This window comes from Bradyrhizobium elkanii WSM2783, from assembly GCF_000472865.1.
GTDB classification, from domain to species: Bacteria; Pseudomonadota; Alphaproteobacteria; order Rhizobiales; family Xanthobacteraceae; genus Bradyrhizobium; species Bradyrhizobium elkanii_A.
In genome coordinates this window covers 55765-111388 of the sequence record NZ_AXAP01000022.1, presented here as the reverse complement: position 1 = coordinate 111388, position 55624 = coordinate 55765, and the positions used below count along the sequence as shown (strand labels likewise).

General features: G+C 63.6%; 55 protein-coding genes and 1 tRNA gene (2 of these 56 running past the window's edge). 24 read left to right on the top strand and 32 right to left on the bottom strand.

Annotated features, from left to right (window positions below):
* The 6 genes from hpf to YY7_RS0120420 all read right to left on the bottom strand — a co-directional run.
* On the bottom strand, positions 1–443 hold the 5' portion of the coding sequence (gene hpf / locus YY7_RS0120445) for a ribosome hibernation-promoting factor, HPF/YfiA family (protein WP_028164845.1). The gene continues 160 nt to the left of window position 1, outside the view; the window shows 443 of its 603 coding nt (coding positions 1–443); it begins with the start codon at positions 441–443; the stop codon falls past the left edge of the window.
* Between the two features lie 77 nt (positions 444–520).
* Entirely contained in the window at positions 521–2158 is a 1638-nt protein-coding gene (gene rpoN, locus YY7_RS0120440; protein ID WP_028164844.1) for an RNA polymerase factor sigma-54, read from the bottom strand.
* A gap of 94 nt (positions 2159–2252) precedes the next feature.
* Positions 2253–3260 carry an LPS export ABC transporter ATP-binding protein gene (gene lptB / locus YY7_RS0120435; RefSeq protein ID WP_028164843.1) on the bottom strand — a complete coding sequence of 336 codons (1008 nt, stop codon included), beginning with the start codon at positions 3258–3260 and terminating at the stop codon, positions 2253–2255.
* 252 nt (positions 3261–3512) lie between these two features.
* On the bottom strand, positions 3513–4211 hold the full coding sequence (locus YY7_RS0120430; RefSeq protein ID WP_028164842.1) for an LptA/OstA family protein: 699 nt from the start codon (positions 4209–4211) through the stop codon (positions 3513–3515).
* Positions 4208–4951, bottom strand: coding sequence for an LPS export ABC transporter periplasmic protein LptC (lptC, locus tag YY7_RS0120425; RefSeq protein ID WP_028164841.1), 744 nt, complete (start codon positions 4949–4951; stop codon positions 4208–4210). The genes YY7_RS0120430 and lptC overlap by 4 nt, the downstream gene beginning before the upstream one ends.
* Positions 4952–5114: 163 nt before the next feature.
* Positions 5115–5729, bottom strand: a complete 615-nt coding sequence (locus tag YY7_RS0120420) for a ribonuclease D (protein WP_028164840.1) — start codon at positions 5727–5729, stop codon at positions 5115–5117.
* A gap of 321 nt (positions 5730–6050) precedes the next feature.
* Between YY7_RS0120420 and YY7_RS0120415 the strand changes: the two genes are divergently transcribed.
* The 3 genes from YY7_RS0120415 to YY7_RS0120405 all read left to right on the top strand — a co-directional run bounded on the left by YY7_RS0120415 (position 6051) and on the right by YY7_RS0120405 (position 8403).
* The gene (locus YY7_RS0120415; RefSeq protein ID WP_028164839.1) at positions 6051–6680 is read left to right on the top strand and encodes a class I SAM-dependent methyltransferase; all 630 of its coding nucleotides are present in this window, start codon (positions 6051–6053) and stop codon (positions 6678–6680) included.
* A 118-nt stretch (positions 6681–6798) separates the two neighbouring features.
* Positions 6799–7638 (top strand): FkbM family methyltransferase, encoded by an 840-nt coding sequence (locus YY7_RS56670; protein ID WP_051396815.1) that lies wholly within the window; start codon positions 6799–6801, stop codon positions 7636–7638.
* A 3-nt stretch (positions 7639–7641) separates the two neighbouring features.
* Positions 7642–8403, top strand: coding sequence for a glycosyltransferase family 2 protein (locus YY7_RS0120405; RefSeq protein ID WP_028164838.1), 762 nt, complete (start codon positions 7642–7644; stop codon positions 8401–8403).
* Positions 8404–8480: 77 nt separating this feature from the next.
* Here the strand turns inward: YY7_RS0120405 and YY7_RS52290 are convergent, their stop codons facing one another.
* The 3 genes from YY7_RS52290 to YY7_RS0120390 form a co-directional block, all read right to left on the bottom strand.
* Positions 8481–10208 carry an arylsulfatase gene (locus YY7_RS52290; RefSeq protein ID WP_051396814.1) on the bottom strand — a complete coding sequence of 576 codons (1728 nt, stop codon included), beginning with the start codon at positions 10206–10208 and terminating at the stop codon, positions 8481–8483.
* Positions 10205–11185, bottom strand: a complete 981-nt coding sequence (locus tag YY7_RS0120395; protein ID WP_028164837.1) for a formylglycine-generating enzyme family protein — start codon at positions 11183–11185, stop codon at positions 10205–10207. The genes YY7_RS52290 and YY7_RS0120395 overlap by 4 nt, the downstream gene beginning before the upstream one ends.
* A gap of 213 nt (positions 11186–11398) precedes the next feature.
* A tRNA-Leu gene (locus tag YY7_RS0120390) sits at positions 11399–11485 on the bottom strand.
* A 154-nt stretch (positions 11486–11639) separates the two neighbouring features.
* On the opposite strand from YY7_RS0120390, the gene YY7_RS0120385 reads away from it, so the two are divergent.
* Positions 11640–12629: a complex I NDUFA9 subunit family protein gene (locus YY7_RS0120385; protein ID WP_028164836.1), complete on the top strand. Its 990-nt coding sequence runs from the start codon at positions 11640–11642 to the stop codon at positions 12627–12629.
* 260 nt (positions 12630–12889) lie between these two features.
* Here the strand turns inward: YY7_RS0120385 and YY7_RS0120380 are convergent, their stop codons facing one another.
* Entirely contained in the window at positions 12890–13696 is an 807-nt protein-coding gene (locus YY7_RS0120380) for an undecaprenyl-diphosphate phosphatase (RefSeq protein WP_028164835.1), read from the bottom strand.
* A gap of 267 nt (positions 13697–13963) precedes the next feature.
* Between YY7_RS0120380 and YY7_RS0120375 the strand changes: the two genes are divergently transcribed.
* Both YY7_RS0120375 and queG read left to right on the top strand, forming a co-directional pair.
* On the top strand, positions 13964–14656 hold the full coding sequence (locus YY7_RS0120375; RefSeq protein WP_028164834.1) for a glutathione S-transferase family protein: 693 nt from the start codon (positions 13964–13966) through the stop codon (positions 14654–14656).
* On the top strand, positions 14605–15801 hold the full coding sequence (gene queG / locus YY7_RS0120370; protein WP_028164833.1) for a tRNA epoxyqueuosine(34) reductase QueG: 1197 nt from the start codon (positions 14605–14607) through the stop codon (positions 15799–15801). The genes YY7_RS0120375 and queG overlap by 52 nt, the downstream gene beginning before the upstream one ends.
* Here queG and YY7_RS0120365 read toward each other — a convergent pair.
* Positions 15791–16261 carry a nuclear transport factor 2 family protein gene (locus tag YY7_RS0120365; protein WP_028164832.1) on the bottom strand — a complete coding sequence of 157 codons (471 nt, stop codon included), beginning with the start codon at positions 16259–16261 and terminating at the stop codon, positions 15791–15793. The two genes, queG and YY7_RS0120365, sit on opposite strands and share 11 nt — an antisense overlap.
* A 204-nt stretch (positions 16262–16465) precedes the next feature.
* Positions 16466–17257 (bottom strand): alpha/beta hydrolase, encoded by a 792-nt coding sequence (locus tag YY7_RS0120360; RefSeq protein ID WP_028164831.1) that lies wholly within the window; start codon positions 17255–17257, stop codon positions 16466–16468.
* A gap of 223 nt (positions 17258–17480) precedes the next feature.
* Between YY7_RS0120360 and infC the strand changes: the two genes are divergently transcribed.
* From infC to YY7_RS0120320, 8 genes are all read left to right on the top strand, one after another.
* On the top strand, positions 17481–18020 hold the full coding sequence (gene infC, locus YY7_RS0120355) for a translation initiation factor IF-3 (protein WP_130229242.1): 540 nt from the start codon (positions 17481–17483) through the stop codon (positions 18018–18020).
* A gap of 473 nt (positions 18021–18493) precedes the next feature.
* Positions 18494–18694, top strand: a complete 201-nt coding sequence (gene rpmI / locus YY7_RS0120350) for a 50S ribosomal protein L35 (protein WP_028164829.1) — start codon at positions 18494–18496, stop codon at positions 18692–18694.
* A 68-nt stretch (positions 18695–18762) separates the two neighbouring features.
* Entirely contained in the window at positions 18763–19122 is a 360-nt protein-coding gene (gene rplT, locus YY7_RS0120345; protein WP_027581334.1) for a 50S ribosomal protein L20, read from the top strand.
* A gap of 126 nt (positions 19123–19248) precedes the next feature.
* Positions 19249–20331, top strand: coding sequence for a phenylalanine--tRNA ligase subunit alpha (gene pheS / locus YY7_RS0120340; protein WP_028164828.1), 1083 nt, complete (start codon positions 19249–19251; stop codon positions 20329–20331).
* A gap of 2 nt (positions 20332–20333) precedes the next feature.
* Entirely contained in the window at positions 20334–20744 is a 411-nt protein-coding gene (locus YY7_RS0120335; protein WP_028164827.1) for an ASCH domain-containing protein, read from the top strand.
* The gene (gene pheT, locus YY7_RS0120330; RefSeq protein ID WP_028164826.1) at positions 20741–23149 is read left to right on the top strand and encodes a phenylalanine--tRNA ligase subunit beta; all 2409 of its coding nucleotides are present in this window, start codon (positions 20741–20743) and stop codon (positions 23147–23149) included. The genes YY7_RS0120335 and pheT overlap by 4 nt, the downstream gene beginning before the upstream one ends.
* Positions 23146–23922, top strand: coding sequence for a sulfite exporter TauE/SafE family protein (locus YY7_RS0120325; protein ID WP_028164825.1), 777 nt, complete (start codon positions 23146–23148; stop codon positions 23920–23922). The genes pheT and YY7_RS0120325 overlap by 4 nt, the downstream gene beginning before the upstream one ends.
* 45 nt (positions 23923–23967) lie before the next feature.
* Positions 23968–24909 (top strand): MBL fold metallo-hydrolase, encoded by a 942-nt coding sequence (locus YY7_RS0120320; RefSeq protein ID WP_028164824.1) that lies wholly within the window; start codon positions 23968–23970, stop codon positions 24907–24909.
* Positions 24910–25006: 97 nt separating this feature from the next.
* Here YY7_RS0120320 and YY7_RS0120315 read toward each other — a convergent pair whose 3' ends face one another.
* The 3 genes from YY7_RS0120315 to YY7_RS0120305 all read right to left on the bottom strand — a co-directional run bounded on the left by YY7_RS0120315 (position 25007) and on the right by YY7_RS0120305 (position 28220).
* Positions 25007–25390, bottom strand: coding sequence for an SHOCT domain-containing protein (locus YY7_RS0120315; protein WP_028164823.1), 384 nt, complete (start codon positions 25388–25390; stop codon positions 25007–25009).
* A 737-nt stretch (positions 25391–26127) separates the two neighbouring features.
* Positions 26128–26796, bottom strand: a complete 669-nt coding sequence (locus tag YY7_RS0120310) for an ATP-binding domain-containing protein (RefSeq protein WP_028164822.1) — start codon at positions 26794–26796, stop codon at positions 26128–26130.
* Positions 26796–28220 carry a flavin monoamine oxidase family protein gene (locus YY7_RS0120305; protein ID WP_028164821.1) on the bottom strand — a complete coding sequence of 475 codons (1425 nt, stop codon included), beginning with the start codon at positions 28218–28220 and terminating at the stop codon, positions 26796–26798. Before YY7_RS0120305 ends, YY7_RS0120310 begins: the two co-directional genes overlap by 1 nt.
* A gap of 189 nt (positions 28221–28409) precedes the next feature.
* Between YY7_RS0120305 and YY7_RS52285 the strand changes: the two genes are divergently transcribed.
* On the top strand, positions 28410–29297 hold the full coding sequence (locus YY7_RS52285; protein ID WP_035690494.1) for a YiiX/YebB-like N1pC/P60 family cysteine hydrolase: 888 nt from the start codon (positions 28410–28412) through the stop codon (positions 29295–29297).
* A 115-nt stretch (positions 29298–29412) separates the two neighbouring features.
* Here YY7_RS52285 and YY7_RS52280 read toward each other — a convergent pair whose 3' ends face one another.
* Positions 29413–31317 (bottom strand): TonB-dependent receptor, encoded by a 1905-nt coding sequence (locus tag YY7_RS52280; RefSeq protein WP_155255253.1) that lies wholly within the window; start codon positions 31315–31317, stop codon positions 29413–29415.
* A gap of 445 nt (positions 31318–31762) precedes the next feature.
* Here YY7_RS52280 and nikR point away from each other — a divergent pair, with 445 nt between their 5' ends.
* Positions 31763–32203: a nickel-responsive transcriptional regulator NikR gene (gene nikR / locus YY7_RS0120290; RefSeq protein ID WP_028164820.1), complete on the top strand. Its 441-nt coding sequence runs from the start codon at positions 31763–31765 to the stop codon at positions 32201–32203.
* A 76-nt stretch (positions 32204–32279) separates the two neighbouring features.
* Positions 32280–33029, top strand: a complete 750-nt coding sequence (locus YY7_RS0120285; protein WP_028164819.1) for a sulfate transporter family protein — start codon at positions 32280–32282, stop codon at positions 33027–33029.
* Positions 33030–33039: 10 nt separating this feature from the next.
* Here the strand turns inward: YY7_RS0120285 and YY7_RS0120280 are convergent, their stop codons facing one another.
* From YY7_RS0120280 to nth, 3 genes are all read right to left on the bottom strand, one after another.
* The gene (locus YY7_RS0120280; protein WP_028164818.1) at positions 33040–34668 is read right to left on the bottom strand and encodes an MFS transporter; all 1629 of its coding nucleotides are present in this window, start codon (positions 34666–34668) and stop codon (positions 33040–33042) included.
* A complete protein-coding gene (locus tag YY7_RS0120275; protein WP_028164817.1) occupies positions 34655–35818 on the bottom strand; it encodes an HlyD family secretion protein in 1164 nt (387 codons plus the stop codon). Before YY7_RS0120275 ends, YY7_RS0120280 begins: the two co-directional genes overlap by 14 nt.
* A gap of 71 nt (positions 35819–35889) precedes the next feature.
* On the bottom strand, positions 35890–36654 hold the full coding sequence (gene nth / locus YY7_RS0120270) for an endonuclease III (protein ID WP_028164816.1): 765 nt from the start codon (positions 36652–36654) through the stop codon (positions 35890–35892).
* A 23-nt stretch (positions 36655–36677) separates the two neighbouring features.
* Here nth and YY7_RS0120265 point away from each other — a divergent pair, with 23 nt between their 5' ends.
* Both YY7_RS0120265 and YY7_RS0120260 read left to right on the top strand, forming a co-directional pair.
* The gene (locus tag YY7_RS0120265) at positions 36678–37196 is read left to right on the top strand and encodes a DUF2244 domain-containing protein (RefSeq protein WP_028164815.1); all 519 of its coding nucleotides are present in this window, start codon (positions 36678–36680) and stop codon (positions 37194–37196) included.
* A gap of 54 nt (positions 37197–37250) precedes the next feature.
* Positions 37251–38147: a methylated-DNA--[protein]-cysteine S-methyltransferase gene (locus YY7_RS0120260; protein ID WP_028164814.1), complete on the top strand. Its 897-nt coding sequence runs from the start codon at positions 37251–37253 to the stop codon at positions 38145–38147.
* 218 nt (positions 38148–38365) lie between these two features.
* Here YY7_RS0120260 and YY7_RS0120255 read toward each other — a convergent pair whose 3' ends face one another.
* From YY7_RS0120255 to dnaK, 10 genes are all read right to left on the bottom strand, one after another.
* On the bottom strand, positions 38366–38896 hold the full coding sequence (locus YY7_RS0120255; protein WP_245287338.1) for a GNAT family N-acetyltransferase: 531 nt from the start codon (positions 38894–38896) through the stop codon (positions 38366–38368).
* Entirely contained in the window at positions 38893–39516 is a 624-nt protein-coding gene (locus YY7_RS0120250) for a 2,3-bisphosphoglycerate-dependent phosphoglycerate mutase (RefSeq protein WP_028164812.1), read from the bottom strand. Before YY7_RS0120250 ends, YY7_RS0120255 begins: the two co-directional genes overlap by 4 nt.
* Positions 39517–39583: 67 nt before the next feature.
* Positions 39584–40399 (bottom strand): 4-hydroxy-tetrahydrodipicolinate reductase, encoded by an 816-nt coding sequence (dapB, locus tag YY7_RS0120245; protein ID WP_028164811.1) that lies wholly within the window; start codon positions 40397–40399, stop codon positions 39584–39586.
* A gap of 163 nt (positions 40400–40562) precedes the next feature.
* A complete protein-coding gene (locus tag YY7_RS0120240; RefSeq protein WP_051396812.1) occupies positions 40563–41576 on the bottom strand; it encodes a M23 family metallopeptidase in 1014 nt (337 codons plus the stop codon).
* A gap of 98 nt (positions 41577–41674) precedes the next feature.
* Positions 41675–41977, bottom strand: a complete 303-nt coding sequence (locus YY7_RS0120235) for a DUF1330 domain-containing protein (protein ID WP_028164809.1) — start codon at positions 41975–41977, stop codon at positions 41675–41677.
* A gap of 19 nt (positions 41978–41996) precedes the next feature.
* Positions 41997–42707, bottom strand: a complete 711-nt coding sequence (pyrF, locus tag YY7_RS0120230) for an orotidine-5'-phosphate decarboxylase (RefSeq protein WP_028164808.1) — start codon at positions 42705–42707, stop codon at positions 41997–41999.
* A gap of 6 nt (positions 42708–42713) precedes the next feature.
* A complete protein-coding gene (locus tag YY7_RS0120225; protein ID WP_028164807.1) occupies positions 42714–43292 on the bottom strand; it encodes an NADPH-dependent FMN reductase in 579 nt (192 codons plus the stop codon).
* Positions 43293–43338: 46 nt separating this feature from the next.
* Positions 43339–43941: a class I SAM-dependent methyltransferase gene (locus tag YY7_RS0120220; RefSeq protein ID WP_028164806.1), complete on the bottom strand. Its 603-nt coding sequence runs from the start codon at positions 43939–43941 to the stop codon at positions 43339–43341.
* A 187-nt stretch (positions 43942–44128) separates the two neighbouring features.
* The gene (gene dnaJ / locus YY7_RS0120215; RefSeq protein WP_028164805.1) at positions 44129–45259 is read right to left on the bottom strand and encodes a molecular chaperone DnaJ; all 1131 of its coding nucleotides are present in this window, start codon (positions 45257–45259) and stop codon (positions 44129–44131) included.
* 141 nt (positions 45260–45400) lie between these two features.
* Positions 45401–47299: a molecular chaperone DnaK gene (gene dnaK, locus YY7_RS0120210; protein ID WP_028164804.1), complete on the bottom strand. Its 1899-nt coding sequence runs from the start codon at positions 47297–47299 to the stop codon at positions 45401–45403.
* Between the two features lie 430 nt (positions 47300–47729).
* Between dnaK and YY7_RS0120205 the strand changes: the two genes are divergently transcribed.
* Entirely contained in the window at positions 47730–48665 is a 936-nt protein-coding gene (locus YY7_RS0120205) for a hypothetical protein (RefSeq protein WP_028164803.1), read from the top strand.
* Between the two features lie 70 nt (positions 48666–48735).
* On the opposite strand, the gene grpE is transcribed toward YY7_RS0120205, so the two are convergent.
* On the bottom strand, positions 48736–49344 hold the full coding sequence (grpE, locus tag YY7_RS0120200; protein WP_028164802.1) for a nucleotide exchange factor GrpE: 609 nt from the start codon (positions 49342–49344) through the stop codon (positions 48736–48738).
* A gap of 236 nt (positions 49345–49580) precedes the next feature.
* A complete protein-coding gene (gene hrcA, locus YY7_RS0120195) occupies positions 49581–50669 on the bottom strand; it encodes a heat-inducible transcriptional repressor HrcA (RefSeq protein WP_028164801.1) in 1089 nt (362 codons plus the stop codon).
* 160 nt (positions 50670–50829) lie between these two features.
* Here hrcA and rph point away from each other — a divergent pair, with 160 nt between their 5' ends.
* The 3 genes from rph to hemW are packed head-to-tail and all read left to right on the top strand — an operon-like array spanning position 50830 to position 53333.
* A complete protein-coding gene (gene rph, locus YY7_RS0120190) occupies positions 50830–51543 on the top strand; it encodes a ribonuclease PH (protein WP_028164800.1) in 714 nt (237 codons plus the stop codon).
* A gap of 10 nt (positions 51544–51553) precedes the next feature.
* Positions 51554–52183, top strand: a complete 630-nt coding sequence (gene rdgB, locus YY7_RS0120185; RefSeq protein WP_028164799.1) for an RdgB/HAM1 family non-canonical purine NTP pyrophosphatase — start codon at positions 51554–51556, stop codon at positions 52181–52183.
* The gene (hemW, locus tag YY7_RS0120180; RefSeq protein WP_028164798.1) at positions 52176–53333 is read left to right on the top strand and encodes a radical SAM family heme chaperone HemW; all 1158 of its coding nucleotides are present in this window, start codon (positions 52176–52178) and stop codon (positions 53331–53333) included. The genes rdgB and hemW overlap by 8 nt, the downstream gene beginning before the upstream one ends.
* Positions 53334–53444: 111 nt before the next feature.
* Here the strand turns inward: hemW and YY7_RS0120175 are convergent, their stop codons facing one another.
* A complete protein-coding gene (locus tag YY7_RS0120175) occupies positions 53445–54674 on the bottom strand; it encodes a penicillin-binding protein activator (protein ID WP_028164797.1) in 1230 nt (409 codons plus the stop codon).
* 292 nt (positions 54675–54966) lie between these two features.
* On the opposite strand from YY7_RS0120175, the gene rsmI reads away from it, so the two are divergent.
* Positions 54967–55624, top strand: the 5' portion of a protein-coding gene (gene rsmI / locus YY7_RS0120170) for a 16S rRNA (cytidine(1402)-2'-O)-methyltransferase (protein WP_028164796.1). 296 nt of this gene lie beyond the right edge of the window; only the first 658 of its 954 coding nucleotides appear in the window; the start codon lies at positions 54967–54969; the stop codon falls past the right edge of the window.

Below are 55624 nucleotides of genomic sequence, written 5' to 3'. Positions count from 1 at the left end.
GAAGTGGTCGCCTCGGCGATGATCACGGGACTGTATTCGGTGACTTCCCCTTCGCCTTCCGCCGGCGCCTCGATCACATAGCTTGGCGCATCCAGGGGGACGCCGTTGAGCTCGGCAAGGGCGGCGGAGGCCGCGTAGGCCTTGCGGGCCGAGCGGTCCTTGAGCCGGCTCTTATAGCGGCGCAGGCGCTTCTCGATCATCAGGAGCGCGGCGTCGGCGCTGGCATAGGCGTCGGGGGCGTTCGAATCCGCTTCCAGCGTGATCCCGGAATCCAGGTGCAACGCACAGTCGGTGCGGAAGCCGAAGCCGTCCTTGCTCAGCGTGATATGGCCGGAATAGTTGCCGTCGAAATATTTCTTCAGAACCTCATCGGTGCGCTCGTTCACGCGTGCGCGAAGCGCCTCGCCGATTGAGATGCTCTTTCCCGAGATTCGAAGGGTCATTGCGTGCCTCTATGCCTATGAAACCCCCGATCGCTTCGGAGGGGTACCAAGACTAGCGCGATTTAACGCGAACGCAATTACACCGGTGCGGTATCGCGCGACCGGTCCGGAGAGGAAGCAGGTGCTGAAAGGGCGTTTCCAAGCATGCTCTGTTTGTCGCGGCGGCGCTGCACCGAGGAAGGAATTCGCATCGCTTCGCGATACTTCGCGACGGTGCGGCGGGCGATATCAATGCCCGACGCGCGCAATCGTTCCACGATGGTATCGTCAGAGAGGATCGCGGACGGCGATTCGGCGTCGATCAACTGCTTGATGTGATGACGCACGGCTTCGGCAGAATGCGCCTCACCGCCGTCGGCGGAGGCGATCGACGCCGTGAAGAAGTACTTGAGTTCGAAAGTGCCGCGATTGGTCGCCATATATTTGTTGGCGGTCACACGCGACACCGTCGATTCGTGCATCTGGATCGCATCCGCCACGGCTTTCAGATTGAGCGGCCGCAGGTGCGCCACGCCATAGGTGAAGAAGCCGTCCTGCTGGCGCACGATCTCGGTTGCAACCTTGAGGATCGTGCGGGCGCGCTGATCGAGGGCGCGCACCAGCCAGGTCGCGTTCTGCAGGCAATCCGTAAAATAGGACTTGTCGCCGTCCTTTCGGATCGTCTTGGACAGTTCGGCATAATAGGTCTGGTTCACCAGGACGCGTGGCAAGGTGTCGCTGTTGAGCTCGACATGCCAGCCGCCATCGGGTCCCGGCCGCACATAGACGTCCGGCACCATGGTTTGCGTCCGCGACGTGCCGAACTTCAGGCCCGGCTTCGGATCGAGCCTGCGGATCTCGCCGATCATGTCGGTGATGTCTTCGTCGTCGACGCCGCACAGCTTCCGCAGCGATGCGATATCACGCTTGGCGAGGAGATCGAGATTTTCGACCAGGGCTTGCATCGCAGGGTCGTAGCGATCGAGTTCGCGGAGCTGGATCGCCAGGCACTCGCTCAAGTTTCGCGCGCAGACACCGGGAGGATCGAATTTCTGCAGCACCGAGAGCACTGCATCGACCTCCTGCTGCGGCGCACCGAGCCGCTCAGCGGCCTGTCCGAGGTCAGGCGGCAGGTAGCCGGCCTCATCGACGAGGTCGATCAGATACTGCCCGATCATACGCTGCGAAGGCGAGGCGAACGCGACCGCAAGCTGCTCGGCGAGATGGTCGGCAAGCGTCAGCTCGGCGGCGACAAAGGCTTCAAGGTTGTAGTCCTCGTCGCTCGAGGCACCGCCGCCCCATTCGGTATAGGCGGTCGGAGCCGCGTCTTTCGCGGCACGTTCGGCAGCCTCCGCCGGCTCCTCGGAGAAGACATTTTCGAGCCCGGTATCAAGCGTCTGCTCGATCTCGGCGCGGCTGCCGAGATCACGATTCAGCCATTCTTCCTGGCCCGGCTCGAAGCCGTCGGCGGAACTCGCCGCCTCGCCACCGGCTTCGCCATAGCTGGAACCGTCAGGGTCAGAAAATTCCTGCCGCTCCATCGCAGGCTCGCCCGGCACCGGCGGTTCCGGACCGTCGCTACTGCGTTCCAGCAGCGGGTTCCGTTCCAGCTCCTCCTCCACGAAGGCCGAGAGGTCCAGGTTGGACAATTGCAGCAGCTTGATCGCCTGCATCAACTGCGGCGTCATTACCAGCGACTGCGACTGGCGGAACTCTAGTCTCTGGGTCAGTGCCATGGAGGCAGGAACGGTCCAAAAAAGAAGTTGGCTCGATTCTTGCTTAGCCTAGTCCAAGGCCAATGTACACGGCTTGACGGATCGGAAAGAAGGACTAGAGGCGGAATTCTTCGCCAAGGTAAAGTCGGCGGACATCCGGATTGTTGACGATCTCATCCGGACTGCCTTCCGTCAAGATTTCCCCGGCGTAAACGATGTAGGCGCGGTCGGTCAGGCCGAGCGTTTCCCGCACATTGTGGTCGGTAATCAGCACCCCGATACCGCGATTGGTCAGGTGACGGACCAGATCCTGGATGTCCCCGACCGCGATCGGATCGATGCCGGCGAAGGGCTCGTCGAGCAGCATGTAATTGGGACGCGTCGCCAATGCGCGGGCGATCTCGACGCGGCGGCGCTCGCCGCCGGATAGCGCGATCGACGGTGTCTTTCGCAACCGCGTAATGTTGAACTCGTCGAGCAGCGCATCGAGTTCCGCCTCGCGCTTCTTCCTTGAAGGCTCGACCACTTCAAGCACCGCGCGGATGTTCTGCTCGACCGACAATCCGCGGAAGATCGAGGCTTCCTGCGGAAGATAGCCGATGCCGAGGCGGGCGCGCTGATACATCGGTAGTTTCGTTACATCGTGGCCATCCAGCTCGATGGCGCCGCGATCGGCCTTGATCAGCCCGGTGATCATGTAGAACACCGTGGTCTTGCCGGCGCCATTGGGGCCGAGCAGGCCGACCGCCTCGCCGCGGCGGACATAGATGCTGACGCCGCGCACGACCTGGCGGCTGCCGAAACTCTTTTCCACGCTATGCACAGCCAGATAGCCCGGGCGCCGGATCAGGCGCGGCGCCGCGCTGGCGGCCTTGGTCTTTGCGGGCTTGGCGGCGCGCGGACGCGACCTCTCCTCCCTGGGCGGCTCGGGCGCCGGTTGCGGATGCGGCACTTCCAGGCCGGGCATCGAGGCGGCACGCGCCACCGGCGGCGTATCCCGGACAGAGCTTGTCAGCATCTCGCCAAAGGAATCGTCGAGCGCGGTGATGTCCTCACGCGAACGCGCAAAGCCGGAACTGCGTTTCGCAGGGCGCCTTCGGAACATGCCGAATATGTCCACCATCCCGCTTCGCCAGCCTTTCACGGTGTCCCCGGGGACTACGCCCGCGGCCTAATCGATTCGCTCGCGAACCTTGAATGTGCATGGATGCCGCTGCCCTGCGGAATCGCTCGCCCACCCCTGGCGCGTTCCACCACCGGACGTCCACTCTCTGTTCGGAAAACCGGTTCCCATTTTTCCGGATCATGGCCTAGATACAGTCTCGCCCCGCCGGCTTCAACCTCGCCGCCTCAAGATATTCAGTAAGTCATTGATTTATTTCGACTTACTGGACGACGATCCGCCAGACGGGCTACCGGGCGGAGCCGGGCAGCCCCCTTGCCCGCCGCCGCCTTGCCCGCCCTGTCCCTGCTGGATCAGGGCCTGCACCCTGCCGCTATCGGATTCCACGCGCGAGACGCCGGTCGTCATGTCCACCAGCAGCCGATCGCCGCGCAGCACGTTCTTGCACTGCGTCAGCACGACGCCGCCAAGCATGGTGATGAGATTGGCCTTGGTGTCGAAGATCGCGGTCTCCCCGGTGACGACCTGGTCTTTCTGGGTGACCACGACGTTGCCCTTGGCCTCCAGCCGCTTGATCGAGGAGCTGCCGCCCGGCCCCGGCTGGGCCGACTGCATCGGCGCAGATTTTGCGCTCTTGGCGTTCGACGGCGGCGGCGAGCTTTGTCCCGAACTCGATTCATAGAACACGACGAGCGTCTTCGACGTCATGGTGGTGTCGCCCTGTACCACCTTCACATTGCCGGAGAATGTCGCTTCCTTTTTCTTGTCGCGCATCTCGAGCGCCGCCGCCTCGATCTGGATCGGCTGGTCGCGATTCTGGGTAAAGCCCTGCATGGCGTTGGGCACGCCGGAGACTGCGCCCTGCGCGCGCACCAGACCCGGTGCGATCATCGCGAGCACGAAGGCCGCCGTTGCAACACCGCGCGAAGAAAACTGCTTCATGAAGATCATTTCGTGTTGGCGGACTTGCCTGAGCCCGAGCGCGTTTTCTGTGGTGGCGGCGGCGCAGGTGCGGGCGCCGGCTCCGGTTCAGCCTGGGCCGGCGGATTATCCATGATCAAATTCATCACGACATTGCCTTCGAAGCGCACGAGCTCGCCGTTGTTGTAGATCCGGAGCTTGTCGGCGGTCAGCGTGCCGTTCAGCAATTTGACGTCGACATGCTCGTCCGACGTCACCGTGCCCTTGTTCATATCGACGAAGGCTTGCGAGAGCTTGGCCTCATAGCCGGTCGACGATTGCAGGAAGATGTCCTTGCGCAGGTCGAGCTGCTGCTGCTTGCTGTCGAAGAAGCCGGTGCGCGCATCCAAGGTCACCGTGGTGCGGTCTTCCATCAGCATCTTTGCGCGCAGGGTCTGGAGCTCGACGTGATCGGGGTCGGTGAGGTCCTGGATCGCCGCCTTGGCCCAGAGCTCGTACGGGCGCTGGTCGGTGGAGAAGCCTGCTAGGTGCGGCGATTCCATCGTGATCTTGGTGCCTGAGACGACCAGGTTGCCGATGTCGACCGGCAGCTTCGGCAACAGCATGCGGAACGGATTGAAGACCGACACCCCAACGATCGCAAGCAATGACAGCACCACCGCCGCAGGGACCGCGATGCGCAGAATCCGCACCATCCGGCTGTGGCGCTCGGCGGCGGCAAAGCGCGCCTCGAGGCCGGCTAGATAGGCTGGGGTCTGGACCGAATTCACCGCTACTCCAAGGGCGCGAAGTCTGGCAAAGGCTTACATCATTCTACCCGGGACCGCCGGATTGCGCAGCCGGGACGTCGCGTCGCGACTGCCGCACACTCGCGTTACGAGTGTGACCGAAACGGGGCGGACGGACGCCTTATCACGCCCGCCTCGGACAGGTTCAGGAATGCGCAAAAATATCTTCGGCTTCCCAGCCGCCGAGATCGAGCCGGGCGCGGGTGGGCAGGAATTCGAAGCAGGCTTTCGCCAATTCGGTACGACCCTCGCGCGCCAGCATGGCATCGAGCTTTTCGCGCAGCGCATGCAAATGCAGCACGTCAGACGCGGCATAGGCAAGCTGCGCCTCGCTCAGCGTCGGCGCGCCCCAGTCGCTCGATTGTTGCTGCTTCGACAGTTCGATATTGAGCACCTCGCGCACCAGATCCTTCAGCCCGTGACGGTCGGTATAGGTGCGGCTGAGGCGGGACGCGATCTTGGTGCAGTAGACCGGTGTCGGCATCACCCCATAGGCATTGTAGAGCGCCGCAAGGTCGAACCGCGCGAAGTGGAAGATCTTCAGGATATTCGGATTGGCGAGCAGCGCCTTCAGGTTCGGCGCATCGCCGGGCGCCGTTGGCACCTGCACGACGTCGGCGGTGCCGTCGCCACCCGACATCTGCACCACGCAGAGCCGGTCGCGATGCGGATTGAGCCCCATGGTTTCGGTGTCGATCGCAACGGCATCCTTGTAGCGGGACAGGTCCGGCAAATCGCCGCGGTGCAGGCGAATGGTCATGAAAGCGTGCCTCAGGTCAAAAAAGTTCGATTCGAGGCGCGACACTAGCCTCCAAAGCGCGAGGAGGCGAGCGCCGGGAGGCCCTCAGATGCATCAAAAATGACCATTTATCGGGGTTTTCCGTTGTACCAAGCAGGGCAGTCGGGTGGCCCGCAAAGGATGTGCCACGGCCCGCGCTTGTCCTTGTAGAAACTAGGGAATTTTGCGTCGTTTGTTGATAGGATCGAAGAGGCAGGAACCGGGTGAATCTGCCGTAACCTGGGTTGCGCGCTGCGCTCCACCCGGGCCACCGGCTGCAAGCTGGACCAACGGAGCAAACCCGTGCACAGCGAGAATCGACAGGCTCATTGGCAAAGCGTCTACACCAGCAAGTCCGAGAACGAAGTCAGCTGGTTTCAACATAGCCCAACTCCTTCAATCGAATTGATCATGCGGGTCGGAGCGACGCGCGCCTCCGCTATCATAGACATCGGCGGCGGTGCTTCACGTTTGATCGATAACCTCATCGAGAATGGGTTCGAAGATGTGACCGTGCTCGATATATCCGAAGCTTCGCTGCAGGTTGCCAGAACCCGTCTTGGGGACCGGGCTACAAAGGTCGATTGGATCGTCGCTGACGTCACGACGTGGGAGCCGCGAAGGACCTACGACATCTGGCATGATCGTGCCGCTTTCCACTTCCTGACCGAGCAGCGCGACCGCAGTGCCTATGTCGACCGCTTGAAGCAGGCGGTGAAGGTCGGAGGCCACGCGATCATCGCCACCTTTGCATTGGACGGACCGGAGCGCTGCAGTGGCTTGCCTGTGGTGCGCTATGACCCTGAAAGCCTCGGCCGGATTCTGGCTCCCGCGTTCCAGCTCACCGACCACCGACAACATAGGCATGCGACGCCATGGAGCACGCAGCAGTCGTTCCAGTTCAGCGTATTCCGCAGGACCGACCTCCCCTGACCTTGGCAGCGTCTGGACTTTAGCGCGCCCGCTTTGTACGGACGATCTCCTCCCGAAGAGGCCGGGAGATCGGGATACGATCAGGACGATGCGCCGAATACCCAGACCGCTCCAATCGATGAAGCTCCTGCTCGCCTGGATGATGCCGCAAGGCACGTCGTTCCAGACCTATGCAACAGGGTCGAAGCTGCGCTTCTTCGTCCAGTGCCGCGACGTCATCGGCCGTCACATCGCGAAATATGGCCGGTTTGAACCGCAATTGACCGACTGGATTGGCGAGTACCTGCAAAACCGACCGAAGGGGATCGTCGTCGACGTCGGCGCCAATCTCGGCTGGCACGCGGTGCATGCGGCTCAACATGCCTCCGTCACCACCGTGGTGGCGTTTGAACCGGATGCGACCAACGCCTGGCTGCTCGATCGCAATCTCACGATCAACGACATCGACAAGGTCGTTGTCTACCCTTGCGCGGTTGGAGCCGCCGCCGGGCACGCGCACCTGCACCGTTACAAGAGGTCCAACAACGGGCGCCACTCGCTGATCAAGAACTATGGCCTGGGCTCGCGCATGGTCCCGCTGACCGACGTCGATTCCGCGCTCGACGCCCTTGGGCTGGCGCAGGACAGAATTTTGTTGATGAAGATCGATGTCGAGGGCTTTGAGCCCGCGGTTCTCGCCGGCGCCGTCAAGGCACTCGAGCGCGCCGATGTCGTCATCACGGAGTACTCGCCTCAATTGAGCCGCGACGGCGATCTGTCGGTCGAAGGGATGGTCGATCGGCTGCTTGCGGCTGGATTTGTCCCGCATCAGCTCGCTGGCACGTCGTCCAAGGCCGTCCGCGTTGAGCTCAAGGATCTGCGGCGCATCGAAGACCAGACCGATATCCTCTGGATCAAATCGACGACGAACGGTAGCCCGATGGCCGCATCCGCGCAGGCCGAGCCATCTGCGGGATGACGCATGCCGCGGCTGTCGCTCATCGTCATCACCAAGAACGAAGAGCACTGCATTGCGCGGTGCCTGCGTTCGGTTGATGCGGACGAGATTATCGTGGTCGACAGCGGCAGCACCGATCGAACGGTGGAGATCGCCCGCGAGATCGGCGCGCATGTCGTCGTGACATCGGATTGGCCGGGATACGGGCCGCAGAAGAGTCGCGCGCTCGAGCTGGCGCGAGGCGACTGGGTCCTGTCGCTCGACGCCGACGAATGGATCGAGCCGGAATTTGGGAAGCGCATCAGGAGCGCCATCAATGCGCCGGACGCGCCTGCCGCCTACCAGACGCTGCGGCGATCGCGTTTCTGCGGCAAGGCGCTGAGATTCGGAGGCTGGTCTTCCGACTACATCGTTCGGCTATTCCAGCGCGGACAGGCCCGGTTTTCCGACGATTTGGTCCACGAGGGACTGATCGTGGACGGCCCCATCAGGCGGATCGATGTCACCATCGAGCATGATTCGATCGAATCCTGGTCCGACGCCGAGGACAAGATCGACCGCTATTCCCGAGCCGCGGCCGAGCAGATGAACGCCCGCGGCCGCCGCGCGGGCCCAGTCGCTGCGCCGTTGCATGGTCTGGCCGCTTTCCTGAAAGTCTACGTTCTGCGCCTGGGCTTCCTGGACGGCGCCGCCGGCTGGGGCGTGGCCCAGTACAACCGGCAATATTCCGCCGCGAAATGGCGGCGTCTCGCGGAATATTCAGCGCAAGCCAAGCGTGAGCGTTGATGGCAGCGAGCCGGAGAGCTTGTTCACATGCTCGGCGGCCTTGCCGTTAACGATTTGCGGCATGGCTGAGCGCGGCGCTAATTGCCTGTGCCAACCGTCCCCCGTCTCCTCGCCGCCTTCAGATCAGCGATTGCCTCGTCCATGATCGTTGTCGGCACGAAGCTTGGCGGAAACGAACGCGGCGGAAACTCCTTGAATGTGGCCACGAACTGGAAAACATCGTCCATTGCGCCGTAGACCCCACCGATCTGATTGAGATTCCAGTCCCAGTAGGTGTTGGAGGTGATGTCCGCCCGCTCGAACGGATCCTGGAACAGGTTATAGATCTTCTGCAGGCGCAATCTCGTGAAAGGCTCGGCCCAGACCTGCAGCTGCCCCGGAGCGCGTTGCTCGGCATAGACGTATTTGTAGTCGCCCTTTCGAAAGGCGACGAGCAGACCATCATCGTCGGCGTAGAAGAACTTGTCGCGGGCGCTCTTCACCCCGTTGTTGTTTGCCGCGGTCCCGCTCACGTTGCGGAGGAATTGCGACTGATCGTAGCCGTCGAGATGCACCTTGTAGTTGATGCCGTTGGCGGTGTAGCCGGCGCGCAGCTTGTTGACGATATCGCCTTCACCGGCGATCGCGCACAGCGTCGGTATCCAGTCGTTGTGGCTCATAAGCTCATTGGTGACCGTTCCGCCCTTGATCACGCCGGGCCAGCGAACCAGGCAGGGCACGCGGAACGCGCCTTCCCAATTGGTGTTCTTTTCCGAACGGAACCAGGTCATGGCGCCATCCGGCCAGGTGTTCATGTGAGGTCCGTTGTCGCTGGTGTAGACGACGATGGTGTTGTTCGCGATGCCCATGTCGTCGAGCGCGCGGAGCAGGGCCCCGATCGTGTCGTCATGCTCGATCATGCCGTCGACATACTCGCTGTCGCCGTGCGTGTAGCGCCCGCGATGGCTGTCGCGCACATGCGTTCGCAAATGCATGCGCGTGGAATTGAACCAGCAGAAGAAGGGCCGCCCCGCCGATTGCTGGCGCTTCATGAAATCGATCGCCGCCGCCGAGGTCTCGTCGTCGATGGTCTCCATTCGCTTCTTGGTGAGTGCGCCGGTATCCTCGATCGTCTGCTTGCCGATCCTTCCGAAGCGCGGATCGACGGTGGGATCGTCGCGGTCGGTGGCCTTGCACCTCAGCACCCCGCGCGGTCCGAATTTCGCGCGGTAGGCGGGATCCTTCGGATAGTCGGGCAGCTCCGGCTCTTCTTCGGCGTTGAGGTGGTAGAGATTGCCGAAGAACTCGTCGAAGCCATTCACGGTCGGCAAGGTTTCGTTGCGATCGCCGACGTGATTCTTGCCGAATTGCCCGGTCGCGTAACCGAGCTGCTTGAGCAGGCCGCCGACTGAAGGATCACGCTGGCTCATTCCCATCGGCGCCCCGGGGAAGCCCACCTTCGTCAGTCCGGTCCGGATTCCATGCTGCCCGGTCAGGAAGGCCGCGCGACCTGCCGTGCAGGACTGCTCGCCATAGTAATGCAGGAATCTGATCCCCTCGCGGGCGATCCGGTCGATATTGGGCGTCTCATATCCCATGAGACCGCCGGAATAGGCGCTGATATTCGTGATGCCGATATCGTCGCCGAAGATGACGAGAATGTTCGGCTTGCGGTCGCCGGGCAGTGGCGATGCGGCGGGAGCCGGCGCGGCGGACTTCTGGTCCTGGCCGAGCGCCTCAGAGGTCAGCGTTGCGGCGACCAGGGCCGTCCCGCTCAAAAGCAAGTTGCGGCGATCGAGAAACGACTGTTTCCTCTCCGAATTCATCGTTCACTCCCATTTCTGACTACGCACCTGAAACCGACATGGCTCGTCGACGTGTCGACCGGTTCGGCATGCCGGGCGGCGGGCCGATACCGGCGGCAATAGTTCGGCGCGCACAGATGCGAGCCGCCCTTTAAGACTTTGCGGGGGATGCGGATGTTCGGTTGACCTGGATCAAAGCTCGCGCGCTCGGGGCCGCCGCGCGGATTCTGCGGAATGCAGCAAGGTTTGGCGCTATCGGCTTCGTGACGGGCCGACCACCAGTCGGCGGTCCATTCCCAGACATTGCCGATCATGTCGTAGATGCCGTAGCCGTTCGGCGGAAATGCCGTGACGGGCGAGGTACGCGGAAAGCCGTCTTCGCAGATGTTCTGGATCGGGAAGTCGCCTTGCCAGGTGTTGGCCATGTGCCTGCCGTCAGGCGTCAGCGTGTTGCCCCAGGCGTATTCCTCACCATCCAGACCGCCGCGCGCGGCAAGCTCCCATTCGGCTTCGGTGGGAAGCTGCTTATCTATCCATTTGGCGTAAGCGAGCGCGTCGGCATACGAAACGTGCACCACCGGATGGTCGTCGTGGTCCTTGATGTTGCTTGCGGGTCCGTACGGTCGCCGCCAGTTGGCGCCCTTCATGAACGTCCACCACTGGCTCCAGTCGCGCAGATTGTGCACGCGACGTGGCGGCGAGAACACCAGCGAGCCGGCATAGATCATCTTCGGCAGGGCGCCGGGATAGTCTTTCGGGTTCGGCGGAATCTCCGCCGTGGTGACATAGCCGGTCGCGTTGACGAACGCCTTGAACGCGCGGTTGGTCACCGGCGCGCGGTCGATCCAGAAGCCGTCCACCCTTACCCGATGGCTGGGCGCCTCTTCGGGGTAATGATTGTCGGAACCCATCCGGAAAGTGGCGCCGGGAATCCAGATCATATCGCCGGCAGCGAGATCGGTCGGCCCTCGCGTGCCTTCGCTGCCCGGCTCCAACATGCGCACTTCCCGACAAGGATCAGCGACTGTCGCCTGCACGTCCCTGAAATTCAGTCAAAGCGGTCAAGGACGTGGCGAAAATCTACCACAGGTGGCGAGCCGGAAAAATGTCACTGCTGCTGACCTACGAGCGTTGAGCAGTCAGGACCGTAGCCGAGCCCGGTCAGGAATCAGCGGCTCGAAATCAGCGATTCAACCCCTTGCAAAGAACGGTGGTGCCCAGGAAAGGACTCGAACCTTCACGGCCGTGAGGCCACTGGCACCTGAAGCCAGCGCGTCTACCAATTCCACCACCTGGGCACGTGGCGGGGTTAGTAAGGATCGGTCGCGCGCTTGTCAAATAGACGATTGGAAACTCAAATAGTCTGTACAGGGTGACCGCGATGGCGTATCGCGACATCCGGCCCAACAGGCTCCAAAATCGCAGCTATTTCGACCCCGCAGGAACTGACCCATGGCATCGAACCTGGAAACGCTCGTCACGGTTTTCGGCGGATCGGGCTTCCTGGGGCGGCACGTGGTCCGGGCGCTGTGCAAGCGGGATTACCGCATCCGCGTCGCCGTCCGGCGGCCGGAACTGGCCGGGCACCTGCAGCCGCTCGGCAAGGTCGGCCAGATCCACGCCGTCCAGGCCAATCTGCGCTACCCGGCCTCGGTGGTATCAGCGATGCGTGATTCGCACGTGGCCATCAACTTGGTCGGCATCCTCGCCGAAAGCGGCGAACAGACCTTCGAGGCGGTCCAGGCCAAGGGCGCCGAGGCGGTGGCCGCGGCTGCGAGCGCCGAGGGCGCCCGCGTGGTGCATGTCTCGGCGATCGGCGCTGATGCCGATTCGGCTTCCGCCTATGCCCGCGCCAAAGCGGCTGGCGAGAAGGCGGTGCTGGCGGCCTCGCCATCGGCCACCATCTTGCGCCCGTCGCTGGTGTTCGGGCCGGAGGATCAGTTCACCAACCGTTTCGCGGCGATGGCCCGGATGTCGCCGGCGATCCCGCTGGTCGGCGGCGGCCTGACCAAGATGCAGCCGACCTTTGTCGGCGACGTCGCCACCGCGGTGGCCGATGCCGTCGACGGCAAGACCAAGCCGGGCGCGACCTACGAGCTGGGCGGCCCGGAAGTGCTGACCATGCGCGAGATCATGGAAACGATCCTTGAGATCACCGATCGCGACCGCGCGCTGGTGTCCCTGCCGTTCGGCCTTGCCAGGATCCTGGCCGCGTTCCTGCAATTCGCGCCGGGCGCGCTGAAGCTCACGGCGGATCAGGTCGAGCTGCTGCGCAAGGACAATGTGGTGTCGGATACGGCCAAGGCCGCCGGCCTCACCTTCGAAGGGCTGGGCATCACCCCCGATTCGCTGGAAGCCATCGCCCCGCAATATCTCTGGCGCTTCCGGCCGGCCGGGCAGTTCGAGCGCAAGAACGCGTATCGTCCGCCGTCCGGGGCTTGATCCGGCACGCATAACCACGAATGTCGATATGAAGCGAAGCTACGTCCGCAGCTTCCCGCCTCTCCCCTTGTGGGAGAGGCCGGAACGCATGCAGCGAAGCGGAATGCGATCCGGGTGAGGGGTCTCTCTCAAGGGACTACCGTACTCGCGGAGAGAAACCCCTCACCCGGATTTCCCGCTGACGCGCGAAATCCGGCCTCTCCCACAAGGGGAGAGGCGGAACGGAGCAAGCGAAGAGATTCCGTACAGCCGCCTGACCCTTACCTTCCGAGCGCCAGCGCGATCAGGCCGAGCGTGCCGACGATCACGCGCCACCACGCGAACAGGGTGAAGCCGTGGCGCGTGACATAGGAGAGGAACGTCTTCACCACGACCACGGCGGTGACGAGCGAGACCACGAATCCGATTGCGACGATCCATAGATTGTCCGTCGTCATCTCGGCGCGGTTCTTGTAGAAATCATAGGCGAAGGCGCCGATCATGGTCGGGATCGCCAGGAAGAACGAGAACTCCGCCGCCGCGCGCTTGTCGGAGCCGAGCAGCATCGCCGCGACGATCGAGGCGCCGGAGCGCGACACGCCCGGGATCATCGCGACGCACTGCGCCATGCCGATCCACAGATACATCAGCAGCGGATATCTCGTCGCGTCATGTTCGCGCGGCTTGAGCTCAAGCTGATCGACCCACAGCAGGATGGCGCCGCCGACGATGAGCGAGAAGCAGACGATCCATGGATTGAACAGAACACTCTTGATGTATTTGCCGGCAATGAGGCCGACGATGACGGCGGGCAGGAACGCGACCAGCACGCCGATGACGAAGCGCCGGTCATCCGCATTGGAGAACATGCCGAGCGCGACCCGCGACAATTTGCCGAAATAGAGTCCGACGATGGCAAGGATCGCGCCGAGCTGGATCAGCACGGTGAAGCTGTCCCAGAAGGCACCTTCACCGAGACCGAAGAATCGTTCCGCCAGCAGGAGGTGGCCGGTCGATGAAACGGGCAGGAACTCCGTGACGCCTTCGATTATGCCCAGAATCACCGCACGTAACGTATCGGTCATCATGATGTGGCCTGCTTTTGCTGGAGAAATCGGGTGCTTCTCGCCTATTCCCCGTTTTGCTGCAATCGCTAAAAACGCCAAACATGGGTTGCCTGATTCGTCTATTGGCTAGAGCATGATCCGGAGAAGTGGCAGGCCGTTCTGCGCAAAGATCATGCTCAAACAAAGACATGGGACCACGATCCGATTTCATCTGATCGCATCGTGAATTAGTGTCCCGGGTCTGCTGCGGCTTCGACAAGATCAGGCCGTGAACTGCTGAAGGACTTCATGTACACGCTGTTTCATCATCCGTTCTGTCCGCATTCCCGTTTCATTCGCCTGGTGCTCGGCGAATACGGGCTCGATCTGCGGCTGGTGGAGGAACGGGTCTGGGAACGTCGCGAGGCCTATCTGGCGCTCAATCCGGCGGCAACGACACCGACCTTGATCGCCGAGGGTTTCCCGCCGGTTCCCGGTGTCGGCGTGATCGCCGAATATCTCGACGAGGCGCATGGGCTCAATGCCGGCGACCGGCGCCTGATGCCGACCTCGATGGCCGAACGCGTCGAGGTGCGGCGGCTGATGTCGTGGTTCAACGACAAGTTCTTCGAGGAGGCCTCCAATCCGCTGGTGACCGAGCGCATCTACAAGCGTTTCATGAGCGAGGAGGATGGCGGAGGGGCGCCGAATGCGGAGGTGCTCCGCGCGGGCAAGGCCAATGTGCGCTATCATCTGACCTATATCGGCTGGCTGGCGCGGACGCGGAACTATCTCGCCGGCGACCGGCTCACTTACGCGGATCTCGCCGCCGCGGCGCATCTTTCGGCGATCGACTATCTGGGCGACGTGCCATGGAGCGAGGACGACGCAGCAAAAGCGTGGTACGCGCGGGTGAAATCCCGCCCGTCGTTCCGCCCGTTGCTCAGCGAATGGCTGGCGGGCGTGCCGGCGTCGCGGACCTATGTGGACCTCGACTTCTGACCCCACCGCCCAAGCTTTCACCGGCCAATCTCAAATCCGCGCTCGAGCACGAGGCCCGCGCGCTCGGCTTCGACTGCATCGGGGTCACCGATCCCGGCGCGATCGGCGGCGCGGCGAAATATTTCCGCGAGTTCCTCGACCTGGGCGGCCATGGCGACATGGATTGGCTCGCAGCGCATCCTGAGCGCCGCAGCGATCCGCGCGTGCTCTGGCCCGGCGTGCGCTCGATCATCATGCTCGGCGTCAACTACGGGCCGGACCAAAACCCGCTCGAGATCCTGAAGCACCGCGACCGCGGCGCGATCTCGGCCTACGCGCAGGGCGATGATTATCACGACGTGATCAAGAAGCGGCTGAAGGCGCTGGCGCGGTGGCTGGTCGCGGCCAGCGGCGATGAAGTGAAGGTGTTCATCGACACCGCGGCCGTGATGGAAAAGCCGCTCGCGCAAACCGCCGGCCTCGGCTGGCAGGGCAAGCACACCAATCTGGTGTCGCGCGAGTTCGGCTCATGGCTGTTCCTCGGCGCGATCTTCACCGCAAGCGAGCTGCCGCGCGATGCCGCCGACATCGATCATTGCGGCTCCTGCACCGCCTGCCAGGACATCTGCCCGACCGCGGCATTTCCCGCGCCCTACAAGCTCGATGCGCGGCGCTGCATCTCCTATCTCACCATCGAGAGCAAGGGACCGATCCCGCGCGAATTCCGCAAGGCGATCGGCAATCGCATCTATGGCTGCGACGATTGCCTCGCGGTGTGCCCATGGAACAAGTTCGCGCAGACCGGGCGCGAAGCGAAACTCGCAGCGCGCGAGGCATTGCGCGCGCCAGTGCTTGCCGACCTCGTGCGGCTCGACGATGCCGCGTTCCGCGCGCTGTTCTCGAAATCGCCGGTCAAGCGCATCGGCCGCGACCGCTTTGTCCGCAACGTGCTGATCGCGATCGGCAACTCCGATGATGCCGCCTTGGCCGGCGAGGCCGAGCGCTTGCTCGACGATGCAAGTCCGCTGGTTCGCGGCGCAGCGGTGTGGGCGTTGTCGCAACTGATGGAGCCACAGGCATTTGCCGCGCTGGCCTCCAAGGCTATCGATGCGGAGACCGATCGACGCGTATGCGAAGAGTGGCGGCTCGCGGCCCTTACTTCATGAGATGCCGCGCCATTTCGGGACGCGCCTTCAGCGCGTCACCCTGCCTGGCGACGATCTTTGCGATTCGCTCCGGCGCAAAGTGCATATCGACGAAGGCAGGCGCGGTGTTGGCGACCTCGTGATATTCCGCGATGCGGCCATCGCGAAGGCTCATGATGGCGACGCCCTCGAACATCGCCCGCGCGCCACCTGCCTCCGGCAGCGTCGAGCGGTAGCTGAAGGTGTAGCGCGCATAGAGCGTATGGCCGTCGCTGACGGGGTCGTGCATGTCCCAGCGGAAATCGGACGCGGTGCGATAGAACAAATCGTCGATCATGCCAGCGATCTCGGCATGCCCCGTGAAGGCGCCATAGAACACGTCGTGATAGACGCCGTCTTCCGTGAACAAATCAGCGAATGCAGCGCCCTTCTGCTGTTCGACCGCATCGCAGAAGGCGCGAAGCAGGCTCGTTGTGTCCATTGTTATTCCTCCCTGCCGTCATGCCCCGCCACCGGGTCCCGCCTTCGGCGGGCCCGATGACAGGCTCCGGCGGGGGCATCCAGTATTCCAGAGACTTCGATGGGAATCGATAAGCCACGGCGTACTGGATCGTCCGCCGGAGCCTGTCATCGGGCGGCCATTCGGCCGACCCGGTGGCGGACGATGACAGCGGGGTGTGGCCCGCTACCCCATCTCCTTCACTGCGGCGATGATCCGGGCGATGTCCTGCGGGCGCGACAGGCGGTGGTCGCCGTCCTGGATCATGGTCAGCACCACGTCCTCGCTTGGCAGCCGATGTGCCAGCGTGAACGCGTGCTGCCAGGGCACGTCGGGATCCTGCGCGCCTTGCAGGATGCGCACCGGGCAGCCGACATCGATCTTGGCCCCGAGTAACAAATGATTACGCCCCTCCTCGATCAGCGCCCGCGTGATCGGATAGGGCGTATCGCCATATTGCGAGGGCCGCAGCCAGACGCCCCTGGTCTCGATCTCGGCACGAATTTCCGGCGAAAAGCCCTTCCACATCAGCTCTTCGGTAAAATCCGGCGCCGGCGCGATCAGCACCATCCCCGCGAGCGAGGCGCTGATATCAGCACGCCTGGCAAGCTCGCGCGCCAGCAATAGCGCCATCCAGCCGCCCATCGAGGAGCCGATCACGACCTGCGGCCCGCTGCAGAACCGCACGAACACCGCGACACTCTCCTCGAGCCAGCGGCCGATGGTGCCGTCGATGAACCTGCCTCCGGATTCGCCATGGCCGGAATAATCGAACCGGACAAAGGCGCGTTCCTGTTCCGCGGCCCACCCGTCGAGCGCGACCGCCTTGGTGCCCTTCATGTCGGAATTGAAGCCGCCGAGCCAGAATAGCCCGGGGTTACGACCTCCGCGCGCACGCACCGCAATGCGGCGGCGTTCGGCGCTGTTCCCTACCTCGATGAACTCTGGTTCCTGGTCGATCGTCGCGGAGGTGGTCATGGGATCGTCATTCTCATCAGTGCGTTTTCGATGGGCACGGGCAAACCGTGAGCAGGGAACGTGTCTCGCCTTGTAGAGTATCCGCTCACCAAATATCTGCCCTATCGCGTGACCTAAATGCCGCGCATTTGACGGTTTTAGGATGCAACTTGCGAGCACGCTTGCCCGTTGCCACGTATTGCTTCAAAATATCGCCTTCCTTCACAACTTTGGAGAGTTACCCATTCGCCGTCCCAATAGAGCCCCGCCCGCTGTCGCCAAAGACGGGCCGCGCACCAACGATGAAATCCGCAACGCGCAGATCCAGCTGATCGACCAGAACGGTACCAATATGGGCACCGTGGAAACCATGGTGGCCATCAAGATGGCCATGGAAGCCGGTATGGACCTGGTCGAGATTTCGCCGAACGTGAGTCCTCCGGTCTGCAAGATCATGGACTACGGCAAATATAAATATTCTGCGCAGAAGAAAGCCGCCGAAGCCCGCAAGAAACAGAAGGTCGTCGAGATCAAGGAGATCAAGCTCCGTCCGATGATCGACGATCACGACTACGACGTGAAGATGCGCGCGATGCAGCGCTTCTTCGAGGAAGGCGACAAGGTCAAGATCACCTTGCGCTACCGCGGTCGTGAAATGGCGCACCAGGAAATCGGCACCAAGCTGTTGGACAAGGTCAAGGCTGACGTCGCGCAATACGCCAAGGTCGAGCAGGACGCGAAGTTCGAGGGACGTCAGGTCGTGATGGTGCTGGCGCCGCGCTGAGGCGAATTGTCGATCGATGAAAGGAAACGCCCCGCCGGACCGATCCGGCGGGCGTTTTCGTTTCCCTTCCCGCAACCCTCCGCCGTCATTCCGGGGCGTCCGAAGGACGAGCCCGGAATCCATCGGGCGGCTGAGTACGCGGCTAAATGGATTCCGGGCTCGCGCTTCGCGCGCCCCGGAATGACGGCGGAGGGTGTCGGGTCCGCCGGAAGCTCTAAAACATTGACCTTCTGCGGAGGTCGCGCTTGCGGGGGAGGCAAGAGACCCCCTCGTTCCGGGATTGCCAATTCGCCCCTACTCTGCCATAAGCGCAGCCTTCGCCGCCCGGCTGATCAAGGGCTGCCGTGGCGACGTTCTGTGCGGGTTGTTTCATTTGCGAAAAACCTGAGCACATTCAACGCTCTAACGAGCATTTTAGTCGGCCGACGCCCCCCCCGCGGGGCGGTTTCGTGCTGGCGTTTAAGGAGAGCCAAATGCCCAAGCTGAAGACCAAATCGGGCGCCAAAAAGCGCTTCAAAGTGACCGGTACCGGCAAGGTGATGCACGCCCAGCGCGGCAAGCGCCACGGCATGATCAAGCGGACCAACAAGCAGATCCGCCAGCTGCGCGGCACCCGCGTGCTGTTCAAGACCGACGGCGACAACATCAAGAAGTACTTCTTGCCGAACGCCTGATCGCGCCTGAGCCGAGCTGCGTTCCACACAGCTCCCGTCACCACTTCAGAAATCCAAGGATTTAAGTCATGTCTCGCGTCAAACGCGGTGTGACCGCCCACGCCAAGCACAAGAAAGTCTACAAGGCCGCCAAGGGCTATTACGGCCGCCGCAAGAACACCATCCGCGTCGCCAAGCAGGCGGTCGAGAAGGCCGGCCAATATGCGTTCCGCGACCGTAAGCGCAAGAAGCGCACCTTCCGCGCGCTCTGGATCCAGCGCCTCAACGCCGCCGTCCGCCCGTTCGGCATGACCTACAGCCGCTTTATCGACGGCCTCTCCAAGTCGGGCGTCGTCGTCGACCGCAAGGTGCTGTCGGATCTCGCGATCCACGAGCCGGCCGCGTTCCAGGCGATCGCCGAGAAGGCCAAGGCCGCGCTCGCGGCCTGATCCGGCTCTTCGAAGTTTCTTGAAGTCGTCATGGCCGGGTAAGAGCGCGAGGGACATCTTTCGCGCTTCAGCTCGGTATGACCGGCTAGGAGCGACGGCTTAGCATCCTGGCCAAGAGGGATTGCTATGACCGATCTTGCTCAACTCGAATCCCAGATCCTCGCTGACGTTTCCAACGCCGGCGACGAAGCGGCGCTGGAAACCGTGCGCGTCGCCGCGCTCGGCAAGAAAGGCTCGATCTCGGCGCTGCTTGCCACCCTCGGCAAGATGTCGCCGGAGGAGCGCAAGACACAAGGCGCGGCGATCAACCTGGCCAAGGACAAGGTTGCCCAAGCGCTCGCCGCGCGCCGCGAGGTGCTGAAGGCCGCCGCGCTCGATGCCCGGCTTGCCTCCGAGACCATCGACGTCACGCTGCCGCTGCGCGAGGCGCCGGCGGAAGCGGGCCGCATCCATCCGCTCAGCCAGGTCTGGGATGAGCTGACGGCGATCTTCGCCGACATGGGATTTTCGGTTGCCGAAGGCCCCGACATCGAGACCGACGACTACAACTTCACCAAGCTGAACTTCCCGATCGGCCATCCCGCACGCGAGATGCACGACACCTTCTTCTTCAATCCGAAGGAGGACGGCTCGCGCATGCTGCTGCGGACCCACACCTCGCCGGTGCAGGTGCGCACGATGCTGACACAGAAGCCGCCGATCCGCGTGATCTGCCCCGGCCGCACCTATCGCATCGATTCGGACGCGACCCATACGCCGCAATTCCACCAGGTCGAGGGGCTCGTGATCGACAAGGAGTCACATCTCGGCCACCTCAAATGGATCCTGCATGAGTTCTGCAAGGCGTTCTTCGAGGTCGACCACATCAACATGCGCTTCCGGCCGTCGTTCTTCCCGTTCACCGAGCCGTCGCTGGAAGTCGACATCCAGTGCCGCCGCGACAAGGGCGAAATCCGCTTCGGCGAGGGCGAGGACTGGCTGGAGATTTTGGGCTGCGGCATGGTGCACCCGAACGTGCTGCGCGCCTGCGGCCTCGATCCCGACGTCTACCAGGGATTCGCCTGGGGCATGGGCATCGACCGCATCGCGATGCTGAAATACGGCATGAGCGACCTGCGCCAATTGTTCGACAGCGACGTCCGCTGGCTCAGCCACTACGGCTTCAAGCCGCTGGATCTTCCGACGCTGGCCGGAGGGTTGAGTACGTGAATCTGAGTGCTGTGCCCGAGCAATATCGGAACCTGCGAGCGTTCGCCTTCGGCGACGGCCCCGGGCTTGCCGACGAATTGCTCGAACTCGTCATCAAAGGCATCAAGACCGCGACCTGCAGCACCGAGGACGAGCCGAACACCTCGACATCGGGCGAACGCTGGATCGTGCTCGACGGCCGCGGCGAACCGGCTTGCGTCATCGAAACAACCGAAGTGACCTATCGCCGTTTTGGCGAGGTCGACGCCGCGTTTGCCTACGAAGAAGGTGAAGGTGACCGCAGCCTGCAATATTGGCGGGACGCGCACCGCCGCTATTTCGGTCGGCAGGGCAAATTCAGCGAAGACATGATGCTGATGTGCGAGCGTTTTCGTCTGGTTGAGGTTTTTCGCGATCACAGGTTGGCATCATGAAGTTCACCCTCTCCTGGCTGAAGGAACATCTCGACACCGACGAGCCCCTGGAAAAGCTCGCCGACAAGCTCACCATGATTGGGCTCGAGGTCGAGAGCATCGAGGACAAGGCGAAGGTGCTGGCGCCGTTCACCATTGCGCGGGTGATCTCGGCCGAGCAGCATCCGAATGCCGATCGTCTGCGGGTCTGCATGGTCGACACCGGCAACGGCGCTGCGCCGGTGCAGGTGGTCTGCGGCGCGCCGAATGCGCGCGCCGGCCTGATCAGCGTGTTCTCTGCCCCGGGCACCTTCATTCCCGGCAAGAACATCACGCTCGGCGTCGGTACGATCCGCGGCGTCGAGAGCCGCGGCATGCTGTGCTCGGCGGCCGAGCTTGAGATTTCCGACGATCATGACGGCATCATCGAATTGCCCGCTGATGCGCCCGTCGGCCAAGTCTATGCCGAATGGGCCGGCCTCGGCGATCCCGTCATCGAGATCAACCTGACGCCGAACCGGCAGGATTGCACCGGCGTGCACGGAATCGCGCGCGATCTTTCCGCCGCCGACATGGGCAAATTGATCGAGCCCGCCATCAAGCCGATCAATGGCGAATTCCCTTCGCCCGTGACGGTGACGGTGGAAGACGCCTCGCTCTGCCCGGGCTTCGCGCTGCGGCTGGTGCGCGGCGTGAAGAACGGCCCGTCGCCGGAATGGCTGCAGAAGCGCCTGGCTTCGATCGGGCTGCGGCCGATCAATGCGCTGGTCGATATCACCAACTTCATGACCTACGATCGTGCGCGTCCGCTGCACGTGTTCGACGCCAAGAAGGTGAAGGGCAATCTGGTGGTGCGCCGCGCCCGCGACGGCGAGACCCTGCTCGCGCTCGACGGCCGCACCTATACGCTGGATTCCTCGATGTGCGTGATCGCCGACGACGCCGGCGTCGAATCGCTCGCCGGTATCATGGGTGGCGAGGCTTCCGGCTGCGACGAGAACACCACCGACGTGCTGATTGAATCGGCGCTGTGGAATGAGATCAACATCGCCCAGACCGGACGCAAGCTCGGCATCAATTCGGATGCGCGCTATCGCTTCGAACGCGGCGTCGACCCGGCCTTCATGGTGCCGGGCCTCGAGCTTGCGACCAAGATGGTGATGGAATTGTGCGGCGGCGCGCCGTCGGAAAGCATCGTCGTCGGCAATCGCTACGGCGACGACCGCGTGATCGATTTCCCGCTGACCGAGGTCAAGCGCCTCGCCGGAATCGAAGTCCCGCTGGTCGAGACGAAGCGCATTCTCAGCCATCTCGGCTTCATGGTCGCGGGTACCGGCCCTGTGGTGAAGATCGCGGTGCCGTCCTGGCGCACCGATGTGCATGGCAAGGCCGACATCGTCGAGGAGATCGTCCGCATCGTCGGCGTCGACAAGGTGCCGATGACGCCGTTCGATCGCGGCGAGGAGCCGCGCAAGCCGGTGCTCACCTCTATCCAGCTCCGCACCCGCCGTGCCAAGCGCGCACTGGCCGCACGCGGCATGGTCGAGGCGGTGACCTGGTCGTTCATCTCAAAGCCCGCAGCCGAATTGTTCGGCGGCGGACAGGCCGAACTGGCGCTTGCCAACCCGATTGCCTCTGATCTCTCGGACATGCGGCCGAGCCTTTTGCCTGGCTTGGTCGCAGCCGCGCAGGCGAACATCAACCGCGGCTATCCTGACGTCGCGCTGTTCGAGGTCGGCCAGGTGTTCAAGGGCGACAGGCCGGAAGACCAGTTCGTTGCCGCTTCCGGCGTGCGCCACGGCTTCGCCTCGCTGGAAGGCGTGGGGCGGAGCTGGTCCGGTTCGGCAACGGCTGACGCATTCGACGCCAAGGCCGACGCGTTCGCGGTGCTGGCTGCGGCCGGCGCGCCAGTGCAGGCGCTGCAGATTGTGCCGGGCGGGCCCGCCTGGCTGCATCCCGGCCGTTCCGGCACGATCCAGATGGGCCCGCAGAATGTGCTCGGCTATTTCGGCGAGTTGCACCCGCGTGCGCTCGAGGCGCTCGGCGCCGATGGCCCGATGATCGCGTTCGAGGTGATCCTCGACCGTATCCCGGAGGCCAAGCGCAAGCCGACCCGCGCCAAGCCCGCGCTCGAACTCTCCGCGTTCCAGCCGGTGTCGCGCGATTTTGCCTTCATCGTCGACCGCAGCGTCAAGGCGGCGGATATCGTTCGCGCCGCACTGGCCGCGGACAAGAAGCTGATCACCGATGTCACCGTGTTCGACGTCTATGAAGGCAAGGGCATGGAGGACGGCAAGAAGTCGATCGCGATCGCGGTCACCGTTCAGCCGCGCGAGAAGACGCTGACCGACCAGGAGATCGATGCGGTAGCGGCCAGGATCGTCGCTGACGTCACGAAGAAGACCGGCGGCACTCTCCGGGGATGAGCCCGTTTGGTCTCATTCCTTCGGAGGTTGGCCTTAACGTTGCGCTGGCAATCTGTGCCATCGCCTTTGTCTCGGGAACGGCGCGCGGCTTTTCCGGTTTCGGCTCCGCGCTGATCTTCATGCCGCTGGCAAGCAGCATCGCCGCGCCCCGCCTGGTCGCAGCGCTGCTGTTGATCATCGACTTCGTCGCAGCGATGCCGCTGGTTCCGAACGCGTGGAAGCACGCCGATCGCAAGGCCACCGCGATCATGGTGCTCGGTGCGCTCGTCGGCGTGCCGATCGGCACCTATTTTCTCAGCGTGCTCGATCCCGTGACCACGCGCTGGATCATTTCCGGCTTCGTCGCTGCGCTGATGGTGCTGCTCTTGTCGGGCTGGCGCTACCGCGGCAAGGACCACGCGGCGCTTTCAATCGGCATCGGCGGCCTCTCCGGCTTCTGCAGCGGGCTCGCGCAAACGGGCGGTCCGCCGATCGTCGGCTACTGGCTCGGGCGCCCGATCAGTTTCCCGGTGGCGCGCGCCAATATCGTGCTGTTCTTCGGCGCCTCGGATTTCTTTTCCCTCGTGAGCTATTTCTTCACCGGCCTGATCACCGCCGATTCCGTCAAGTTCTCGCTCGTGGTCGGGCCGGTCTACGCCATCGGCGTCTGGTTCGGCGCCTCCCTGTTCGGCAAGGCCAGCGAACGTGTCTTCCGCGCCATCTGCTATGCCCTGATCGCCGCCGCCGTCATCGCCGGCCTGCCCATCCTCGACGGCGTGCTGCGGGGACGATAGATTCGGGTGTTGAACGCGGGCGGAAAAAAGCCAAGGGAGGAATCCATGATCGATCGCCGGAATGCGCTAAAACTGGCGCTCGGCGGCGCCGCCGCACTTGCCGCACCGGCCGCGCTGGCACAGGCCGCAAAGCCTCGAACGCGCGCCGTGTTTCTCGGCACCAAAGGCGGCCCGCGCGTCGGCATTGGCGCTTCAAATCCCGCCAACCTCGTTGTGGTCAACGACACGCCGTTTGTCATCGATTGTGGCATGGGGGTGAGCCGTCAGCTCGTGAATGCGGGCGTGCCAATCCCTTCCATCAAATACATCCTCATCACCCACCATCATTCCGATCACAATCTCGAGTACGGCAACCTCTTCTACAATGCCTGGGCCGCCGGGCTATCCACGCCAATCCATTCGTTTGGGCCGAAGGGGATCGAGGCGATGACGAAGGCGTTCTGGGAGCTGAACAAATTCGATGTCGAGACCCGGATCGAGGATGAAGGCCGGCCCGATCCGCGCAAATTGCTGATCGCGAAGGACATCGACGACGGTGTGGTGTTGAAGACATCCGAGGTGACGGTCACGGCCTTCCGCACGCCGCACCCACCCATCGTTGACAATTTTGCCTACAAGTTAGAGACGCCCGATGGCACCATCGTGTTCTCTAGCGATACTGCCTACAATCCGAAGCTCGCTGAATTCGCTGAGGGAGCCGACGTGCTGGTGCATGAATGCATGTATCTGCCTGCCGTCGATCGGCTGGTCGCTAAAACGAAGAACGGCGCAACGCTGAAGAAGCATCTTCTCGAGAGTCACACCACGACCGAGGATGTCGGCCGCGTGGCGGCGGCCGCGGGAGTCAAGGTGCTGGTGATGAGCCATTTCGTCCCCGGAGACGATCCGCTGGTCACTGACGAGAATTGGACCGAAGACGTGAAGAAGAATTTTTCCGGCCGCATCGTGGTAGCAAAGGACCTGATGGAGTTGAAGCTGCCGGTGTGAGTCGCATGTCAACGGCGATCACGGTGATCGCCGACCATGCTACAGGGGTTGTGTGCAGCACAGCAAGGATATCGTCGCGACGAAGAGCCGAGCAGCACTACTGCACGAGCCGAGCGCGCAGCCGTGTAAATTCGGCGTCGCTGATCGACCCAGCCTGTTTCAGCCGACCGAGCTTTTCGATTTCATCTGCGGCGCTGAAACCAATCGCGCTCCTGAGTTCGTCGCGCGCCTGCCGAGCTTGTTGCAAGTTGCGCTCCGCCATGCCTCTTCCCTGAAAGATCAGGTATGCAAGCATGAAAATGAATGGAAATATGATCCATCCTATCACCCATAGCGCCTTGACCCAGCCGGAAATGTCGTGGCGTCGGAATAGATCGGAAGCGACGGTAATGAGCAGCCAGAACCACACGATGAAGAAGAATATGGTGAGGACGTCCAGCAGGAAATTTCGATAGGTGAAGCCCTCCTGAAAGAAGAACATTGCGATCCTCCTCTGCCTGCCACTGCGTGCAACAGTTCCAGCCAACCCGATATTGTTCCTTAAAGCGCGATCCCGCCGCCTGCGTTTGATCTAGATCAATGCACGTCGGATCGAGGATCAATCAGGCGACACCCCCGATGTCTTCAACCTATGGCTGCTTTGCCCTCAAGAACGGAAGCCGCTCGGGTACACGCCTTCCGACTAGTGCGTGATGAGATAAGGTCGAATTGTGTTCCCACGGGCGCTGCCTCTTCTCACCTCTCCCATAGGGAGAGGTCGGCGCGTAGCGCCGGGTGAGGGGATCTGCTCTATCGAGGGACCCTAACCCCTCACCCGCGCCTCCGGCGCGACCTCTCCCTTCGGGAGAGGTGAACTTGCGGCCAAGCCGATTCAACCAAATGACATCGAGCTCTAGTGCATGATCTCCGCGCAAACGCTTCGCGTTTGTTGCGAGGGAAAACCGGTCTCCACTTTCCGGATCACCCGCCGTCATTGCAAGTCACCGCGTCGGCGCGCAATGACGATGTGGGTGCAGCGGGTGCGACAAATCAACCCGACGGGCAAATCACCCGAACGTCCGTCCAGCCCTCGCGTGAAAAATAAATCGCTTAACCCGTCGGGCGGGGCCTCATCCTTCGAGACGCGGCCAACCGGCCGCTCCTCAGGATGAGGGTCCAACAGCGAGCGCGGGTTGAACCGTGGGCACGGGGCCGCACGCCTTTGCCCACCCCACGTTGCTACGCAATCACCAGATCGCAATACGCATAGCCGTCGCGTTGCACCCGTTCGCCGGCGCTGACTGCGATCCGGTGCGAGAACATCGGGCCGGCCACCACACACGTATGAAACTCGCCATTCTCGCCGCATGGATCGACGCCATCGGGGAGATCGGCGAGAAGCTGCGCATCGAACCGGCGGCCGGCGAATTCGGCAGGCAGCCGCTTCAGGTCAACGGTCGCAAGATAGGCTTCCAGCCCGCTTGCGATCATGACTTGCGCCAGTGCCGGCGTCGGCCGCTCCCACAGCGGGAAGATCGGCGTGATGCCGGTGCCAACCAGCTTCTGCTCGCGGTAGGCCCGGATATCGGCGAGGAAGAGATCGCCGAAGATCATGTGGGTGATGCCCTCAGCGAGGGCCTGCGCGACCGCTTCACCCATGCGCGCCTCATAGACGTCGTTGGGACAGGGGTATGGGATCGGCACGATTCGCTGCGGCAGCCCCGCCGCCTCGCATTGCGCGCGCAAGATCTGCTGCCGCACGCCGTGGATCGCGACGCGCTCCAAGGTCTCGCTGACGGTCGTCAGCGCGCCAACGACCTCGAACTCACCCGTCTGCATCACTTCATGCAATGCGAACGCGCTATCCTTGCCGCTGGACCAGGAGATCAGCGCCTTCGGCCGCGGCATCAGTCGAACAGCCCTCGCGGCTGAGCCGATTGCGCCGGCGGTGCGCGCCTGCGCTGCTTCTGTGGCGACGGTGCTGCCGCCGCCGGCGCTGCCGGCAATGCGCCGATCCGGCGCAGCGCCGCTTCCGCGGCCCGCTCGCCGCTCTCCCAGGCGCCGTCGACGGTGCCCCACAAGGTGTCATGCGTGGCCTCGCCGGCGAAATACATGCAGCCGACCGGATCGATTAGCGCTCTCCGTGCGGCCTGCCCGCCGGGTGCGGCCACCGACATCGCACCCAGTATATAGGGCGAAGCGTTCCAGCGCGTGGCGCTCGACTTCTTGATGCCGGCCACCGCATCGCTGCCGAACAGCTTCTTCAGCCATTCCGTCGCGAATGCGATCATAGCCTGCTCACTCTCTGCCGACAGATCGCGGCCGAACGAGCCCGCGACGTCGATCGTGCACAAGGATGAACCGCCGACATTGGCGTAGAGCAGCGCGGTACGCGTCGAGTTGCTCTGCTCGATCAGGACATCATCGTGCGCAAGCCCGAGCGGATTGCCTGACATCTGCAGCGCGATGCGGTCGTAGCTGCCGAGGCTGAGCTTTGCGACCGCATCGACCACGCGCTTGGGAAGTTCGGAATCGAACTTGAGCTTGCCGGCCGCGAGCACATTCGTCGACACCGTGATGATGGCGGCGCGCGCGAGGATCTTGCCCGACGGCGTGTTCACCTCGACGTCGCGATTGCTGTAGGAGATGCGGGTGGCGGGCGTCGACAACGCCACGGGCAACTGCGCGCCGAGCTTCGCGATCAGCGTGCCGAGCCCCTGCCGACAGGCGACTGCGTTGTCGCGGTCCTGCGCCCGCGCCTTGTCGACGACCGAGACCTCCTTGAGGTCCTTGCCGCTGAAACTGGCGCCGAGCACGAACTCCGCCGTGCCTGCCCAATCGCCAAGCTCCTTCGGCAAGACCGAGGCGCAGGATACGTCGCTTCGGCGCGCGGCATCGTCGATCGCGCGATTGGCGCGCACCAGCGCGGCTAGGAATTCCTCGGTCTCGCCGGGACGTGCGTTACGGCGGCCGATCCGGATCTTCTCGCCCGACGGCGCGGGCAGCAGCTCGAGCCCCGCGGTCCGTGCGAGGCGGAGCATCGGATTGGTCTCCGGATTGTGCACCCAGCGCGCGCCGCGATCGAACGGAACCTCGAAGGTCGAGCTGTCGGTCTGGCAGCGGCCGCCGATCTGGCTTGAGGCTTCCAGCACGATCACCTTGCGGCCCGCCGCCAATACGCGCCGCGCCGCAGCAATGCCGGCGGCGCCCGCGCCGATGACCACGATGTCAGCATCGCGCGCCGGCGGCGCGGCTCCAGCGCGGCCGGCAGAAAGCGAAGTAACGGCAATGCCCGCGGACGCCGACAGGAAGTTGCGGCGGGTGATTGTCATATCATGGTTTCCGCAGGCTTGAAGCAAATGGGAACAGCCCGCGAACCTTGCCGCATCTCATGCGGCGCAGCAACCATCATGGTGAATCAATCATGATTGATCGGCTGCGTCGATGAACTAAATTGCAACCGCTCGCGACCATGATAAGGAACCAAAAAGCGGAAGGGCAAGCCGCGCAGGGGGAAGCATATGGGCGTCATGCTCGACACGATCGGCCAGGTGATCGCGGGCTACCTGCAGAAGGAGATCCCGGGCTACGAGCCGTTCACGCCGAGCGATCCGGAGCATCTGCGCGGCGTGATACAGCCTGGCGATGTCCTGCTGGTCGAAGGCAACAACCGCATTTCCGGCATCATCAAATACCTCACGCAATCGACCTGGTCGCACGCCGCGCTCTATGTCGGTCCGGTCGACGGCGCCTGCGAGCCTGACGGCGAGCCGCATGTGCTGATCGAGGCCAATATCGGCGAGGGCGTGACGGCTGCGCCGCTGTCGAAATATTTCCCCTATCATACCCGCCTCTGCCGCCCGGTCGGCCTGTCCTACGAGGACCGCGAGACGGTGTGCCGCTACGCCATCAACCGGATCGGCTTCGGCTATGACACCAAGAACATCGTCGACCTTGCGCGCTATCTGTTCCCGCTGCCGGTGCCGCAGCGCTGGCGGCGGCGGATGATCGCCTTCGGCTCCGGCGATCCCACCAAGATCATCTGCTCGGCGCTGATCGCGCAGGCCTTCGATGCCGTGCGCTATCCGATCCTGCCAAAAATCACGCGCACCTCGAGCCGCAAGGCGCGGCGCGAGATCCTGCACATCCGCGATTCCTCGCTCTACATGCCGCGCGACTTCGATATCTCGCCCTATTTCGAGGTCGTCAAACCCACCATCGTGCACGGCTTCGACTACACTGCCCTGCACTGGGCCGACAAGCAGAAGCCGCTCGAGGAGGTGGCGGGCGAATTCAGTGTGTTTCACGAAAAGTCGCCGCCGCTTGTTCCTGAAACGACTGACCAGGAAACGCCGATTCCGGCTGCGCCTGAGGATACGGAAGTGAAGACGCTGGAGCTCGCGGCCTAGAGCATGATGTCATTTGGTTGAATCGGCGTGACCGCGGTTGTCCACCTCTCCCATAGGGAGAGGTAAGGCACCTCCGACGTGGCGCCAATTTGACCTGATCTCATCATGCTCTAGATTAGAAGCGCGCCGCCAGCGTCAGGCGGACCGCGAGCGGTTCGGCCGGGTGGATGTGGCGATCTGCGACGCCCTCGATCGGCTCGCCCGGCAGGCGCGACAGATAATAGTATTCGATCTGGTTGGTATTGGCATTGAAGAGATTGAGCACGTCGAGCTGCAGCCGCATGCCATTGTCGAACTGATAGCCGGCCCGGGCGTTGAAGATCAGCGAGGATTGCGAGCGCACGCTGTCATCCTCGATCAGCGGACGCGGCCCGAAATAGCGCGCGGTCAGGGCGCCAAACCAGCCGGTCTCGCGGCCGAACGTCACGGCGCCGCTGGCGATCCAGGCCGGCGCGCCCGGAATGAAGTTGCCGACAGGATCGAAATCGGTGAAGCGCGCACGGGTATAGGCGAGATCGACGTCGATGCGCATCCACGGCAACGGCCTGTACTGATTGGTCCACTCGATGCCGATGCGCCGGCTCGGACGGCTCGCCTCGGTGGTGCCGGCATCGCCGACGAACAGGAGTTCGGAATCGAAGTCGAGCACGAACACCGCGAGCGAGCTGGTCAGGCCTTCGATCGCCTTGGTACGGATACCGACCTCGGCGCCCTTGGAGCGGACCAGCAGCGGCACGCGGTCGAGCGGCGTCACCTTATCGGTGGGATCGACGGTGATCGTCGCGCCGCGGATGTCGTTCGAATGCAGGCCATAACCGGCATTGCCGTAGAATTCGGTCTTGTACCACGGGCCCAGCACGATGCCGGCCTTCGGGCTGGTCACCGCGGCCTGCGCATTGCCCGAATTTTGCGGCGTGTCGCTGAAGACATGACCCGCAAAGAAATCCTCGCGGATGCCGACCGTGGTGCGCAGCCAGTCGGTCCAGCGCGCGGTGGTGTCGGCCCACAAGCCGACATTGCCTTCCTGCACACGGTCCTGGCGCACCGTCGAGAGCGCCTCGCGCTGGAAGATCTTGAACAGGCCGACCTCGATATCGTCGCCGCGGGTCTGCACGCCGACACGGGTCTGGGTCTCGATGCTGGCGACGCGCGCATCGAAGGCATGGGAGGCATTGAAGCCATAGACGGTGCGGCGATCGAGCTGGCTGAACTGATCGCCATTGATGGGATCGTCGAGGAAATAGGTGAAGTTGTTGAACAGTCGCAGCGACGAACGGATCACATAGGCATTCGCGAGAGTCTGGCCGTAGTCACTCGACTGCGCCCAATTGCCGGACAGGCTGAAGCGGCTCGAGGTGCCGCCGTCGGTCGGATCGAGCGAGCCGAAACGGCCGATCAGGCCCTGGTCGATCGCGCGCTGCGCCACCTGGTCGGTCGACGTCCAGCCGTTGGAATAGGCCATCGCCGACAGCGTAAACCCATCGGTCGCGGTGCCCTGGCTGTAGCGCAGCACGCCGCTCGCCTTGCGCACATCGTCCGGCACGTCCCACGGACCGTCATATTTGTTGGCCACGATCGCGCCGAGCAGCGTACCCCCGCCGACCGCCGTGGAGCCCGCCGCCAGCGCGCGCTGATAGCCGAAACTGCCGAAGGTCACCTGTGCGATGTTCTTCGGCAGCCGGTTGACATAGTCGATGCCGATGCTGCCGGCGGAGGAGAAGTCTCCAGTGTCCGCATAGTACGGACCCTTGCGAACGTTGACGGAACTGATCAGTTCCGGAATCAGGAAATTGATGTCGGCATAGCCCTGGCCGTGGCCATGGGTCGGCATGTTGACGGGCATGCCGTCGACCTTGATCGCAAGATCGGTGCCGTGGTCGAGATTGAAGCCGCGCAGGAAATACTGGTTGGCTTTGCCCTCGCCGGAATGCTGGGTGACGATCAAGCCGGGCACCACTTCCAGGACCTCGCCGACGCGCGACACCGGCAACGCATTCACCTCCTCGCCGCTGATCCGCATCTCGCTCGCGGCGGTCGGCAGCAGATTAGCCGCACCCACTTGTCCCGAACCGAGGGCGATGCCGCCCGCCGCCGATGCGGGCTGAGCCGATTGGGCTGTGTGAGGATTTCGCCCGCTGCGCGGACGGTGCGACTGTTCGGCCCGCTTGATCCGCTTTGGTGGCGTCGTCTGCGGCGATGTCACCGTGACCGCAGGAAGTTGATTACCGGGCTGGCTGGCAGCCGTTTGTGCCTGCGCCGGCGACGTGAGAACAACAAGGGAGGCGGCGGGAAAAACCCACCCGACAAGTTTACGCAATGCCCATGCCCCCGCACGGCAACCTGCTACAATCCGACAGGCAACCAGTTCGACTTCAACCCAGCCCGTCGAGGCTAACAAAGCTCAGTATGACGTTACAACAAGAATATCATACTGACGCACCCGCGGCGCCAATCGGAAATACCTGATGCAACGGATCACCATCACCATCGAGGACGATCTGCTCGACGAGATCGACGCCGCGGCAAAAACGCGCGGCTACCAGAACCGCTCGGAGATCATCCGCGATCTCGCCCGCGCGGGATTGCAGCAGAGCGCGGAGGACGCGGCGCCGTCAGGGCAATGCGTGGCCGCGCTGGTGTATGTCTACGACCACGCCGCACGCGACCTTTCAAAGCGGCTGGTGCAGAACTTCCATGGTCACCACGACCTCTCGCTGGCGACGCTGCACGTCCATCTCGACGACGATAGCTGCATGGAAGTGACCGCGCTGAAAGGCGCCGCCGGCGACGTCCGCCATCTCGCCGACCACGTCATCGCCGAACGCGGCGTGCGCTATGGCCGGGTCGTGATGATCCCGACCGCACCGGACAAGAAGCCGCGCAAGCATGGGCACCGGCACGATTGAAGGCGGCGGCCCGGCTCTTGCCGAAGCCGCCGGTCATATCTAACTGTCGCAGGGGCTTTTTGGAGATAGACCCACGATGTTGGATGCCGCCGTCAAGGCGCTCACGCAAATCCTGTCGCCGCCGATGCGCTCGATCCTGTGGCGCTCGGTCGGCGTGGCGCTGGTATTGGTGACGGTGCTCGCAATCGGATTGCAGCGGCTGTTGAGCTGGTTTGCCGACTATGGCGAGGTCTGGGCCGAAGGCCTGCTCGGCCCCAACTTCCACTCCACGCTCCACGTGCTTTCCTGGATCGTATCGATCGCCGCCGGCCTCGGCGTGGTGCTCGGCGGCATCTTCCTGATGCCTGCGATCACCTCGCTGGTGGCGAGCCTGTTCGTCGACGAGGTTGCCGACCATGTCGAGCGCGAACATTATCCGGCCGAACAGCCCGGCGTCGCGCTGCCGTTCAACCTCGCCATGACCGAGGGCATCAAGACCGCGCTGCTGACGATACTGGTCTACCTGATCGCGCTGCCCTTCGTGCTGTTCGCCGGCGCCGGCTTCCTGATTTTCTTCTTCGCCACCGCGTGGCTCTTGGGCCGCGAATATTTCGAGCTTGCGGCGATGCGGTTCCGGCCGCCGGCTGAGGCCAAGGCGATGCGCCGCGACAATGCGGCGACCATATTCACCGCCGGCCTGATCATCGCCGCCTTCGTGTCGATTCCGATCGTCAACCTGGCGACGCCGCTGTTCGGCATGGCCTTCATGGTCCACATGCACAAGCGCCTGTCAGGCCCGAGGCCGGAATTGCTCGAGCCGCGGCGGCAGGGAATATCGATGCGCTAGCAGTCGACGATCAGGCCACCGACATTCCGCACTTGCGCATCACCATCTTGGCAAAGCCGAACGGCTCCGGCGTAAACGGACCCGGCGGCGCGCGGGTAATCAGGGCGACGAAGAACAGCGCAGTCATCGCCAGCCAGAAGCACAGCCAGAAACCGTCGATATAAGCGAGCACGTTGGCCTCGCGCTGCACCAGCGCCGCCAGCGTCCCCACCGCCCGCGCCTGGGCGAGGCCGACGCCGTGTGCCGCGAATTCGTCGGCGAGCTGCTTGAGCATGCGCACGACATTGACATCGCCATTGGCGACGTGTTGCCCGATATAGTTGGAGTGGATCTGCTCGCGGACGCGCAGCCAGGTGCCCATCAGCGCCACGCCGATCTCGGCGCCGCCAAGCCGCATGATCTGGATATAGGCGGCGAACGCAGTGGCGCGGCTCGGATCGGAATTGGCCAGCGCCATGATGATGATCGGCAATAGCGTCAGCGACTGCCCGATCGATTGCAGGAGAACGATGCCGGCAAAATCCCCCCGCGCCCAATCGTGGGTCAATTGCGTGCCCCAGAGATTGGCGGCCGCGAAGGCCGAAAATCCCATAACAACCACCGTGCGCGGATCGAAATGCCTGAGCAGATAGATTGAGATCGGCACCAGCACGAACATCGGCAGCGCACCGTAGGTCAAGAGCAAAACGCCGCTCTGCTCCGGCCGCATCAGCGCGATCGTGCCGAGGAAGTTCGGCACCAGCGATGAATTGGACAGACTGGTGAGGGTGTAGAGCAGGATGACGACCAGCGAGAGCCCGACGTTGCGCGAGAACAGCACGTTCACATGCGCCCAAGGCTGCCGCACCATTGTCTCATTGATCACGAAGACGACGAACAGCGCCGCGCCGCCAAGCAGCAGTGCCATCACCGTGCCGGATTCGAGCCAGTCGAGCCGATTGCCCTGATCGAGACCGGCATAGATCATCGACACCGAGCTGCCGAGCAGGAGCATGCCACCCCAATCCGCATCGCGAAGCAGATCCTTGTTGACGGGTTCGCTGGGCGTGCCGAGATAGACCATCAAGGCCATCAGCGGCGCGATGACGACGCCCTGCCAGTACACCCACTGCCAGCCGAGATGATCGACATAGAAGCCGACCAGCGAGGTCGAGGTATCCAGTGCGAAGCCAACCCGGATCGCGTAGATCGATATCGCCGGAATCCACCAGCGGATCGGTAGATTCCGGAACACGATCATCAGCGTCGCCGGCACGAAGGTGCCGAGCAACAGGCCATGCACGATGCTGAGCCCGATCAGCGTCGGGTAATGGTCGACGAATGGGATGACCAGCGACACCCCGGCATAGGCGAGGCTCGGGATGCCCAACACGCGGCGCAAGCCGAACACGGTGGCGAGCCAGGCGACCGCCGGCGCGATGAAGATTTGCGAGCCGATTCCTGCGGTCGAAATCCAGGCGCCCTCGTCGAAACCGAGCGAGAATGCACCGCGCAGGTCCGGCAGGCCAACCGTAGTCAGCCGGCTGTCGACATTGGCGAGGAACGCGCCGAGCAGCACCGCGGCCACCGCAAACAGCGGCTGCCGCGCGATGCCGCCCTGCGAGACCGGTCCACGGCCGGCGTCGTCATTTGCCGCCATTCGTCCCCGCATCGGCAGTGTTGATGCTGGTGATCACCGACATGCCAGGCAACAGGCGCGAGAGCAGCGGCTGATTTTCGTCGAACCGGATACGGACCGGGATGCGCTGCACGACCTTGGTGAAATTGCCGGTGGCGTTATCCGGCGGCAATAGCGCGAATTGCGAGCCGCTGGCCGGCGCAATGCGCTCGACGCGACCGCGCAATCTATCACGCGGGAAACTGTCGACGGTGATCTCGACGGGTTGGCCCGGCCGCACCCGTGTGAGCTGGGTTTCCTTGTAGTTGGCGATCACATAGACATTTGGCAGCGGCACGACATTGATCAGGTTGGTGCCGATATTGACGTAGTCGCCCGGCTGCACCTGCCGCTCCCCGACGACGCCGTCGAACGGCGCCACGATTTTGGTGTAGCCGAGCTTGAGCTTCGCAGCGGCGAGCTGCGCCTTGGCAGCATCGAGATCGGCGGCGCGCTGCTTCTTGGTGCCCTGCAACACCTCGAGCTGATGGCGCTGCGCGGCAACCACGGCGCGGCTCGCGCGCACATCGGCCTGCGCCTTTGCATAGGCGGCGGTCGCCTGTTCGAGCCTCTGCCGCGTGCCTGCGTCGGTTTGCGACAGCGATTGCTGGCGCTCCTGCTCCTGGCGCGCCTCGACCTCCAGCGCCGCCGCGGACACTTGCGCGGCCTCGGCCTGCGCGATCGTCGCGTATTGCAGTTCGACCTGATTGTTCAGATTGTCGAGCGCGGCCTGCGCGGCGGCGACGCCGGCTTCGGCCTGCGCAACCTGGGCCTCGTAATCCGCGGGATCGATCTGCACCAGGAGGTCTCCAGCCTTGACGTGCTGGAAATCCTTCACCGCCACTGTCAACACCTCGCCGGAGACGCGGCTGCTCAAGCGCGTCAGCTCGGCGCGAACATAGGCGTCGTTGGTGGTCTGGATCGTGGCGGCGCCGATCCATTCGTCCCAGCGCAGCGTGGCGAGCGCAATGAAGGCGAAGGCGGCAAGCACGGCGAATACGGGAATGGCCAGCCGCGCCAACGTGCTCGACGGCGCGGCGGATGGCTTCGGCGGCGGAGCCGTAGGCGCCGGAGCCGGTGACGGCGCAATCCGGTTCAGGGGTGCCGGGGTGATTTGGTTTTGCTCACTCAAGGTACATTCCCCAGGTCATCCTTCTCACGCAACTACCGAGACAGCGACCGGCCGAGGGCGGCCATCATCGCTCAGACCGTCTTTTCCGGCCACCGGCAAAGATCGTTGATCAGGCATACCTCGCAGCGCGGTTTCCGCGCGAGACAGGTGTAGCGGCCGTGCAGGATAAGCCAGTGATGTGCATGCAGCATGAACTCGGCGGGAATCACTTTCTCCAGTCCGAGCTCGACTTCGAGCGGCGTCTTGCCCGGCGCAAGCCCGGTGCGGTTGGCGACGCGGAACACATGGGTATCGACCGCCAGCGTATGTTCGCCATAGGCCATGTTGAGCACAACATTGGCGGTCTTGCGGCCAGCGCCGGGCAGCGACTCGATCTCGGCGCGGGTGCGCGGCACCTGGCCGCCGAAATCCGAGATCAGCTTCTCGGATAGCGCGATGACGTTCTTGGCCTTGGTGCGATAGAGACCGATGGTCCTGATATAGTCGCGCAGCTTCTCCTCACCGAGCGCGAGCATTTTCTGCGGCGTGTCGGCGACGGCAAAGAGCGCACGCGTCGCCTTGTTGACGCCGGCATCGGTCGCCTGCGCCGACAGCACGACGGCAACCAGCAGCGTATAGGGATTGAGATGCTCAAGCTCCCCCTTCGGCTCCGGGTTGGCCTTGCGGAACCGTTCGAACGCTTCGCGCACTTCGGCCGGAGTCCAGGGCTTCTGGGCTTTAAGGGATTTCTTTGCCGCGCGAGCGGGTGGCCTCGCCACCGGCTTCTTTGCCGATTTTTTCGGCGACGATCGAACGGTGGGTTTCCTGGCGCGTTGAGCGCGGATGATTTTGGCCATGATCGGCCATATACTGGTACGCCATGACTGCTAGCAACGACTTTGACCCCACGCTTGAACCAGAGCTGTTCTCGGCGCTGCTGACGCCGCACCGCTCGCTCAATCGTACCGGCTTCATCGTGCTGATGAGCATCGTCAGCGCGGTCAGTTTTGCGGCCGGCGCCGTATTCTGGTGGATGGGCGCCTGGCCGGTGTTCGGCTTCTTCGGCCTCGACGTGCTCGTCATCTACTGGGCCTTCCGCGCCAATTTCCGGACCGCCCAGGCCCGCGAGGAAATCACAGTGACGCCATCGGAATTGCGGGTGCGCCGGGTCAACCATCACGGCCATATCGCGGAATGGGTGCTCAATCCGCTCTGGGTGCAGTTCGAGCAGCAGGTCGACGCCGAGTTCGGCATCGAGCGGCTCTATCTGGTTTCCAGGGGACGCCGGGTCGACATCGGCAGCTTCCTGGGTCCAGACGAAAAAGCTAGTTTTGCCAAAGCCTTAATTGCCGCGCTGAACGCCGCCAAGCGCGGCCCGATCTACAATCCGATCCATTGAGGGTTGTCGGAAAACGGGTGGCTGAACCGCCGCATGCGCCCTAAATCAGCACCCATGATGACACTCGCCATCCACGATCAGCGTTTGGCCAAGTCGGGCCTCCAGAGTGCCGCGCAGCGCGACTACGATTCGGTACGGCGCGCGATTGCCTTCATCTCCGAGCGTTGGCGCGCGCAGCCGACCATCGAGGCGGTGGCGGATGCCGCCGGTGTGACGCCTGACGAGCTGCATCACCTGTTCCGCCGCTGGGCCTGTCTCACGCCAAAGGCGTTCATGCAGGCGCTCACCCTCGACCATGCCAAGAACCTGCTCCGCGATTCCGCGAGTGTGCTCGATGCCGCGCTCGATTCAGGACTGTCAGGCCCCGGCCGGTTGCACGATCTCTTCGTCACCCATGAAGCGATGTCGCCGGGCGAATGGAAGATTGGCGGCGCCGGCATGACGCTGAACTACGGCTTCCACCCCTCGCCATTCGGAACCGCGATCGTGATCGCCACCAGCCGCGGTCTCGCCGGTCTCGCCTTCGCCGATCCCGGCGACGAAGCAACCGCATTTGCCGACCTGCGCCGGCGCTGGCCGAACGCGACCTATGTGGAGGACGCCGAAGGCACCGCTCCGATTGCACAGCGCGTCTTCGACACGAAACTCTGGCGGCCGGACCAGCCGCTGCGGGTGGTCCTGATCGGCACCGATTTCGAGGTGCGGGTGTGGGAGACGTTGCTGAGGATCCCGATGGGACGCGCAGTGTCCTATTCCGACATCGCCTGCAAGATCAACAGCCCGAAGGCCTCGCGCGCCGTCGGCGCCGCGGTCGGCCGCAATCCCGTATCGTTCGTGGTGCCCTGCCATCGCGCGCTCGGCAAAAGCGGCGCGCTGACCGGCTATCATTGGGGCATCACCCGCAAGCAGGCGATGCTCGGCTGGGAAGCCGGGCAGTTGGGATTGCAGTAGCGAGGTTGCTTGTAGGATGGGTACGGCGTCTCTATCCCCGTCATTGCGAGCGCAGCGAAGCAATCCATGCCTCCACGCGTGAAGAGGTGGATTGCTTCGCTGCGCTCGCAATGACGACGGAGCTGCGTAGGGTGGGCAAAGGCGCTTGCGCCGTGCCCACCATTTCATGCTGCGCTTGTGATGGTGGGCACGCTTCGCTCTGCCCACCCTACGGGTTCCTACTTATCCAATCGCTTCCAGAACACCGCCGTGTCGCAGAGCCTGCCGTCAGGAAACAGCGCGTAGTTCGGGATGATCCCGCTCTCGGTCCAGCCGGCGCGCTTGTAGAGGCGATAGCCGTTCTCGCCCGGCACGGTGTCGAGCACGAGCAGCCAGCGGCCGCGCCTGATGGCTTCGACTTCGATCTGCGCCATTAGAGCTGCGCCGATGCCGCGCCCGCGGGCAGAACGGTGTACCAGCATCTTTTTCAGATCGGCGCGGTGCGGCTGGTTGGGTGGCGTGTCGAGACCCAACTGGACCGTGCCGACGATCCTGCCGTCGAGCTTTGCTGCGAGCAGCACGGCGTCGCCGGATGCAACCGCGTCAGCGACCTTACGAAAGTACGTACGCCCGTCGGCTTGCGAGAACGGCGCCATGAAGCTGACACTGGCGCCGCCCTCGACACAATCGACGAGGACCGATGCGAGTTGCTCGAGGGCTGCGTCCGGTACGGGCGCGTCGAGAACGGATATCTCGACGCTGCCGCTCACGCCGCCAGGTCGAGTTTGGAGGCAACGGTGGAGTCGGCGTTGAGGCGGTAGATGATCGGTGCGCCGGTCGCCAGCTCGCGCTTCACGATCTGCTCGGGCGACAGTTTCTCCAGCACCATGATCAGCGCGCGTAGCGAATTGCCGTGGGCGGCGACCAGCGTGCGCTCGCCGCGCAGCACGCAGGGCAGGATTTCCTGCACGTAATAGGGCAGCGCGCGCGCCAGCGTATCCTTCAGGCTTTCGCCGCCGGGCGGCGACACGTCGTAGGAGCGGCGCCAGATCAGGACCTGCTCCTCGCCCCACTTCTTGCGAGCGTCGTCCTTGTTGAGACCGGAGAGATCGCCGTAATCGCGTTCATTGAGCGCGAGGTCCTTGAGCGTCTTCAATCCGGTCTGGCCGATTTCGGCGAGTGCCAGATCGAGCGTATGCTGCGCGCGCTTCAACACTGACGTAAAGGCGATATCGAACGACAGTCCCTGCGCCTTCAACTTGCGCCCGGCCTCTTTTGCTTCAGCGATACCCTGCTCGGTAAGACCGGGGTCCTTCCAACCGGTGAAGAGATTCTTCAGATTCCATTCACTCTGGCCATGGCGCACCAGCACGAGAAGACGATCGCTCATTCCAAATTCCGTTCTTGTTTGAGCATTATCATATCGGAAAACCGGTCCCGCTTTTCCGGATCATGCGTTAGACGTCGGACAGCCCCAGCACATCCATCATGGAGTATAGCCCGGGCTCCTTGCCATGTGCCCATAGCGCCGCCTTGATCGCGCCATGCGCAAAGATCATGCGGTCCTCGGCAAGGTGCGACAGCGTGATGCGCTCATGCGGTCCGGCGAAGATCACGCTGTGGTCGCCGGGCACCGTGCCGCCGCGGAGCGACGCAAAGCCGATATCGCCGGTGCGGCGCGCCCCGGTGTGGCCGTCGCGGCCGCGCACCGAGTGCTTCTCGAGCGCAACACCGCGGCCGGCGGCGGCGGCTTCGCCGAGCAGGAGAGCGGTGCCGGAGGGCGCGTCGACCTTGGCCTTGTGGTGCATCTCGACGATCTCGATGTCGAAGGCATTGTCGAGCGATTTGGCGACCTGCTTGACGACGGCCGCCAGGATGTTGACACCGAGGCTCATATTGCCTGATTTCACCACCACGGCGCGGTTGGTGACGCTTCGGATCACCGCGTCGTCGGACGCTGACAGCCCGGTGGTGCCGATGACATGGACGAGTCCACGCTGGACCGCGATCGCGACATTGGCGATCGTTGCCGCCGGCACGGTGAAATCCAGGATGCCGTCGGCATTGGCCGAGAGCGACCAAAGATCAGCCGATAATTTGACGCCGTTGGCCGGCAGGCCCGCGAGCATGCCGGCGTCCTCTCCGAGGAGGTCAGAACCGGGCGCTTCCAGCGCACCGGTCAGAACTGCGCCCGAAGTCTCCGAGATGGCGCGCGTCAAGGCACGGCCCATCCGGCCGCCGGCCCCCGCAACGATCAAGCGCATATCGGCCATGGCTTATCCCTCACCACGCCCTATAGCGGGCGCAGGCCATTCCGGCAACCGAGTCTCTTGCGAGACGTTCCCATAGGCAAGCAAAAGCTGGAAACGAGGCGGGCAGAACGATAGTCCAACCTGACCCCGCCGGCGGGATCGCTCAGGACGCCATCCCGCATGGCTATAGCGCTAGTTCCAACTGCTTTTCCAAGACGACTTGGCCGTCGCGTTCGACAGTATAGGTTGCCTTGTAGGTGCCGCGGCCCCAGCCGTTCGGCGGGCGCTTCTTTCCCGCAAACAACATGTACTGTGCCTTGTTGGTCTGAAGCGGCGCAGCTCGGTTTTCGGCGAGAACTTGTCCTTGCGGGTCCTTGATCACCAGCCCCTGGGTGTCTCCCGCTTTCAGTCCGATGGCACGGACGAAGGCAACAAGCGCGGGGGAATCGGCGGATACGGATTGCCCCTCCGCACTTGCTTCCTCGATGAGTTCCATGGTCGGCGGACCACTCATGAAGCCGGCGTTCAGCACCGCTCGTTCCTGATAGGCAAGCCGGGCGCGGAGCGCGGGCTGCCAAAGCGATTCGCCGCTGCCGCATGAGCCGGGAACAGCACCGTAGGCGAAGGGATCTACGACGGTTCCTTTGTACCTCACAGTGAAATGCAAATGAGGATATTCGGTCAGCCCGGACAGACCGATGCGGCCGAGCCGCTGCCCGCGGGCGACGTCGTCGCCGGGCTTCACCGCCAGGCTGCCATTGGCCATATGGCAGTATTGGGTTTCCCAACCGCCAGGATGTTCGACGAGGACGCCGTTGCCGCATTCGACATCGCGCACGGCCTCGCGAGCTGGCTTGCCGGTGGCGTCGGGCACGCCGTCGCGCATGCGAAGAACGCGGCCGCTTGCGGAAGCGAGCACGTCCACGCCGGATCTTTGCGCCGCGAGCGAGGGTATGCGGAAGTCCGTCCCGTTATGTGCGTCGTAGGTAAGCGTGCCGCATTTATAGTCGCGGCTCGATTGCGACGGATCGTCGTCAACATAGTTCTGTATGTAGCAGGTCCGGCCAATCTCGCAGCCGACGGGCATTCCAAGCTCGATGTTCTCCGCGCGCGCGGAGCCGGCAAAGCCGACTGCGGTCGCGATCGCTGCGACGGACCGTATGAAGCTCGTGGATACGGTGGACGGCGTCGCAATCATCTGGCCGAAGCCTATCAGCTATCCCGCGCAGGATCATTTCCTGTCGACTGTTATTCGGACAACGCGTGGCTCGTCACCTTCTCGCGAAGAAGGCCGGCTCAGGACTGCGGCGCGTCGTAGCCTTCGATGATGATGAGATCGGCGATCGAATGCGGCTGCCGAACCTTGATGTTGGCCTGGTATTCCGGCGAGCGATAGCAAGCCAGCGCCGTTTCGTAATCGGGAAACTCGATCACGACGTTGCGGGAACGGCTCTGGCCTTCGACTGTGGTGAACTTGCCGCCGCGCACGACAAACTTGCCACCGAATTTCTGGAAGATGGCCGCGTTGGCCGCGATGTATGGCTTGTAGCCTTCCTCGTTGTGAACGTCGACGCGTCCGATCCAATATCCCTTGGCCATCCCTTTTTCTCCTTTGTTACTATCCGAGCGCCTGTGCGATCTCAGCCTGGACGGCTTCTGCGGCGGCTTTGGGGTCGGCGCCTTCCAGGATCGGCCGTCCCACCACCAGATAGTCAGCGCCGGCGGCGATTGCACGTGACGGCGTCATGATGCGCTTCTGATCGCCGCTCGCGGAACCGGCCGGGCGTATGCCTGGTGTCACCAGCTTCATCTGGTGCCCGACGATCTTGCGCAGCGAGGCCGCCTCCTCCGGCGAACTCACGAGCCCATCGACGCCGAGCACCTGCGCCTGCTGGGCGCGCGCCTCGACCAGATCCGCAACGTTGAAGCGATAGCCGGCGGCGTGGAGATCATTGTCGTCATAGGACGTCAGCACCGTGACCGCGAGAATCCTGAGGTTCGATCCCGCGCGTGCTTCGACGGCGGCCTTCATGGTCTGCGGATAGGCGTGCACGGTGAGGAAGGTCGCGCCGAGCGTCGCGATGCTCTCGACGCCGCGCGCCACCGTGTTGCCGATGTCATGCAGCTTGAGATCGACGAAGACCTTCTTGCCGGCGCTTGCGAGCGCGCGCACCAGCGGCAGGCCGCCGGCATAAGCGAGCTGATAGCCGATCTTGTAGAAATTCACGCTGTCGCCGAGTTTGTCGATCATCGCTTCCGCTACGATGACGCTGGGCAAATCGAGGGCCACGATCAATCGGTCCTTCGGCGCGATATCGGCTGGCTGCATGTCACCTCACATCATGCGTTGAGAAAGGTCGATCAATTGCCGCACCATGGCCTGCATCGCCTCGATATCGGCGGGATGCCGTAAGCGATCCATATCGTCATAGGCATGTTCGGCAAATGACAGCGCGAGCTGGTTCGGGATCACAGGGGCCTGACAGGCCGACAGGATGAGGCGCAGCGCCGCCAATGCGCGGCTGCCGCCGAGCCGGCCACCGGAGGCGGCAGCGACGGCGAAGACACGATCGCGAAACACCTGACCGCGAACTTCATGGGGATCCTGCACGCGGCTCACCCAATCGATGGTGTTCTTGACCAGCGGCGGCACCGAGGAATTATATTCCGGCGTCACGATCAGGACGCCATGATGCGCGCCGATCATGCGCTTGAGATTGATCGCGTTCTTCGGCACGCCGGATTTTGCCTGCAGGTCACCGTCGTAGATCGGCAGCGGAAAATCGGCCAAAGAGATGCGGCTGACCTCGGCGCCCGCCTGCGCGAATTCATGCGCGGCAACGGCCGCGAGCTTCGCGTTGAGCGAGCCTGATCGCATCGACCCCGGGATCACAAGTATTTTCAGCGCAGACATTATTTTTGAATCGCGTTCGGCAGACCCGCCGCGCGACGCGCGGGTGTCACCGCCCTTTGCGATACACCCAGACCCGGGCGGGCGGAAGGTTCATCCAGATCCGCTCGGAAGCTTCTGTGGACACGCCCGGTAGCGATTTCGGGATCGGCGGGACGACCGAATAGGTGAATTGGACGAAGGGAGCGCCCGGCGCCAGGGCCGCGAAGGCGTCGCGGATCAATCTCAGGCGCGTGATCATCGGTTTGGTGACCAGCGGCAGGCCGGAGACCATCGCTGCGGCCGGCGCGGATAAAGCGTCCCAGAGCGATTCCCGAAGCCTGTAGGCGTCGCCCTGCACCACCTTGGCCTGCGGATAGCGCTCGCGCAGCAGCGCGCAGAAGCCGGGATTGTATTCGACCAGCACGAGCCGCTTCTGATCGACGCCATGTTCGATCAGCGCGTTGGTGATCGCACCGGTCCCGGGACCAAGTTCGACGACGGGACCTTCCGATCTGACATCGACATATTGCGCCATCGTGCGCGCGAGCAACCGGCCTGACGGCATCACCGCGCCAACATGCAGCGGTTTTTCGATCCATGACCGGAGGAAGCGGACCTCGTCGTCGAGACGGGGCTTCTTCAACGGACGCACGGACGATTGCAGGGGCATGTCGCTACCAGGCGGGACCGCGCGAGCGGCTGTCAGAAAACAGTCATAAAGAGGTATAGGTCGAAGCCGTTATGGTCAAGCAGATCGCCCGCGCATCTGTTCCGCCGAACCGCAACGCAGTTCGGCGATAACGCTATGCACCAATTTGGATTTCGGCACTGTTACGCCCATCGCTTCCGCGACCACGCTAGGTACCCGTTCGAGTGCCGAAGAAGTCCTTGACCTTGGAGAAGAAACCTACCGCTTCCGGTTGCGTCGCGCCGGAGGAGAGCTTTTCGAACTCCGTCAGCAATTCCTGCTGCTTCTTGGTCAGATTCTGGGGCGTTTCGACCACGACCTGGACATACATGTCGCCGGTCTGGCGCGAGCGCAGCACCGGCATGCCCTTTGATGCAATGCGGAATCGGCGGCCGGATTGCGTTCCGGCCGGTACCTTCACCTTGGTCTTACCCTTGTCGATGGTCGGCACATCGAACTCGCCACCCAGGGCCGCGGTGACCATCGAGATCGGCACGCGGCAGTGCAGGTCGGCGCCATCGCGCTGGAAGAACGCGTGCTGGGTCAGCGACAGGAAGATGTAGAGGTCGCCGGACGGGCCGCCGCGGACGCCGGCTTCGCCCTCGCCTGCGAGGCGAATGCGGGTGCCATCCTCGACGCCCTGGGGAATATTGACCGACAGCGTCCGCTCGCGCGTGACCCGACCGGAGCCGGAGCAAGACGGACAGGCGTCTTCGATCATCTGGCCGCGGCCCTGGCAGCCGGGGCAGGTGCGCTCCAGCGTGAAGAAGCCCTGGGCCTGGCGGATGCGGCCGGCGCCGCCGCACATCGAGCAGGTCTTCGGCTTGGTACCGGCCTTGGCGCCGGTGCCGGAGCAGGATTCGCAGGTGACGGAGACAGGAATTTCGATCTGCGCGGTCTTGCCGAGATACGCTTCCTCGAGCGTGATCTCCATGTTGTAGCGAAGATCGGCGCCGCGCTCGCGGCCACCGCTACGGCGCTGCCCGGCCATGCCGAACAGGTCTTCGAAAATATCGGAGAAGGAAGAGGCAAAACCAGCGCCGAAGCCTGGACCGCCACCGCCCATGCCCTGCTCGAACGCGGCATGGCCGTAGCGGTCATAAGCGGCACGCTTGTCGTTGTCCTTCAGGACCTCGTAGGCTTCGTTGATTTCCTTGAACTTCACCTCGCTCGTGGCATCGCCGGGATTGCGGTCCGGATGCCATTTCATCGCGAGCTTGCGGAAAGCCGCTTTCAGCTTGGTTTCGTCCGCGTTCCGATCGACCTCGAGGGTCTCGTAATAGCAGCGCTTGGTGGACATCAGTTAAACCCGCCCGAATTCATCCTCTTGCCGAACCATGCGTCGGGCAAGATGCAGTGTTCGGCTTAACGAAAATGACCCCCATCCATGGAGACGCTTGGCGCGCTCTTGGCATGGGGGTCATCATCCTACGCCCGCGTCTTAAGCAGACTTCTTGTTCTTGTCGTCGTCGACTTCGGTGAATTCCGCGTCGACGACGTCATCCTTCGCAGCGTCCTTGGCGGCATCGCTTTCGGCCTGCTGCTTGTACATCGCTTCGCCGAGCTTCATCGAAGCCTGCGCGAGCGCGTTGGTCTTGGCCTTGATCGATTCGGCATCATTACCCTTCAGCGCTTCCTTCAGGTCGCTGACGGCGTCCTCGATGGCGCGGCGCTCGCTCTCGGCGACCTTCGAGCCATGCTCAGCCAGCGCCTTCTCGGTGGAATGCACCAGCGCGTCCGCATGGTTCTTGGCGTCGACGGCCTCACGCCGCTTCTTGTCCTCGGCCGCGTTGGCCTCGGCGTCCTTGACCATCTTCTCGATGTCGGTTTCGGAAAGGCCGCCGGATGCCTGGATCCGGATCTGCTGCTCCTTGCCGGTCGCCTTGTCCTTGGCCGAGACGTTGACGATGCCGTTGGCGTCGATGTCGAAGGTCACCTCGATCTGCGGCATGCCGCGCGGGGCCGGCGGAATGCCCATCAGGTCGAACTGGCCGAGCATCTTGTTGTCGGCCGCCATTTCACGCTCACCCTGGAAGACGCGGATGGTGACCGCGTTCTGGTTATCCTCGGCGGTCGAGAACACCTGGCTCTTCTTGGTCGGGATCGTGGTGTTGCGGTCGATGATGCGGGTGAACACGCCACCCAGCGTCTCGATGCCGAGCGACAGCGGGGTCACGTCGAGCAGCAGAACGTCCTTGACGTCGCCCTGCAGCACGCCGGCCTGGATCGCAGCACCGATGGCGACGACTTCGTCCGGGTTGACGCCCTTGTGCGGCTCCTTGCCGAAGAACTGCTTCACCACTTCCTGGATCTTGGGCATGCGGGTCATGCCGCCGACCAGCACCACTTCGCCGATCTCACCGGCGGTGAGGCCGGCATCCTTCAGCGCCTTGCGGCAGGGCTCGATCGTCTTCTGCACGAGGTCGTCGACCAGCGCTTCGAACTTGGAGCGGGTCAGCTTCATCGTCAGATGCTTCGGCCCGGTCTGATCGGCCGTGATGAAGGGCAGGTTGATCTCGGTCTGCGTCGTCGACGACAATTCGATCTTGGCCTTCTCAGCGGCTTCCTTCAGGCGCTGCAAGGCAAGCTTGTCGTTGCGCAGGTTGATGCCCTGCTCCTTCTGGAACTCGTCGGCCAGGTAATTCACCAGCCGCATGTCGAAATCTTCACCGCCGAGGAAGGTGTCGCCGTTGGTCGACTTCACCTCGAACACGCCGTCACCGATCTCGAGAATGGAGATATCGAAGGTGCCGCCGCCGAGGTCGTAGACCGCGATCGTGCCGGACTTCGTCTTGTCGAGACCGTAAGCGAGCGCGGCCGCGGTCGGCTCGTTGATGATGCGCAGCACTTCAAGGCCCGCAATCTTGCCGGCGTCCTTGGTGGCCTGGCGTTGCGCGTCGTTGAAGTAGGCGGGAACCGTGATGACGGCCTGATCGACCTTCTGGCCGAGATGCGCTTCCGCGGTCTCCTTCATCTTCTGCAGGATGAAGGCGGAGACCTGGGAGGGCGAATAGGTCTTGCCGTCGGCCTCGACCCAGGCATCGCCGTTCGATGCCTTGACGATCTTGTAGGGGACAAGCTTCTTGTCCTTCTCGACCATCGGGTCGTCATAGCGGCGGCCGATGAGGCGCTTCACCGCAAAGAATGTCCGTTCAGGGTTGGTCACCGCCTGGCGCTTGGCCGGCTGACCGACGAGGCGCTCGCCATCATCGGTGAGGGCGACGATCGACGGCGTCGTCCGCATGCCCTCGGAATTCTCGATGACCTTCGCGTTCTTGCCATCCATTACGGCAACGCACGAATTCGTGGTGCCGAGGTCGATCCCTATGACCTTTCCCATGATTCTGATTTCCTTCTTTCTAAGGCAGGTTGGCTGGGCCCTGACGGCGCACCGAACCGAACCCCCACACGTTCAAATGCTCGCGATATTGCGACGATGAGCCTCATATAGGAGGGGGGGTAAGGCCTGCAAGGACTGGACGCAACCTTGAGGTCTGAAAAGACTGACGTTTGAAAGATTGTGTCAGTCCGGCCCGGGACCTGTCTGGTCCTGTTTTGGTCCCAGGCTTGGTCTTGGGGCCACATTAACGAATGCGCAAGAAAGCTGCGACATTGCACCCTGTGCCATCAGGCTGCATGGAGCCGCCCGCCCCTGTCGTCGGGCCATCAAAACCGCTAAAAGCGGGCCAACTGAACGAGGCCCGACAGCTTGCGGCCCGCAGCGGCCGCCCGTTGAACGGCTTCAATGCCAAACCCGGTAGATCCTTGACATGAACCCCATTCGCCTCCTCGCCGCGGTCACCCTGTTCATTGCCGCCGCAATTCCCGCCTTTGCCGCGGACGTGGTCTTTCCGCCGGGCGCCCGGGTCGGGATGAAGCCGCTGGTGGGGCTCAATCGCGCGAAAACCTTCACCGGCTTCGAGACCGAGGACCAGGGCGTCAAGGTGCTGGTCACCGACCTGCCGGCGGAGGCCTATGGCGAGGTCGCCAATGCCTTCAAGGCGAACCCGGGCGGCGCCGGCGGGATCAAGCCGGAGAGCATCGAGACCGCTGCCGGCCTTGCCTATTACACGGTCGAGAATGCCAAGGATGGCGCCGGCGCTGTGCGGCGCTATTCGATGATCCTGCCCGGGCCGACCTTCTCCGGCTACGTCGCCATGCAGGTCCCGGAGAATGCCGCCAGGATCTATACCGATGACGCCGTCCGCCAGATGTTTTCGACCGCCGCGATCCGGGATCAGGTTCCGGTCGACGAGCAGCTCGGGCTGATGCCGTTCAAGATGACCGAACTGGCGAACTTCAAGAACGTCCGCACGCTGGCACCCGGCGCCGCGCTGATCGTCGCCGATGGCGATGAGAAGAGCGGGTTCGAGGTGGCGCCCTTCATGATCATCGGCATCATCGGCTCGACCGCCGCCTCTCCCGATGATCGCGGCCGTTTTGCCCAGCAGATCGCGACCACGATTCCCGGCGTGCGCGACGGACGGATCACGATGTCGGAGCCGATCCGCATCGATGGCCAGCCCGGCTATGAGACACGGATCGATGCGGTGAGCGGCAAGGACAATACGCCGGTGACCATCGTGCAATGGCTGCGGTTCGGTGCGCAGACCTCGCTGCGCATCATCGGCTCCTCGCCGCGCGATCAATGGTCGACCGCATTCCCGCGCTTCCGCAGCGTGCGCGACGGAATTCAGCCGCGATAACATCTATCTCTGCCGGCCTTTGTCGAGGCCGGCATTAACAGCATTCCGTCAGCCGATGCGTTGAGCAGATTCAGTTCTGCTGTGCGGCGGAAGCCGGCGCGGTTTTTGCGCCGCCCTTGGAGACACCGACCAGCGCCGGACGCAGCACGCGATCGCCGATCGTGTAGCCGGCCTGGACCACCTGCACCACTGTGCCCGAGGGCACGGAGGGATCGGGAACCTCGTACATCGCCTGCTGAAAGTTCGGATCGAACTTCTCGCCGGTGGGATCGAACTTCTTGACGCCGTTCTTCTCCAGCGTGGCGTGCAGCGAACGCTCGGTCAATTCGACACCCTCGATCAGGGCTTTCAGCCCGGGGTCGGCGGCCGCCTTGGCCTCCGCCGGGACGGCGTCGAGGGCACGCTGCAGATTGTCGGCGATGTCGAGGATGTCGCGGGCAAAGCCGGTGATGCCATAAGCGCGCGCATCCGCGATCTCGCGGCTGGTGCGCTTGCGCAGGTTTTCCATCTCGGCCAGCGTGCGCAACGTCCGATCGCGCGCTTCATTGAGCTCCTTGGTCAAGGCTTCCGCCGATCCCTGTTCGGGATCGTCGGGCATGACGTAGGGCTTCGAGACCACAGGCTCGCCGGTCTGCGCCGGGTTCTCGGCGTTATCGTTTGGCCGGTTCGGGTCGGTCATGGCTTGCCTTTTCGAAAAATCACGTCTGATCAACAGTTAAGGGATTGGCTGGCCCGGATATCGTGCTTTGGGCCGTGAAAATCAAGCGCAACGGGCCCCGTTTCGGGGTTAGAGCGTTTTCGAGCGAAGCATGCCCTCGGACCTGATCCGAGGGTGGACACCGGTTCGCGTGAAGAAAACGCGTCAAAACAAGAATCTAGAGTTCCGGTTCTGATTGCATCAGAACCGGAACTACTCTAGCCGCCGAGGATCCTGCTGACGAGGCGCGCGGCATAGTCCACGGTCGGGATCACCCGCGCATAATTCAGCCGGGTTGGCCCGATCACGCCGAGCACGCCCACGATACGGCCAGCGCCGTCGCTATAGGGCGCAACGATGGTCGAGGACCCCGAGAGCGAGAACAATTTGTTCTCCGACCCGATGAAGATCCGCACGCCATCGGCGCTTTCCGCACGCCCCAGAAGGTCGATGACGCCGCGCTTGGTCTCGAGATCATCGAACAGCGACTTGATGCGCTCGAGATCCTCGAGCGCATGCAAATCCTCCAAGAGATTGGCGTGTCCGCGCACGATGAGCTGCCGGTCTTCATTGTCGCCGCCCGACCAGCTCGCAAGCCCTGCAGAGATCACCTTCTGGGTCAATTGATCGAGCTCGGCGCGACTTTGTCCCAGCGCGGTCTCGAGTTCGAGCCGCGCTTCGGCGAGCGTACGGCCGAGGATGCGTGCATTGAGGAAGTTGGTGGCCTCGATCAGTGCCGAGGATGGAACACCCGGCGGCAAGCTCAGCACCCGGTTCTCGACCTGCCCGTCTTCGCCGACCAGCACCACCAGCGCACGTTCCGGCTCCAGCCGCACGAACTCGATATGCTTCAGCCGCGCATTGGATTTGGGCGTCAGCACCACGGCGGCGGCGCGGGTGAGGCCGGATAGCCGGATCAAGGCCTCATCGAGCGCTGCCTCGACCGACTGCGCGCGGCCGACAGTAGCCAATTGGCTCTGGATCGATTGCCGTTCCGCCTCCGTAAGATGGCCGACCTGCATCAGCGCATCGACGAAAAAGCGCAGGCCCAATTCGGTCGGCAGCCGGCCGGCGGAAGTATGCGGCGCGTAGATCAGTCCGAGCTGTTCGAGATCGGACATCACATTGCGCACCGAGGCCGGCGACAGCGGCAGCGCGATCAGGCGCGAGATGTTACGCGAGCCGACCGGCTCGCCGGTCGCCAGATAACTTTCGACGATTTGACGGAAAATGTCGCGCGAACGCTCGTTGAGCTGGGCAAGCCCGGCGTGCGGCGCGATCAAACCAACCGGTTCGTGTTGAGCCACCAGTAAAATTCCCTCACAACTACCTCTAATTTGACCATCCACACGCCCGGTGACAAGCGTGCATTACGGCCAGGGAGGGTGGCCAAAAAGCTTGCCGCTGCGGCTGCCCGCTCCTACAAGCACCGCCAGCCATATTCGCTCGAATTCCCGGAGGATTCCCATGCGGCCAAGCCGCCGTGCACCCGACGAACTGCGCCCCGTCTCATTGGAACGCGGCGTGGTCAAATATGCCGAGGGTTCCTGCATGGTGAAATTCGGCGACACCCATGTGCTGGTCACTGCGACCCTGGAAGACCGCCTGCCGCCATGGCTGAAGGGCCAGGGCCGCGGCTGGGTCACCGCCGAATACGGCATGCTGCCCCGCGCCACGCTGGAACGTACCCGGCGCGAGGCCTCCGCCGGCAAGCAGGGCGGGCGTACCATCGAGATCCAGCGCCTGATCGGCCGTTCGCTCCGTGCCACGATCGATCTGGAAGCGCTGGGCGAGCGCCAGATCACGGTCGATTGCGACGTGCTGCAGGCCGATGGCGGCACGCGCACCGCCTCGATCACCGGCGCCTGGGTCGCGCTTGCCGACTGCATCAACTGGATGAAGACCCGCAACATGCTGAAAACCAACGTGTTGCGCGACAACGTCGCGGCCATCTCCTGCGGCATCTATAATGGCACGCCGGTGCTCGACCTCGACTATGCCGAGGATTCAGAAGCCGAGACCGACGCCAATTTCGTCATGACCGGCGACGGCCGCATCATCGAGGTACAGGGCACCGCGGAAAAGACGCCGTTCTCGCAGGACGAGTTCCTGGCGCTGATGGCGCTGGCGCGCAAGGGCGTGGCGCGGCTGGTCGACTTGCAGAAAATGGCAGTGGCGTAGTCAATAGGCCATGCACCGCCGAATCACTGGAAAGCTCGTGATCGCGACCCACAATCCCGGCAAGCTTGCCGAGATGCGCGAATTGCTGGCGCCGCATGGCGTGGAGGCGATCTCGGCAGGCGATCTCGGTCTTGGCGAGCCCGAGGAGACCGGCGACAGTTTTCGCGCCAATGCCGCGATCAAGGCGATTGCGGCAGCCAAGGCCGCCGATCTCCCGGCATTTGCCGATGATTCCGGGCTGGTGGTCGACGCGCTGGACGGCGCCCCCGGCATCTATTCGGCGCGCTGGGCCGGCGAAAACAAGGATTTCACCGCCGCGATGACGCGGATCGAGCGCCTCTTGCAGGAACGTGGCGCCACGACGCCTGACCGCCGGAGCGCTCATTTCGTCTCCGCGCTCTGTGTCGCCTGGCCGGATGGGCACCTCGAAGAGGTCGAAGCGCGCGCCGATGGAACTTTGGTGTGGCCGCCGCGCGGCACCGCGGGTTTCGGCTATGATCCCATGTTCCTGCCGGATGGCCATACCCGCACCTTCGGCGAGATGACGAGCGTCGAGAAGCACGGGCTGCCGCCGCTCGGACTCGGCCTGTCGCACCGGGCCCGTGCCTTCGTCAAATTGGCGGAGATATGCCTTGACTGACCGGGACCAGGCAGCCTTCGGCGTCTACGTGCACTGGCCGTTCTGCCTGTCGAAATGCCCGTATTGTGATTTCAACAGCCACGTCAGGCATACGCAGATCGATGAGGCGCGCTTTGCCCGCGCCTTTGCGCGCGAGATCGAGACGACCGCGGCGCGCGTCCCCGGCCGCGAAGTGTCCTCGATCTTCCTCGGCGGCGGTACGCCGTCATTGATGCAGCCGCAGACGGTCGGCGCGATCCTGGATGCGATCGGCAAGTATTGGCGCGTCGCTACCGATGTCGAAGTGACACTGGAAGCCAATCCGACGAGCGTCGAGGCGACGCGCTTTCGCGGCTATCGCGCCGCCGGCGTCAACCGCGTATCGCTCGGCGTGCAGGCGCTCGATGATGCCTCGCTGAAGGCGCTGGGGCGATTACACACTGCGCGCGAAGCGCTCGATGCGGTCGCCGTCGCCCGCCAGTCTTTCGATCGCTATTCCTTCGACCTGATCTACGCCCGGCCCAATCAAACTCCCGCGATGTGGGCCGACGAACTGAAGCATGCGATCGCGGAAGCCGCCGAGCATCTGTCGCTCTATCAGCTCACGATCGAGGAAGGCACGCCGTTCTTTGGCCTGCATGCCGCCGGCAAATTGCAGACGCCGGACGAGGCGGTCGCGCGCGCGCTTTACGACGTGACGCAAGAGGTCTGTACGCAAGCAGGCCTGCCGGCCTACGAGATCTCCAATCACGCCCGCCTAGGTGCGGAGTGCCGGCACAATCTCGTCTATTGGCGTGGCGACGAATATGCCGGCATCGGCCCGGGCGCACATGGCCGCCTCGACATCAACGGCCGCCGTCACGCCACCGCGACCGAGAAGCGGCCGGAAGCCTGGGTGATGCGCGTCGAAACCAATGGCAGCGGCGTCATCACGGACGAGGTGCTCAATAGCGAAGAGCGCGCCGACGAATTCCTGCTGATGGGGCTCCGGCTCGCCGAGGGCATCGACCCCAAGCGCTATGCGTCGCTCTCAGGCCGTGCACTCGACCCGCGCCGCATCGCGGTGCTGCGCGAAGAGGGCGCCATCATCGTCGACACCGACGGACGGCTACGCGTGACCAAGTCAGGTTTCCCGGTGCTGGATGCCGTGGTGGCGGATTTGGCCGCGTAGTCGACGCACAATTCGTAGCCCGGGTGGAGCGAAGCGCAATCCGGGGCCTCTCCATCCGCTCGCGACAGAATCCCGGGTTGCGCTGCGCTTCACCGGGCTACGGCCGCTTCATCACGCCCCAAAGCTCTTCGGTGAGCCCGCGACCGCCTGGGCGCCGCTGGTCGCAACCTTCATCACCGCAAGGCCGCGTTCGTTGGTGCCGTCAGCGCGGAAGCGGAACAGGCCGTCGATACCGGCGAAGCCGGAAGGATTGGTCAGCGTTTCCTGCTGGAAGCGCTGAGCACCTTGCGTCCGCGCCAGCGCGGCCACCAGCGCAACGCCGTCATAGGCGAGCGTTGCGGTGCGCACGGGCTCGGAGCCGTATTTGCTGCGGTAACGTCCCGCGAAGGCGCGGAAGCCGGACGGATCCGGCGCGGCAAACAGACCGCCCTGCAGCGCCTGGTTCGCGAACACCCGCGGATTGTCCCACAGGCCGGTGCCCAGAAGCTGGATGTTGCGCAGATTGGCGCCGGCTGCGGTCAGCGCGTCTGCCGTCGCTACCACCGAATCACCGTCATCGGCGAGCAACAGCGCATCGGCCTGGGCGAGCGACTGCGCCACCGTGCGTGCCGGCGTGGCGCGATCGGCGCCGTATTTTTCGAACGCGACGACGCGGCCCTTGCGGCCGGCCACCTGCTTGAACGCGGCCTCGACCACATTGCCATAGGCATTGTCGGGAACCAGCGCGGCGAAGGAGCGCTTTCCAATGCTCGCGGAATATTCGACGATCCGGTTGATGTCGGACTCCGGCAGGAAGCTCAGGAGATAGACGCCGCGTCCCGCCACGCTCGAATCCGTCGAGAACGCGATTACTGAGATACCGCGCCCGCGCGCCACCTGGGCGACGGCCGGCACCGACTGCGCGAACAGCGGGCCCAAAATGATCTCCGCGCCCTCGCCGATCGCCTGCTGCGCGCCCTGGGAGGCGCCCTGCGGACTGCCGCCATCGTCCTTGATCAGGAGCTGGATGTTCGGGTTCTGGAATTCCGCCAGCGCCAGTTCGGCGGCGTTCTTCATCGACTGCCCGGCAAGGCCGGCATTGCCCGCCGCCGACAGCGGCAAGATCAGCCCTACTTTGACCTGCCCGTTGCCGATCGCCTGCGGCTGTTGCTGCGGTCCGGCGGGGGCTGCTTCCGGCTGCGGCGAGCCGGACGGACTGGTAAACTGGCTAAGGGTCTGCTGCACCCCCGAGCAGGCGGCCAGCAGGGGAGCACCCAGCATCAGGCCGAGTGCTGTCCGGCGGGTCGCGGCGGAACCTTGCGGACCCGGGGATTTTGGTTTGCGGCTATGCGGGCCCACCATCTCGTCTCTTCTCTTAACCGGCCGTGCTTGGGCCGGGATTCCAACTGCCGAACCAATGGAGGATGGAATCAGGCATATTGTCGGCGAATAGTTAACCAAAACAAAGGGATTGTCCCCATGGTGAATTGCCGGCTGTGGACCGCGAACCCCTCACCAAATGCGCAGCACAGCCGCCCCCCACTCCGCAAGACGCAAGCGCGTTATGGCGCCGGCGCTCTCGCACTCTTCGTTCGAGCACGATCTTTCGGAAAACCGGTGTCCACTTTTCCGGATGATGCTCTAGATTGGCATTATGCGCGCAAAAGCCAGCTCAAGATACGGCGCTGACGCCGGGATGGACGTCCCCAACAGGACATTTTCCATCGGCGGTCATGTGCTGAACGCGCCAAAGCCGGTTCCCGGCCTCCATCTGGTCGCAACACCGATCGGAAATCTCGCCGACATCACCCTGCGCGCACTGGAGACACTCGCCGGTGCGGACCTGATCGCCTGCGAGGACACCCGCATCACCCGCCGTTTGACCGAGCGTTACACGATTGCGGCCGAGCTGACCCCCTACCATGAGCACAATGCGGCCCAGGCCCGGCCAAAAATCCTGCAGCGGCTGGCCGAGGGCGCCGCGATCGCGCTGGTCTCCGACGCCGGCACGCCGCTGATCTCCGACCCTGGCTTCAAGCTGGTGCGCGAGGCCTGCGCCGCCGGGCACCACGTGGTCGCGGTGCCCGGGGCATCGTCGGTGCTGACGGCGCTCTCGGTCGCGGCGCTGCCGACCGACCGCTTTTTCTTCGAGGGCTTCTTGCCTGCGAAGGAACAGGCCCGGCGCACGCGGCTCTCTGAGCTCGCCAGGATCGACTCAACGCTGGTGCTGTTCGAATCCGGCAGCCGCGTGCAGGAGACGCTTGCCGACCTCGCCGCGATCATGGGCGGGCGCGACGCCGCGATCTGCCGCG

What these genes read in the sequence shown, in the direction of transcription:
- YY7_RS0120385 (WP_028164836.1), top strand. Translation starts at nt 11,640, where the DNA reads ATGGCATCGAACCTGGAAACGCTCGTCACGGTTTTCGGCGGATCGGGC.
- YY7_RS0120375 (WP_028164834.1), top strand. Translation starts at nt 13,964, where the DNA reads ATGTACACGCTGTTTCATCATCCGTTCTGTCCGCATTCCCGTTTCATT.
- YY7_RS0120380 (WP_028164835.1), bottom strand. Translation starts at nt 13,696, where the DNA reads ATGATGACCGATACGTTACGTGCGGTGATTCTGGGCATAATCGAAGGC.
- YY7_RS52280 (WP_155255253.1), bottom strand. Translation starts at nt 31,317, where the DNA reads ATGCGGATCAGCGGCGAGGAGGTGAATGCGTTGCCGGTGTCGCGCGTC.
- rpmI (WP_028164829.1), top strand. Translation starts at nt 18,494, where the DNA reads ATGCCCAAGCTGAAGACCAAATCGGGCGCCAAAAAGCGCTTCAAAGTG.
- YY7_RS0120260 (WP_028164814.1), top strand. Translation starts at nt 37,251, where the DNA reads ATGATGACACTCGCCATCCACGATCAGCGTTTGGCCAAGTCGGGCCTC.
- pheS (WP_028164828.1), top strand. Translation starts at nt 19,249, where the DNA reads ATGACCGATCTTGCTCAACTCGAATCCCAGATCCTCGCTGACGTTTCC.
- nth (WP_028164816.1), bottom strand. Translation starts at nt 36,654, where the DNA reads ATGGCCAAAATCATCCGCGCTCAACGCGCCAGGAAACCCACCGTTCGA.
- YY7_RS0120365 (WP_028164832.1), bottom strand. Translation starts at nt 16,261, where the DNA reads ATGGACACAACGAGCCTGCTTCGCGCCTTCTGCGATGCGGTCGAACAG.
- YY7_RS0120305 (WP_028164821.1), bottom strand. Translation starts at nt 28,220, where the DNA reads ATGACAATCACCCGCCGCAACTTCCTGTCGGCGTCCGCGGGCATTGCC.
- pyrF (WP_028164808.1), bottom strand. Translation starts at nt 42,707, where the DNA reads ATGCAGCCAGCCGATATCGCGCCGAAGGACCGATTGATCGTGGCCCTC.
- rdgB (WP_028164799.1), top strand. Translation starts at nt 51,554, where the DNA reads ATGCACCGCCGAATCACTGGAAAGCTCGTGATCGCGACCCACAATCCC.
- YY7_RS0120225 (WP_028164807.1), bottom strand. Translation starts at nt 43,292, where the DNA reads ATGTCTGCGCTGAAAATACTTGTGATCCCGGGGTCGATGCGATCAGGC.
- YY7_RS0120320 (WP_028164824.1), top strand. Translation starts at nt 23,968, where the DNA reads ATGATCGATCGCCGGAATGCGCTAAAACTGGCGCTCGGCGGCGCCGCC.
- YY7_RS0120175 (WP_028164797.1), bottom strand. Translation starts at nt 54,674, where the DNA reads ATGGTGGGCCCGCATAGCCGCAAACCAAAATCCCCGGGTCCGCAAGGT.
- YY7_RS52290 (WP_051396814.1), bottom strand. Translation starts at nt 10,208, where the DNA reads ATGAATTCGGAGAGGAAACAGTCGTTTCTCGATCGCCGCAACTTGCTT.
- YY7_RS0120240 (WP_051396812.1), bottom strand. Translation starts at nt 41,576, where the DNA reads ATGATTGCGACGCCGTCCACCGTATCCACGAGCTTCATACGGTCCGTC.
- YY7_RS0120405 (WP_028164838.1), top strand. Translation starts at nt 7,642, where the DNA reads ATGCCGCGGCTGTCGCTCATCGTCATCACCAAGAACGAAGAGCACTGC.
- rph (WP_028164800.1), top strand. Translation starts at nt 50,830, where the DNA reads ATGCGGCCAAGCCGCCGTGCACCCGACGAACTGCGCCCCGTCTCATTG.
- YY7_RS0120360 (WP_028164831.1), bottom strand. Translation starts at nt 17,257, where the DNA reads ATGACCACCTCCGCGACGATCGACCAGGAACCAGAGTTCATCGAGGTA.
- YY7_RS56670 (WP_051396815.1), top strand. Translation starts at nt 6,799, where the DNA reads ATGAAGCTCCTGCTCGCCTGGATGATGCCGCAAGGCACGTCGTTCCAG.
- YY7_RS0120430 (WP_028164842.1), bottom strand. Translation starts at nt 4,211, where the DNA reads ATGATCTTCATGAAGCAGTTTTCTTCGCGCGGTGTTGCAACGGCGGCC.
- YY7_RS0120280 (WP_028164818.1), bottom strand. Translation starts at nt 34,668, where the DNA reads ATGGCGGCAAATGACGACGCCGGCCGTGGACCGGTCTCGCAGGGCGGC.
- YY7_RS0120395 (WP_028164837.1), bottom strand. Translation starts at nt 11,185, where the DNA reads ATGTTGGAGCCGGGCAGCGAAGGCACGCGAGGGCCGACCGATCTCGCT.
- dnaJ (WP_028164805.1), bottom strand. Translation starts at nt 45,259, where the DNA reads ATGTCCACCAAGCGCTGCTATTACGAGACCCTCGAGGTCGATCGGAAC.
- YY7_RS0120220 (WP_028164806.1), bottom strand. Translation starts at nt 43,941, where the DNA reads ATGCCCCTGCAATCGTCCGTGCGTCCGTTGAAGAAGCCCCGTCTCGAC.
- YY7_RS0120205 (WP_028164803.1), top strand. Translation starts at nt 47,730, where the DNA reads ATGAACCCCATTCGCCTCCTCGCCGCGGTCACCCTGTTCATTGCCGCC.
- YY7_RS0120420 (WP_028164840.1), bottom strand. Translation starts at nt 5,729, where the DNA reads ATGACCATTCGCCTGCACCGCGGCGATTTGCCGGACCTGTCCCGCTAC.
- queG (WP_028164833.1), top strand. Translation starts at nt 14,605, where the DNA reads ATGGCTGGCGGGCGTGCCGGCGTCGCGGACCTATGTGGACCTCGACTT.
- dapB (WP_028164811.1), bottom strand. Translation starts at nt 40,399, where the DNA reads ATGGCCGATATGCGCTTGATCGTTGCGGGGGCCGGCGGCCGGATGGGC.
- YY7_RS0120315 (WP_028164823.1), bottom strand. Translation starts at nt 25,390, where the DNA reads ATGTTCTTCTTTCAGGAGGGCTTCACCTATCGAAATTTCCTGCTGGAC.
- YY7_RS0120310 (WP_028164822.1), bottom strand. Translation starts at nt 26,796, where the DNA reads ATGCCGCGGCCGAAGGCGCTGATCTCCTGGTCCAGCGGCAAGGATAGC.
- lptB (WP_028164843.1), bottom strand. Translation starts at nt 3,260, where the DNA reads ATGGTGGACATATTCGGCATGTTCCGAAGGCGCCCTGCGAAACGCAGT.
- rpoN (WP_028164844.1), bottom strand. Translation starts at nt 2,158, where the DNA reads ATGGCACTGACCCAGAGACTAGAGTTCCGCCAGTCGCAGTCGCTGGTA.
- YY7_RS0120325 (WP_028164825.1), top strand. Translation starts at nt 23,146, where the DNA reads ATGAGCCCGTTTGGTCTCATTCCTTCGGAGGTTGGCCTTAACGTTGCG.
- nikR (WP_028164820.1), top strand. Translation starts at nt 31,763, where the DNA reads ATGCAACGGATCACCATCACCATCGAGGACGATCTGCTCGACGAGATC.
- YY7_RS0120285 (WP_028164819.1), top strand. Translation starts at nt 32,280, where the DNA reads ATGTTGGATGCCGCCGTCAAGGCGCTCACGCAAATCCTGTCGCCGCCG.
- YY7_RS0120250 (WP_028164812.1), bottom strand. Translation starts at nt 39,516, where the DNA reads ATGAGCGATCGTCTTCTCGTGCTGGTGCGCCATGGCCAGAGTGAATGG.
- grpE (WP_028164802.1), bottom strand. Translation starts at nt 49,344, where the DNA reads ATGACCGACCCGAACCGGCCAAACGATAACGCCGAGAACCCGGCGCAG.
- YY7_RS52285 (WP_035690494.1), top strand. Translation starts at nt 28,410, where the DNA reads ATGGGCGTCATGCTCGACACGATCGGCCAGGTGATCGCGGGCTACCTG.
- YY7_RS0120265 (WP_028164815.1), top strand. Translation starts at nt 36,678, where the DNA reads ATGACTGCTAGCAACGACTTTGACCCCACGCTTGAACCAGAGCTGTTC.
- pheT (WP_028164826.1), top strand. Translation starts at nt 20,741, where the DNA reads ATGAAGTTCACCCTCTCCTGGCTGAAGGAACATCTCGACACCGACGAG.
- YY7_RS0120235 (WP_028164809.1), bottom strand. Translation starts at nt 41,977, where the DNA reads ATGGCCAAGGGATATTGGATCGGACGCGTCGACGTTCACAACGAGGAA.
- rplT (WP_027581334.1), top strand. Translation starts at nt 18,763, where the DNA reads ATGTCTCGCGTCAAACGCGGTGTGACCGCCCACGCCAAGCACAAGAAA.
- dnaK (WP_028164804.1), bottom strand. Translation starts at nt 47,299, where the DNA reads ATGGGAAAGGTCATAGGGATCGACCTCGGCACCACGAATTCGTGCGTT.